Below are 57,671 nucleotides of genomic sequence, written 5' to 3' on the forward strand. Positions count from 1 at the left end.
GTTGCTCCAGATGTGGGGCATTATCCAGGCGATCACTCCCCCGAGGCCCTGGGCGGCGATGTACAACACCACGAACTCCCCCAGGCGCCAAGCGTAGGCGCGGCGGTCCCGCCGGATCAGGGCCCGGACCTGGGCGCGTGCGCTGCCGAAGCGCCATCGCGCGCCTGCCGGGGCGACGCGGGCACTGACCTCCGGCGCGAGCACCACGGCCGCGACGACCAGGCCGAGCAGGGCGGCGACGCTGATCGCCATGGTCGCCTCCGAGCCGACACGGCTGCGGATCTGCGGCATCAACAGCAGAGCCAGGATCGGGAGGTTGACCACGAGGCTGGCCGCGTAGACGCGGCCCAGGACCCCAATCGGCGGTATCACGTCAAGGTGGCGGGTGTAAGCGGTGTCCATGCCATCGAGTCAAGCACACTATTTTACTTGAGTGAAGCACTTTTCTTCACTCAAGTAAAAGAGTGGCGTAGTCTCGTCCGTATGAACGCCGAGGAAGTGTCCCCGATGGACGGGGCTTCACTGGGGCATGAGCTGAGCCTGTGGGTGGTGCTCTTCCATGACGCCGTCGCCGCCCACCTGGGCGTCAACGCAACCGAGCACAAGGTTCTCGACCTCATCGGCCGCCATCCCGGCGTCAGCCCTACTCAACTCACCCAGGAGACGGGACTGAGCCATGCGGCCATCACGAAGATCACCAATCGCCTGGTTGAGCACGGCTTCGTCCGCAAGGAGCGCGACCCTTCTGACGGCAGGAAGTTCGCCCTCTTCGTGACCCCGGAGCATCGGCAGTCCATGACCGGCGTGATGGCACCGCTGATCGATGGCATGTCCCGCGTCGCCAGTGAGCTCACCGAGTCCGAACGCGAGACGGTCAGCCGATGGCTCATTGGAACCGTCACGGCCCTCCGCGAGGCCACGACAATGATCCGCTCCAACCACAGCAGCCCCGCTGTGCCCAGCCATCAGGACTTTCGCAACACGCCCTAGTCCAGCAGCTTTCGGACTGCGCTGCGGTCAGGAAACCTCCGGGCCACGGCAGGTGACCTGCCGCGCTGAGGAGTCCTCGGGCTCCCGGGCGGGAGGCTGCCGACGAGCCTGGAGGTGGGCCTATGAAGATCGACCTGAGCACGGCGCGGGAGACCGTCAAGAGACTGGCCGACGCGCTGGAAGAACTCGACGGCACGGCAGTGGACGAAGCGCCCACCCGCGCCGGACAGCGGCAGCGCACCGAGGTGAGCCGCACGTTGCAGTACCTGGCCCACCTCGGCGACAGGTCCTCCGTAGAGATCATGGATGCCTACTACGCCTTCAAGCGTCGGGACGAGTCGACGGGGGAGTGAGCACTCGGTGAACCACGAGACCGAGTCGCTGAACCACGAGACCGAGTCGCTGCTCCGCGACGTCACAGGACGGCTGGAGCGTGCCATCCACGCCCGTGAATGCCCGGCACTGGTCGCGCTGCAAGGCGACCGGACTCTCGTGCTCTCGGACTACGACTACCTGCGTGACGAGGCGACGGCCACCGCCTTCGAGAACCGGGCCGCCGAGCGGGCGCAAGAGATCCACACGATCCGCTTCGTCTTCGCCGTCCCCCAGGTCTGGCTCGTCAGCGCTGACACAGTGGAAGCCCGAGCCGTCTCCAACCTCCCCTTGCGTGAGGGTGAGCACGAAGTCATCGCCTGGACGAGCTTCGACGCGGGCGACGGCGTGGACTACGGCCCGGTCCCGTACGCACGCCGTCCGACTGGGGAGCCGGTCTTCGCGGACGCCGAGGTGTTCACCGTTCCGGTTCAGCCGTACGAAGAGGCCCCGGGGCGAACCCTGCTGCGCGCTCTGACGGTTCCGGCTGATCCCGATGCGTGATCCGTTTCGCCCTTACCTGTCACGGCGGGCAGGTTGCTTGGTCGTCGATCCGGATTCCGGTTGCGCTCCTCCATTTGTCCAAGAACCCAGTCGTGTTCGGCGGTATGCAGAAATAGAGGGTCGCACCGTTATAGTTATAACGGATGTAGACGCGATCGTCGTTACGCGTATTGCGAATGTAGTCCGAGCCCGAGCTGGCAGAACCGAGGTCCTGGAAGGACGAGGTGATGTCTTGATACCCGGCTACGGGTCTTGCGTTCTGCCAGTAGGTGATGTCGGGGTAGAGGTAGACGCGGGGATAGGCGCAGCCGTTGAAGGAATCGGCCGAGGCGCTGGGTGCTGTAGCCAGCGCGGTGGTGGTGCCCATGCCGAATCCGGCGGCGAGCTGGGCGTAGGTATGGCCGCATCGTAGATGAGCCAGGACGAGCAGTGCCTGCCGTCCGGCGGCCAGCTGGCGCCATCGTGTCCCTTGTGCAAGACGACGTGCGGTCAACTCACGGGCGGAGAAGCGCAGAGCCGAGGTGGACAGGTCGATCCCGGCTGGGTAGACAAGCATGCGGAAGCCTCCTGGCAGGACGGCTCGGACTCGACACGCACCGGTCTGACAGGAGCTTCTCCACGCCCGGACCCCGCGCTGCCCCCCAGCGGCCCTGCTCCGCACGCAGGTTGAGGAAACCTCAGTGGGTGTGGGTGTGAGGGAGCGTGCGGAAGAGTTCGGCGCCGACCACGAGCGCGGGACGGTGGTCGAAGCGACACCGATCCCCTTCGTGCCCGCGTCGTGCTCGGCTACCTGCGAGCCGGGCGCGAGCTGGATTCGGCCGGGCTCGCGGCTCAGGGCCGACTCGGACTCCCCTCCGGTGTGCTCAGCTGTGCTCAGCGAGGAGCAGTACCGCCCGGGGACTCTGCGCCCAGGAGCGTGAGCAGCCCGGGGAATCTCTTCTCGATGTCCGCGCGTCGTAGTCGGATGCCCTTGCGGTTGCCGTAGTCGATCTCGTCGATGAGGCCTGCCTCGCGCAGGACCCGGAAGTGGTGGGTCTGGGTCTGCTTCGAGATCGGAAGATCGAACGAGTTGCAGCCTCGCTCGCTGTCGCTGCGGTCGGCGGCCAACTCCATCATCACCGAACGACGGTGCTCGTCGGCGAGGGCGCGGAACACTGCACCCAGATCGAGCGCATCGGCCTCCGGGCCCACCAGGTTCTTCCCGGTCACGCGGCACCTCCTTCAGGTACGACTTGCATCGTACCTGAAGGGCGTGCTCCACTGAGGTACGAAATCGATCGTACCTTGGTCCGGTTGCACCGCCCCGTGCCGCCGCGCCCTCAGACCCGGCCCGGCACTCGCCGGGGACCTGGTCATCGACACTCCGAGAGGTCATCGTCATGAAGAAGCCCGAGGTGCTGATAGTCGGTGCCGGAATCGCAGGGCCCGCACTCGCCTACTGGCTCTCCCGGAACGGATACCGGCCGACGGTCGTCGAACATGCCCGGCAGCTGCGCTCCGGTGGTAGCGCGATCGTCGTGAAGGGGCCCGCGATCCCGGTCGCCGACCGCATGGGCATCCTCCCGCAGCTCCGGGGGCTCGCTACTCGCAATCGGTCGCTGACCCTGCTCGACCCCGGCGGCAGGCGAATCCTGCAACTCCCGCTCACCTCGGACAAGGCGCCGACGGTCGAGGTGACCCGAGCCGACCTGTCCGAGGTGCTCCACCGGTCGGCGCAGACCGAGGCCGAGTTCTTGTTCGACGACACGGTCACCGCTCTCGACCAGGACGAAGGCGGGGTCGACGTCACCTTCCGGCGGTCCGCGCCACGGCGCTTCGACTTGGTAGTCGGTGCCGACGGGATGCACTCCACCGTACGGCGCCTGGCATTCGGACCCGAGCGGCAGTTCGCGAGCGACCTGGGCCTGTACGGCGCGACCGTCCCGCTGGAACCTGACGCCATCGAGGACCCGACCGAGATGACGATGCTGACCGTGCCGAACCGGATGCTGGTCCTCCACCCCTCGCGGACCACTCCGCTCGCGATCTTCACCTTCCGGGCCGCACAGCTGGCGCCCCACGACCGCAAGAACATCGCCCTTCACAAGCAGACCGTGGCCGACGCCTACGCCGACGTGCGGTGGCGGGCACCGGAACTCGTGGCGGCGTTCCTCGACCACCCGGCTCCGTTCTTCGACCCCCTGACCACCGTCCGGGTGCCCTCGTGGTCCCGCGGACGGGTCGTACTGCTCGGGGACGCGGCGGCGGCGACAGCCCTGCTGGGCGACGGATCCAGCATGGCGATGGCGGGCGCGTACGCCCTCGCAGAAGAGCTCGCCGCCCATCCCGGTGATCACGCCCGCGCCTTCGCCGCCTACGAGTCGCGGCTCCGCCGTGAGGTAGGTCCGCGGCAGCGACGCGTCGGTCTGCTCTCCAGACTCATGGTGCCCCGCACCCGGCCGGGCCTCGCGGTGCGCAACGCCGTGGGCCGCACGGTCGGCCGCACGAACCGGATCGCCTCTCACGAAGCCGCGAACCGGTAGACCGGGCCCGCACCGACCGGCCACCGGTCGGTGCGCAGCTCCCCTGTAGCACCAACCGAGTCACCGCCATCGTGAAGACCAGCCCCGCCCTTCGCCACGCCTCAACCTGAGGTTGCAAAAAGCTCACTGCATGCGGAAACAGTTCGGGCCCCGGCGGTCAGCTCACGGATCCGGACTTGCAGCCTTCAAGGTCCCCGACAGCGTCCGGCTCTTACCTCTGGCCTGGTCTGGTCGCGCCGGCGTAGTCGTCGCCCTGGTATCGGTAGGGCTCGATCCTGACGGGTTTCCCCGGCCTGGGAGCGTCGATCATCTGGCCGTCGCCTACGTAGAGGCGTGGAAGGTGTCGAGGTGGGACAGGTCGTGTTCGGTGAGGCGTGGCTGGGTGTGCCGGGCCAGGTGGCGGGCGTCTTCGGGGGAGGAATTGAAGAAGATCTTGGTGCGTGCGTTGGTGCTGATGCCCTCCTCCAGGTTCTTGGGTAGCTGTCGGAGGTACTGGTGGGCGAGCGTCATCGAGAGCCGGTAGCTGCGGGCTTCGGCGAGCATGTCCTCCAGCGGGTAGGGGAGGGTGAGGAAGTTGTGCGCCTCATCCAGGTACAGGCCCGCGTCCCGGCGCCGGCTCTGGACGGTACTGGCGCGCCGGGTGGTCGCCTGCCAGGTGCGGGCGACGACGAGGGAGCCCATCAGCCGGGCGGTCTCGGTGCCCAGCGCGTCTTTGGCGATGCGCACCAGACAGATTCCGCCGTCCAGCACCCGGTCCATGTCGACGGTGGAGGCCCCGTCGGCCAGGGCCGCGCGCACGAAGGGGCGGAGCAGGAAGCCGCGGAGCTTGTTCATCAGTGGCGCTGTGACCTGGCTTCGAGCGGGTCCCGAGAGCTCGTCGTACCAGGACCAGAAGCCACGGAACACGTCGTCGTGGACCTGGTCCACCGCGCGTTGCCGGAACGCGGGGACGGACAAGAGCTTGGGCAGGTCGGTGAGGACGGGCGTGCCCGGCAGCGCGCGCAGGGTGAGCAGCCCGGCGCGCAGGATGTCGTCGGTGCGCGGCCTCCAGGAGGAGGCGTACACGCGTGAGAAGACCGACACCAGGTTGTCCACCGTGCGTGCGGCGTCAGCGCCTTCGAGGGGGTTGAGGATGGGCGGAGGGCTCTTGCTGTCGGCGTCGAAGAGCGCCACCTTCTCGCCGAGTTCTTCGGGGAGGCGCATGAGCACGTCGGTGACGAGGTCGCCTTTGGGGTCGACGACGACCAGGCCCCGCCCGGCCTCGGCGTCGGAGAGGATCATCCGGGCCATGACCCGAGCCGGTGGCGCCGCGCAGACCGACGGGGCGGGGCGCGCGGTCGTCCGGTGTCGCTGAGACCGACCGGCCGGACAGCCGGGCCCTTGGTGGCGATGCCAAGCGGAGGAGGCACGGCCCGTGCACCGGCACGCTGCACAGCGGGGACCGCTTCGTCCCACGACAGGCGCGCGAGCGCGGCCAGCTCCGGAACCGACAACAGGTCACCGGAATCGAGGCGGCGTTCGTCGACGTGGCCCACCTCCGCCCTCCACATCAGCCTGACCCCTCTGCCCGCCAGGCAGCGGCCCGAGCCCAGCACGGTGACCCGGCGGAAACCGTTTCCACCTCACCGGACCGGCCAGGGGTGAACGTCATCGTTCCCGCAGAGCCACCCGCACTGACCCCACGGGCGGCCGAGGCGTTGCTGCGCCTGCTGCGCACCGTCCATCGGCGGTGCACCGGCGAGGGGCATGCGACCGAGCCCACCACATTCGACCAGGACCGTCACCCAGGAGGCGAGGAGGAGAAAGGGAACGTGGCATGACGATGACCTTCGCCTTCGCGGGGCGCTGCTCGACGGAGGACCAGCAGGATCCCGAGGCTTCCCGCAACTGGCAGCTCGCCCGGGCGCAGGCGCTGGTAGCCCCGCACGGGACCGTCGTCGCGGAGTATTTCGATGTCGGCGAGTCCCGGTCGATCCCCTGGAAGCGGCGCCCGCGGGTCTCCGCCGAGTACCTGGAGGGTTTCGGGATCTACGCGATCGCACAGCGGCTGACCGACGACGGCATCCTGTGCCCGTCGGCCTACGACGCGCAGCGCAACCCGCACCGCGAGGGTCTCGCGTGGTCCAAGAGCGCGGTCCGGGCGATCCTGACCAACCCCCGCTACACCGGCCACCAGGTGTGGAACAGGCAGCGCAAGGAAGAATCGTTGATCGACGTCGAAGATGTCGCGCTCGGCCACCGGACACGGCAGAAGTGGAACGCGAAGGAGGAGTGGGTCTTCTCCGATGCGCGCTCTCATCCGGCGCTGGTCAGCGTGGCCGTCTTCGAGGAGGCACAGGCGCGGCTGCGTTCGCGCGGGCCCGCCTCCACGGGGCGGCAGGTGGTACGCACCCGGCACGGTTACGGATTCCGGGGGCTGCTCAGTCACCGGAGCTGTGGGCGGCGGATGCAGGGCAACTGGGCTCATGGCGAGGCGTACTACCGGTGCCGCTTTCCCCGTGAGTACGCGGTGGCCAACAAGGCGGACCATCCGCTGAACGTCTACCTGCGCGAGGAGGATCTCGTCGGTCCGGTGGACGCGTGGATCGCGCAGATCTACTCCCCCTCCCGCATCGAGCAGACCCTGACGACGCTGGAGCAGTCCCAGCCCTCCCTGGAGGTGAGGGTGGGGGCGGTGCGGCGTGAGCTGGCGGAGTGCGATCGCAAGCTCAGCCGGCACCGTGCCGCTCTGGAAGCGGGGGCCGACCCCCAGCTCGTGGCCACCTGGAGCCGTGAAGTCCAGGCGCAGCGGTATGCGGCCGAGCGGAAACTCGCCCGGACGGGCGGCGGGGGCCGGGAGGCTCCGGCGCGGAGGATGAGCCGGGAGGAGATCCGTGAGCTGATCGGTGCCCTGGGCGGGCTGCTGGCCGCGCTCCGTCAGGCGGAAGCGGGGGCCAAGGCCGAGGTCTACCGGCAATTCGGGCTGCGGCTGACCTACGACCATGAAACACAACAGGTGCTGGCCGAAACTCGGCCAGCACCTGTGGGTGTACTGATGGTGTCGGGAGGGGGACTTGAACCCCCACGCCCTGTAAAGGGCACTAGCACCTCAAGCTAGCGCGTCTGCCATTCCGCCACCCCGACAAGAGTGGAGCGCCCGGCCCGTGGCCGTGGCGACGGAGTCAACTTTAGCACTGGTTCAGGGGCGGTCGATCACACGCCTCCGGCGCTTGGGGAGCCGCACGGGAAGCGGGAGGATGGGGGCGACCGCGCGATACGAGGAGGCAGCGTGACTCAGTCGAGCCCGGCACCGGAACGTAGTGGTGTGAACGCCGAGAGTGAGGTCGTCGACATTTGCCGCGACCTGATCCGGATCGACACCAGCAATTACGGGGGCAACGAGGGGCCAGGGGAGCGGAAGGCCGCGGAGTACGTCGCGGAGAAGCTGGCCGAGGTCGGCCTGGACCCGCAGGTCATCGAGTCCCAGCCGGGCCGCGCCTCGACCGTGGCCCGCATCGAGGGGGAGGACAGCTCTCGCCCCGCGCTCCTGATCCACGGGCACACGGACGTCGTCCCGGCCAACGCCGACGACTGGACGCACCACCCCTTCTCGGGGGAGATCGCCGACGGCTGCGTCTGGGGCCGCGGCGCCGTCGACATGAAGGACATGGACGCGATGACCCTCGCGGTCGTACGCGAGCGGCTGCGCACGGGCCGCAAGCCCCCGCGCGATGTCGTACTCGCCTTCCTCGCGGACGAGGAGGCGGGCGGTGTCTACGGCGCGCGGCACCTGGTCGACAACCACCGGGACCTCTTCGACGGGGTGACGGAGGCGATCGGCGAGGTCGGCGGCTTCTCGTTCACGGTCAACGAGGACCTGCGGCTCTATCTGATCGAGACCGCCGAGAAGGGCATCCACTGGATGCGGCTCACCGTGGACGGCACCGCCGGGCACGGGTCGATGACGAACAACGACAACTCGATCACGGAGCTGTGCGAGGCCGTGGGACGGCTGGGACGGCACAAGTTCCCCGTCCGGGTGACCAAGACCGTGCGCTCCTTCCTGGACGAGCTGTCCGACGCGTTCGGGACCGAGCTGGACCCCGAGGACATGGAGGAGACCCTCGCCAAGCTCGGCGGCATCGCCAAGCTCATCGGGGCGACGCTCCAGAACACGGCCGCGCCGACCCAGCTCGGCGCCGGGTACAAGGTCAACGTCATCCCGGGCCAGGCCACGGCCCACGTCGACGGCCGTTACCTGCCCGGGTACGAGGAGGAGTTCCTCGCCGACCTGGACCGCGTCCTCGGGCCGCGCGTGCGCCGCGAGGATGTGCACGCGAACAAGGCGGTGGAGACGACCTTCGACGGCGCGCTGGTGGAGGCCATGCAGTCGTCGCTGAAGGCCGAGGACCCCATCGCCCGCGCCGTGCCGTACATGCTGTCGGGCGGCACGGACGCCAAGTCCTTCGACGACCTGGGCATCCGCTGCTTCGGTTTCGCGCCGCTCAAGCTGCCCCCGGAGCTGGACTTCGCGGGTATGTTCCACGGGGTGGACGAGCGCGTCCCGGTGGACGGACTCCAGTTCGGGGTGCGGGTCCTGGACCGCTTCCTCGACCAGTGCTGACGGCGCCCTCGGCGCTTCCCAGGGGCGGCTCGAAGCCGCTGAGCAGGCATGACGCGGCCGTATGGAGAATCCGTACGGCCGCGAACGGACATGGCCGTACCGCGAATTCGGTATTCGGTCTTTCGTGCCCGTTGACCGGGACGAGTGAATACGTCGGTCTGCTCGTAGCCTGATTCCCCCTTCCTCGTTACAGGTGATGCGGTCCGCGGCTGGGACCGCATTGCCAACTAGGAGGAATCATGATCAAGAAGGTTGTCGCCGCCGCGGCTGCCACCAGCGGTCTGCTGCTCGCGGGTGCGGGCATGGCCGTTGCCGACTCCGGTGCCCAGGGCGCCTCTGTCAACTCTCCCGGCGTGCTCTCGGGCAACACCGTCCAGGCCCCGATCCACGTTCCGGTGAACGTCTGCGGCAACACCATCAACGTGATCGGCCTGCTGAACCCCGCCTTCGGCAACACCTGCGTCAACGACTGACGTTGCGCCTCAGCTCATGAGGATGTGAAGCCCGGCGGGCCCCGGAGCGCGTAGCGCGCTCCGGGGTCGTCGGGCCTTTCGGGCGAGTGGGGCGTCCCCTCGGGGGCCGCCCCCTCGCGTTACGTAGGCAGAAGGCAAGGCAGGGGATCGAAGCATGCGACAGGTCACCAGAAAGGGCCTGATCACCGTAGCCGCGGCGGGCGGTGTGCTGGCGATGACGGGCAGCGCCGCGCTCGCGGACTCGGACGCCAAGGGCGGCGCCGAGAACTCGCCGGGCGTGCTCTCGGGCAACTCCGTCGAGGTTCCCGTGGACGCGCCCGTCAACGCGTGCGGCAACACCGTCTCCGTGGTCGGCGCGCTGAACCCGGCCACGGGCAACCGCTGCGCCGGTGACGGCGGCTCGCACGGCGGGGGCCACGGGTCCCAGGCGCGTGCCGAGGGCGGGACGGCGAACTCGCCGGGGGTCGGCTCGGGCAACAACGTGAAGGCCCCCGTCGACGTTCCCGTGGACCTCTGCGGGAACAGCGCGAACGTCGTCGGCGTGGGCAACCCCGCCATGGGCAACGGCTGCGGGGACGGGTCCTCGGGGTATCCCGCGACGTCGCAGCAGAGCGCGCCGGGCGGCCACGGTCAGCTCGCGCGGAGCGACCCGCGGTCGGGGCGGACGGGCACGGGCCCGCAGGACGGCAAGGGCGACCCCCGGTCGGGCGAGCACACGGGCGAACACGGCGGCGCCCCGGGCAGCACGCCGGAGACGGGGTCCTCGGCCAAGCAGGCCGACGTGCGTGCCGCGTCCTCCCCGGAAGGCGGCGGCTCGGGTGACGCCTCCGTCTTCGGCGCGGGCGGCGAGCTGGCCGAGAGCGGTGCCGGGCAGGGCCTGGCCCTCGCCGCGCCCCTCGGCGCGGGGTTCCTGGTCGGTGGCTATGTCCTCTTCCGGCGCGCTCGCGGCGGTCGTCGGACCGCCCGGCACTGAGCGCGCGGGGCCGTCGCGGCGAACCCGCTTCCGGATCCGGGTCCGGGTCCGGTCACGGCGCTGAGGTCACGGCCGCGGCCGGTGCTTGACGGCCCCGGCGCCTCAGCAGCACCCCTCGGCACACGTTCCAGGGCCTCGCCCGGCGGACGACGGAGCGGGCCCCGCATCAGCGGGGCCCGCTCCGTCGTGTCGCGGGGCCTTGCGGTCGCACACATGAGGGCCGCCCGGCGCCCTGGAGGCGCCCGGGGTCACCAGGTGGCCCGGAGCTGGCGGATGATGCGGCGGCGCAGCCGCACCCTCCGGCTTCCGTCGGGATAGAGCCGCATGCGGGCCAACTCCCAGTGCCCGTACTCGGCATGGTCGGTCAGCAGTTGGGTCGCGGCCTTGCGGGAGACCCCGCGAGGCACGTACACATCGCGAAATTCGTATTCCGGCATCTCATCTATTGTGCGGGCACGGGCCCTCTGCGGATAGCGTCTGCACTATGTCTGATGCTGCGCAGCCCACCGCTGCCGACGTACGCGCCGCCGCTGAGGCGGTCAAAGCCGCGCTGGACCGGCACCTCGACGCGGTCGAGCGACGGGCGGAGGGGACGGGAGAGGACGGCGAGGACCCCGCCGCACCCGACGCCGCCGTCTACGCCGCGTTCGACGAGCTGGCCGCGGCGGGTGAGGCGTACGACGAACTTCTCTACGAGGTCTACGACGAGGTCACCCCCTTCGAGATCCCCGGCGGCGACACCATGCCGCCCTACACGGGCCCGGAGGAGCCCAACGCCCTCACTGTGCTGATACGGCGGGACTACACCGTCGCCCATCCACAGCGGCTGCTCGCCCAGGCGCAGCGCGTCACCGACCTCGACCCCGACTCGGCCGACGACGACGGCATCGCCGGGTCCTCGGCGGGCAGCAGCGTGCACGCCGCGCTGGGGGTGCTCTTCGGGGAGTACGAGGCGGACGAGATCGCGACCCGGCACAAGGAGTTCGGCCTGGAGGAGGGCGACTCCACCCTGTGGGTGCAGGCCGCCGACGAGCCCGGCGAACCGGGGGAGTGGCTGTCCGTGCCCTTCGACCAGGCCGACCCCGAACGGGTGGTGTGCCGCTTCGACGTCAGCTCGGCCTTCGACGAGGAGGAGCTGGGGCTGGAACTGGACGACGAGGGGCTGGAGGGCGGCACGCCCGCGCGATAGCGGACCGGGGACGGGGAGCGGCCGTCGTCGCGCACCGTCCCGGGGAGGCCCGGCCCTGTGCGGGCCGGGCCTCCCGGGTTTCCCGGGCCGGGCTACTCCGGCGGCTCCGCCGGAGCCGTGGCGGCGCGCGCTGCCTGGACCAGCAGCGTACGCAGCCGGGTGGTGCGCTCAGGGGCCCGTACGGAGGAGACGGCGCGCGGCAGCGCGTCCTCGGCGCCGTGGACGACGGACAGATGCCGCGAGCCGCGGCCGAACGCGGTGTAGACCCACTCGCGGGTCAGGGCGCCCGTGGCATCGCCCGGCAGCACGACCACGGCGGCGGGCCAGCGGGTACCGGCCGCCTGGTGCGCCGTGACCGCCCAGCCGTGCCGAACCGACTCGGCGACCCGTTCGCGCGGGACGACCACGGGGAGCCCCGAGCAGTCGAGGTGGAGCCCGGCCTCGTCGGCGGTGACGACGGTGCCCACCGTCGTGCGCCCGGGCGCGGGGGAGTGGGCGACGCGGTCTCCGGGGTCGAAGCCGCCGAAGCGCCCCGGACCCGGGTTGAGCCGTTCCTTGAGCGCGGCGTTCAGCGCGCGGGTACCCGCCGCGCCGCCGTGGCCAGGGGCGACCACCTGGGTGTGCTCGGTGGGGACGCCGATGGCGCGCGGCACCGAATCGGCGACCAGCTGGACGGTGCGGTGCACGGCCTCGCCCGCGTCGCGCACGGGCACGATGACGACCTCCTTGCCGGGCGCCTCCACCTGGTTCAGCTCGCCGATGCCGATGCCCGAGACCAACTCGCCGACGGGGCCTGGGTCGGGCGTACGGGAAGCGATCTGCGGGCAGGTGCGCGAGGCCAGCACATCGGCGAAGACCCGGCCGGGTCCGGCGGAGCCCAGCACCATCGGGTCCCCGCTCAGGACAAGGCGCACGCCGTCCGGCAGCGACTCCGTGAGCATGGTGGCCGTCTCGGCGTCGAGCAGCGGAGCGTCGCACACCGCGAGGAGGTCCAGGGCCCACGCCCCGTCCTCGTCGCGCTCCGGGCCCTCACGGCCGCTGAGCAGCCCGGCGACGGTGACCGCGGCCGAACCGTCGGCCGGAGTGGCGTCGGCACCGTTCTCGTCGGCGGTCCCGGCGGTCCCGGCGCTCCCGGCGGCCCCGGTGAGGAAGCGGGCGGCGCGGAGCCGTCCGTCCTCCGTGTGCGTCGCCGCGTAGGCGCGCAGGCCCAGCGCCCTGGCCGCGGCCACCAGAGCGAGGGGTTCGGCGCGTGCGGCCTCGCCCCCGGTGTGGGCCACCAGGCCGTGTGCGGAGGCGGCGCGGATCAGCTCGGCGGCAGAGGGGGAGGGGGCGGCGGAGGCCGCGGCCTCCCAGGCCGCGCGGTCCACGACCGGGGCGGCCGGGGCACCCCCGTCCGCGTCCTCTCCCGGCGCGCCCTCGTCCTCCGCATCCTCCGCGTGCTCCGGGGGCGGGGTGAACGTGCTGGTGACGCGGGCCAGGCCGTCGGCAAGGGACTCCTCGGCCAGGGCATAACGGTCCAGGCCCATCAGCAGCCGTACCGGCCGCTCCTCCTCGCCCTCTGCGGGCTCCCCTTCCCCGGCGGGCGCCGCCTGGGAGGAGACCGGGGCGCCGGTACCGGCGCCGCCCAGCGCGTCCAGCGCGTCCTCGAAGACGAGCACCGCGCCCGCGTCCACGGCGGAGCGCACCGCCTCCTCGGCATCGGGGACGGAGTGCTGCGCGAGGCTCTTGGCGAGCGCGGCGGGCTCCAGCGCGGTGTGCCCCGCCAGCGCGGCGCGCTCCAGCAGCCAGCCGACCAGGGCCTGGGCGCGCCGCTCGTCATCGGGCCCGCAGTCATCGCCCAGCAGCGCACGGGCGAAGCCGTCCGCCTGCTCGGGGCGCACGCCAGGGACGGCGAGGAGCTGCCAGGGGTCGGTGCGCAGCAGTTCGTCCGCCTGTTCGCCGAGGGTCTCCACGACCCGTGCGGCCAGCTCCTCCGGCGCGCCGCCCTCGGCGAGCACGGCCCGCACGGCGTCGGGCACCGTACGGGGGCCCGGCGCGGCGCCTCCCGCGCCCGCGACGGGGCCGGGTCCGGACGCGGGCGCCGGACCGGCGGCCCTGGCCGGTGGGCGCGCGGCGCGGCGCGGCGCCTGCTCGGGCTCGGCGAAGAACGAAGCGGCGGAGCGCTCGCCGCTCTCCACCGCGCGTACGGCCGCGAGGAGTTCGGCTGCCTTGTCGGTCGTCACAGCTCGCTCCAGTCCTGGTCGGGATAGCGGTGCACCGGGGCCGACACATCGTCGAGCGCCCGGCAGATCTCGTCAGGAAGACTAAGCCCCTCCACTGACAAAGCCGCCGTGAGCTGCTGCGACGTGCGTGCTCCTATGATCGGCGCGGCGACTCCGGGCCGGTCGCGCACCCACGCCAGGGCCACGTGGAGCGGGCTGACGGCCAGTCCGTCGGCGGCCGTCGTCACCGCGTCCACGATCCGCGCCGCCTCCTCGTCCAGGTACGGGGCGACGAAGGCGGCCATCAGGTCGGAGGCGCCCCGCGAGTCGGGCGGCGTGGCGTGGCGGTACTTGCCCGTCAGCACGCCGCGCCCCAGGGGTGAGGAGGGCAGCAGTCCGACGCCGAGGTCCAGCGCGGCGGGCAGCACCTCGCGCTCGACGCCGCGCTGGAGCAGCGAGTACTCCATCTGCGTGCTCGCCAGCCGCGTGCGCGTCCCGGGCGCGGCGAGCTGCCAGGTGGCGGCCTTGGCGAGCTGCCAGCCGGAGAAGTTGGAGATCCCCGCGTAGCGGGCCCGGCCCGAGCTGACGGCCATGTCCAGGGCGCCGAGGGTCTCGTCGAGCGGCGTCATGGGGTCAAAGGCGTGCACCTGCCACAGGTCGACGTAGTCGGTGCCCAGGCGCTCCAGGGAGGCGTCCAGCGCGTCGAGGAGGTGGCCACGGGAGCCGTCGAAGCGGCGCTCGGGGTCGGGCACGCTGCCCGCCTTCGTGGCGATCACCAGATCGCGTCGGGGCACCAGCCCCTCCAGCAGCTTGCCGAGGAGATATTCGGCACCTCCGTCCGCGTAGACGTCGGCGGTGTCCACGAGGGTGCCGCCCGCCTCCCAGAAAACCTTCAGCAGGTCGGCGGCCTCGCGCTCGCCGGTGTTCCTGGCCCAGGTGAGCGTGCCGAGCCCGATCCGGGATACGCGCAGGCCCGTGCGGCCCAGGTGCCTTTGCTCCATGGCCGTTGAGGTTACTTGCGGCCCCGCGTTACAGTCCGGGGGACAGGGACGTTACTGATCAGTAAGGGGGCCGTGATGCGGCTCGGTATCAACCTCGGTTACTGGGGCGCCGGCATGGACGCGGACAACCTCGCCGTCGCCCAGGAGGCCGACCGCCTCGGCTACTCCGTCTGCTGGGCCGCCGAAGCCTACGGCTCGGACGGGCCCACCGTGCTCTCCTGGGTCGCGGCTCAGACGGAGAGCATCGACGTCGGCTCGGCGATCTTCCAGATCCCGGCCCGTACGCCCGCGATGACCGCGATGACGGCGGCCACCCTCGACTCGCTCTCCGGCGGGCGCTTCCGGCTCGGGCTCGGCGTCTCCGGGCCGCAGGTGTCCGAGGGCTGGTACGGCGTGAAGTTCGACAAGCCGCTGGCCCGCACCCGCGAGTACGTCGAGATCGTCCGCAAGGCCATGTCCCGCGAGCGCCTGACCCACGAGGGCGAGCACTGGACGCTGCCGCTGCCCGACGGGCCCGGCAAGCCGATCAAGCTCACCGTGCACCCGGTGCGCGAGGAGATCCCGCTCTACATCGCCGCGATCGGCCCCAAGAACCTGGAGCAGACGGGCGAGATCGCCGACGGCGCCCTGCTGATCTTCTTCTCGCCCGAGCACGCGGAGGAGACCACGCTCCAGCACCTGCGCGCCGGGCGTGAGAAGGCGGGCAAGGACTTCGCGGGCTTCGACGTGTGCCCGACCGTGCCGATGGCCGTGGGCGACGACGTGGACGGACTCGCGGACCTCTTCCGCCCCTACACCGCGCTCTACGTAGGCGGCATGGGCAGCCGCAAGCAGAACTTCTACAACAAGCTCGCGCAGCGCATGGGCTACGAGAAGGAGGCCGCCGAGATCCAGGACAAGTACCTGGCGGGCGACAAGGAGGGCGCCGCGGCTGCCGTGCCCCGCGAGCTGATCGACTCCACCACCCTGCTCGGCCCCGTCGACCGCATCGCGGACCGCATGCGCGCCTACGCCGAGGCCGGGGTGACCACGCTCTCGCTGGCCCCCGCGGGCTTCACTCGCGAGGAGCGCATCGCGTCCGTGCGGGCCGGTGTGGAGGCCCTGGAGCGGGCCGGGGTGGCTTCCTGAACCGAGCCCGGAACCGAGCCCGGAGACGGGCCCGGAGGGCGAGGGGAAGCGTCGGAGGTATCGCGGCCGTGGTGGGGGCTCGGGGGTCTTCCCCGCCACGGCCGTCACGGGGCACAACGCGTGGGGTCCTGGCGGGGTTACGGGCCCGCGGGCCCGCCCGTGGGTACGGATCGGCCCCGGATACGCGCCCGGAGGCACCAGCGGGCTCCTTCGTTCGGCGCAGCTCCGGCGTGGAGGTGTTGCCTGTCCGGGTATGCCGCATTTGACTCGTCCTCCGGGTTACCTGCACGGAGGTGGGTTCGATGCTCTCGGCCAGAAGTCTTTTCCAGGAGATCCTCGGCGACGACGAGTCGTTCCGGCTCTTCTGCTCCATCGCCGCGAGCGGTGAGGCGCAGGGCGGCTGGGAGAACGGGCGCATCGCCGCGCTCCTCCCCGAGAGCCAGCGCGCGCTGGCCCCGAAGGTGGCGCGGCACGGCGCCGACGAGGACAAGCACGGGCGCCTGTTCCACGCCCTGCTGCGCAAGCGCGGGCTCGAACCCGTCGAGGTGCCCGAGGACACCGACTACACCATGCTCCTGGAGGGCCTGGGCGTCGGCCTGGCGCACGAGAAGCTGCGCCGCGACGAACGGCTGACCGAGCACGACGTCCTGGCCTACCTCGCCCACAGCCGGATCACGGAGGAGCGGGCCGCGAGCCAGATGGCGCTGCTCACGAGGCACTTCGGGGACGACCCCGACATCGGCAGGGCCGTCAAGATGATCTCCGCTGACGAGGACAATCACCTCGCCTACTGCCACGAGGAACTGCTGCGGCTGGCCCGCGCCGGACACGCGCGCACCATCCACCGGCTGCTGCGGGAGAGCGTCCGCGTCGAGATGCGCGCCTACCGCGACGTGAGCCTCGCCGTGATGGCCAGGATGGGGCGCATCCTGGGCTGGCCGAAGGCGAAGTACGGGGCGCTGGCGCTGGGCATCCACGCGGTGTACGTGTACGAGCGGCTGCTCGGCTGGCGGCGCCTGGTCGCGCTGACGATGCCCGAGCGGCGCGACGCGATGGGCGGCGGCCCGGCCGCCCCCTCTGCGCCCGAGTTCGCCTGAAACCTCCGTACGGCCCCGTATCCGTCCCGCGCCGCGCGGGATCAGAGCCAGCCGCGGTGCTTGAAGACCCGGTAGAGCGCGAAACAGGCCGCGGCCATCACCGCGATCACCGCCGGATAGCCCCACACCCAGTGCAGCTCCGGCATGTGGTCGAAGTTCATGCCGTAGACCCCGGCGATGGCCGTCGGAATCGCGAACATCGCGGCCCAGGCGGAGATCTTGCGCATGTCGTCGTTCTGGCGCACCCCCATCTGCGCCAGATGCGCCGAGAGGATGTCGGACAGCAGCCGGTCGAGGCCGTCGACCTGCTCGTTCACGCGGGTGAGGTGGTCGCTGACGTCACGGAAGAAGGGCCGGGAGCCGCCGTGCACGAAGGGCACCCCGGCGCCCGCGAGCCGCTCCATGGGCTCGGACAGCGGTGTGGTGGAGCGGCGGAACTCCAGGACCTGGCGCTTGAAGTCGTAGATCCGGCTCGCCGTGCTCCGCCGCACCTGGCCCTCCGGTGCGAAGACGACCTCCTCCAGGTCGTCCAGGTCCACATGCAGATCGACGCCGATCTCCAGATAGCGGTCCACCACGGCGTCGCTCACCGCGTACATCACCGCCGTGGGGCCCTGTCTGAGCAGCTCCGGGTCCTCTTCCAGCCGCTCCCGCACGGTGCCGAGCGGGTTGGCCGAACCGTGGCGCACGGTGACCACGAACGAGTCGCCCACGAAGATCATCAGCTCTCCCGTGCTCACCGTGCCCGAGGCGTCGTCGTACGACATGGGCTTCAGCACCAGGAAGAGCGAGTCGGAGTAGACCTCCAGCTTCGGCCGCTGGTGCGCGGACAGCGCGTCCTCGACGGCCAGGGGGTGGAGCGCGAAATCGCTGGTCACCCTCGAGAACTCGGCCTCGGTCGGCTCGTGCAGCCCGATCCACAGGAACGCGTCCCCCGCCCCGCGTGCCTTGGACAGTGCTTCGGAGAAGTCCGACGGGCCCTCCGTGCGGCGCCCGTCCTGGTAGATGGCGCAGTCCACGATCACGTGGGAATTCTCCCCCGTCACGCCCGTCGCACAACCGGACGACCGCCCATTCGGCGGCTCGCTTAGGGTGGCGGACATGCCCACGTTGATCCTCGTCCGGCACGGCCGGTCCACCGCCAACACCGCAGGACTGCTCGCGGGCTGGACCCCGGGCGTCGCCCTGGACGAGCACGGCCGTACGCAGGCCGCCGCGCTGCCAGGACGGCTCGAAGGGCTGCCGCTGGCGGCCGTCGTCACCAGCCCGCTCCAGCGCTGCCAGGAGACCATGGCCCCGCTGACGCAGGCCCGTCCGGAGCTGCCGCTGCACACCGACGAGCGCGTCGGGGAGTGCGACTACGGAGACTGGAGCGGGCGCAAGCTCAGCGAGCTGTCCGAGGAGCCGCTGATGAACGTCGTCCAGCAGCACCCCTCGGCCGCCGCCTTCCCCGGGGGCGAGTCGATGCGCGGGATGCAGGCCCGCGCGGTCGAGGCCGTACGGGACTGGAACGCGCGGATCGCCGCCGAGCACGGCGAGGGTGCCACGTACGCGATGTGCTCGCACGGCGACATCATCAAATCGATCGTCGCCGACGCGCTGGGCATGCACCTGGACCTCTTCCAGCGGATCTCCGTCGGCCCCTGCTCGGTGACCGCCATCCGCTACACGCCGCTGCGCCCCTTCCTGCTCAGGCTCGGCGAGACCGGCGAGCTGGGCTCCCTCGCGCCCCCCGAGGCTCCGCCGGAGGAGGACGGCGAGGAGGCCGGGACCGGGGCCGGAACGGAAGCGGGGAAGGCGGCGGGGGACGGCGCGCGGGACGCGCGAGAGGCCAACGCCACTGTGGGGGGCGGCGCGTAGGCGCGATGATCGGCGCGCGCAGTAGGGTGCCATTGACCGAGTAGTCGTCAACTTCAACGGAGCAGGACGTGTCCCGTCAGGTGTTCCTTTACGACCCGCCGGACCGATTCATCGCCGGTACGGTCGGGCTCCCAGGGCGGCGCACCTTTTACCTTCAGGCGTCGGCCTCGGGTCGTACCACCAGTGTCGCTCTGGAAAAGGCGCAGGTCGAAGCGCTCGCAGAGCGGATCGACGAGCTGCTTGACGAGGTCGTGCGGCGCTCGGGCGGCAACGCGCCCGTGCCCGCCGTGGCTCCGCCCGAGATCGATGACACCGATCCGCTCCAGTCTCCCGTCGAGGAGGAGTTCCGCGTCGGCACCATGGCGCTGGCCTGGGACGGCGAGGGTGAGCGGATGGTCGTCGAGGCGCAGGCCGTCGTCGAGCTGGAGGCCGACTCCGACGAGGACCTCGCCGAAGCCGAGGAGCGGCTGCTCCAGGACGACGAGAACGGCCCGCCGATGCTGCGGGTCCGCCTCAGCGGCACCCAGGCGCGCGCGTTCGCCAAGCGCGCGCTGGAGGTCGTGAACGCCGGGCGCCCGCCGTGCCCCCTGTGCAGCCTGCCGCTCGACCCGGAGGGACACGTATGTCCGCGCCAGAACGGATACCGGCGCGGCGAATGAGGCCCGACACCACCCCTCCCGAACCCTCCGACGTTCCTGACGCCCCCGACGCCACTGACGCTTCCGATGCCCCCGGTTCCGGTGCGGGTGCCCACGGTGACGCGGGTGCCGGTTCCGGTGCCGGGCGCGTAGCCGTCGCCCGTACGGAGGCCGATGCCGGTACCGGTACCGAGGTGCTGGCCGTGCTGGCGCACGGCGAGCTGACCGTACGGGGACGTATCCCCGGTGCCTCGAACGCGGTCCTCTTCTGCGGCGTCGAGCACGGGGGCCGCCTGCTCGACTGCGTCTACAAGCCCGTCGCGGGGGAGCGCCCCCTGTGGGACTTCCCGGACGGGAACCTCGCGCGGCGCGAGGTCGCCGCGTACGAGGTCTCGCGGGCCACCGGCTGGGACCTGGTGCCTCCGACGGTGCTGCGGGACGGTCCTTACGGCGAGGGCATGTGCCAGTTGTGGATCGAGGCGGCGGAAGCAGAAGGAGAGGCCGGAGAGGCCGGAGAGGCCGCCGGAGAGGGCTCTGAGGGGCCCTCGGGAGCCGAGGGGCACGACGAGTCGGCCGGGGACTCTGAGGGCCCTGGGGAGGGCGTGACGCCCCTGCTGGCCCTCGTGGACGGCGACGAACCGGGCGAGGGCTGGAAGGCCATCGGCTTCGTGGACGTCGGCGAGGACCGCACCGCGCTGCTCGTGCACGCGGACGACCCCCGGCTGCGCCGCCTGGCCGTGCTCGACGCGGTCATCAACAACGGCGACCGCAAGGGCGGCCATCTGCTGACCGACGCCATGGGCGGGCTCCACGCCATCGACCACGGCGTCACCTTCAACGCCGACGACAAGCTGCGCACGCTGCTGTGGGGCTGGGCGGGCGAGGAGCTGACCGCGGAGGCGGTGGCGGTGCTGCGCGGCCTCGCCGCGTCCCTGGCCGACGGTGCCCCGCTGGCCGTCCGGCTGGCGGAGCTGATCACGGAGACCGAGCTGGACGCCCTGCGCAAGCGGACCGAGGCGCTGCTCAGCTCGGGGCGCCACCCGCTGCCCAGCGGGGACTGGCCCGCCATTCCCTGGCCGCCCGTCTGACGGACGCGGGCCGGCGGACGCGGGTCGGCGGGTGCGGGTGCGGGCCGGCGGGTGCGGCAGGGGGCCGTGACGCGGGAGTGGCGTGCCTTGGCAAGAGCGCCTATCCGGCCATTTCCGTCGGGCACGAACGGACCTGTCGACTCCCGTCCGAATACGGAACAGCAGTCCGGGTTAGGCTCGATGCATGCATGCCTGGCCCGCTTCCGAGGTCCCCGCCCTGCCTGGTCAGGGTCGCGACCTGAGGATTCACGACACCTCGACCGACGGACGGGTCACCCTCGTCCCCGGTTCCGTCGCGCGTATCTACGTCTGCGGCATCACGCCGTACGACGCGACCCATCTGGGTCACGCGGCGACCTACAACGCGTTCGACCTCGTTCAGCGCGTATGGCTCGACACCAAGCGGCAGGTTCACTACATACAGAACGTCACCGATATCGACGATCCGCTGCTGGAGCGGGCCGTCGCCACCGGTGACGACTGGGAGTCCCTGGCGGAGCGCGAGACCGCGCTGTTCCGTGAGGACATGACCGCGCTGCGGATGCTGCCGCCGAAGCACTACATCGGCGCGGTCGAGTCCATTCCGCGCATCGTCCCGATGGTGGAGCGGCTGCGTGACCTGGGCGCCGCCTACGAGCTGGACGGCGACACGTACTTCTCCGTGGACGCCGACCCCCACTTCGGCGAGGTCTCCCGGCTGGACGCCGAGACCATGCGGCTGCTGTCCGCCGAGCGGGGAGGGGACCCGGAACGCCCTGGCAAGAAGAACCCCCTGGACCCCCTGCTGTGGCAGGCGGCCCGCGACGGGGAGCCGAGCTGGGACGGCGCCTCCCTGGGCACCGGGCGGCCCGGCTGGCACATCGAGTGCGTGGCCATCGCGCTGGAGCACCTCGGCATGGGCTTCGACGTGCAGGGCGGCGGCTCGGACCTCGCCTTCCCGCACCACGAGATGGGCGCCTCGCACGCCCAGGCGCTGACGTCCGAGCACCCCTTCGCGAAGACCTACGTCCACGCGGGGATGGTGGCGCTGGACGGCGAGAAGATGTCGAAGTCCAAGGGCAACCTGGTCTTCGTCTCGCAGCTCCGCAAGGACGGCGTCGATCCGGCGGCCATCAGACTCACGCTCCTGGCGAACCACTACCGCTCGGACTGGGAGTACACGGACGAGGTGCTGGACGAGGCCCAGGCGCGGCTCGCACGCTGGCGCGCGGCGGTCTCCCGTCCCGACGGGCCGTCGGCCGAGGCACTGGTCGAGGAGATCCGCGAGGCCCTCGCCGACGACCTGGACGCGCCTCGCGCCCTGGCCGCCGTAGACCGCTGGGCCCGGACCCAGGAGACGGACGGCGGCTCGGACGAGGGCGCTCCGGGGCTGGTCTCCCGCGCGGTGGACGCGCTGCTGGGCGTCGCGCTTTAGGCAGTGGCCTTGGTGTGGGTCGGGCTGGTGTGGGTCGGGCTGGTTCCGGCCCGCCCGGCCTGGCCCGGCCCGCCCGGCCTGGCCCGGCCCGCCCGGCCTGGCCCGGACCCGCCTGGCCCCGCCCGGCCTTGTACGGGGTGCGCCGTGCGCCTTGACGTGTGTTGCGGGGTGCTGCGGGTGCGTTCGGGTTGAGCGCGCAGTTCCCCGCGCTCCTGGGTGGGTGCCCCTGGTCGTGCTTCTCTGGGTGCGGGTGCGTCAAGGCCGGGCGCCCGCGGACGGACGACGGGCCGCGCCCCTGACGGGTGCGGCCCGTTCGTCGCGTGCGGGCGCCCGCGCCTTCCGTGACGGGGGCGCCGCTCAGCGCGGAGCGTCAGTCGTCGTCCGAGTCGTCGGATGACTCCCGCTTTGGGTCCTGTTCCGGCTGTTCCTGTTGTTCCTTCTGTTCCGCGTCCTCGTCCTTCGCCGAGGGCTTCGGAGCGCGGTTGCGGCCCGTGCTCGTGTCCCGCAGATACGTTCCGGGAGCGGATTCCGCTGCGCTGCCCGTGGCGGTTCCGCTCGTCGGGCCGTCGTCGCGGCGGCGCAGATAGCGTTCGAACTCCTTGGCGATGGCCTCGCCCGACGCCTCCGGCAGTTCCGCCGTGTCCCTGGCCTCTTCCAACGACTGCACGTACTCGGCGACTTCGCTGTCCTCGGCAGCCAGCTGGTCCACGCCCAACTGCCACGCGCGCGCGTCCTCGGGCAGCTCGCCCATGGGGATGTTGATGCCGATGAGGTCCTCGAGGCGGTTGAGGAGGGCGAGGGTCGCCTTCGGGTTGGGCGGCTGCGAGACGTAGTGCGGGACGGCGGCCCACAGGCTGACCGCGGGGACGCCCGCGTGGGTGCACGCCTCCTGGAGGATGCCGACGATGCCCGTCGGGCCCTCGTAGCGCGACTCCTCCAGGTTCATCGTGCGCGCCAGGTCCGGGTCCGAGGTCACGCCGGTCACCGGGACGGGCCGGGTGTGCGGGGTGTCGCCGAGCAGCGAGCCCATCACCACGACCATCTCCACGCCCAGTTCGTGCGCGAAGCCCAGGATCTCGTTGCAGAACGACCGCCAGCGCATGCTCGGCTCGATGCCGCGCACCAGGACCAGATCGCGCTGCTTGCCCTTGCCGCCCGCGTCGTCGACGCGGACCACGGCGAGCCTGGTCGTCGGCCAGGTGATCTTCCGGTCCCCGCCGTCCAGCCACACCTGGGGCCTGTTGACCTGGAAGTCGTAGTAGTCCTCGGCGTCCAGGGCCGCGAACACCTCGCCCTTCCACTCCCGCTCCAGATGTCCGACCGCCGTGGAGGCTGCGTCGCCGGCGTCGTTCCAGCCTTCGAACGCGGCCACCATGACCGGGTCGACCAGCTCGGGAACTCCCTCGAGCTCGATCACCCAGCGCCTCCTTCCGGCCGGAGCGGAGCGCCTCGCTCCGTACCGGCTGCCGTTCCTCTTACGTGTTATGTGCGGCCCCCAGCCTACGGCGTGACGGTGCCCGTGCCGCAGTCCTCGCACGCCTTCAGATCCTCGGTGCACACCTCTGGACTCCGTGGAGACGACACCGCTATACATCGGATGTATGAGCAGAGGTCCGATGTATCGCGTCACCGAGGCCGAGATCCACGACGTCCGCTTCCCGACCTCGGAGCAGCTCGACGGCTCGGACGCCATGAACCCCGACCCCGACTACTCCGCCGCCTATCTGATCCTGCGCACCGACGCCCCGGACGGCGAGGAGGGGCACGGCTTCTGCTTCACCATCGGCCGCGGCAACGACGTGGTCGTCGCCGCGCTCGAAGCGCTGCGCCCCTACGTCGTCGGCCGCCCGCTGGCCGAGGTCACCGGCGACCTCGGCGGGTTCCACAGGGAGCTGACGCACGACTCGCAGTTGCGCTGGCTCGGCCCCGAGAAGGGCGTGATGCACATGGCGGCGGGCGCCGTCGTCAACGCGGCGTGGGACCTGGCCGCCAAGCGCGCCGGACTGCCGCTGTGGGAGTACCTCGCCTCGTTCAGCCCCGAGGAACTCGTCGCGCTCGTCGACTTCCGCCACCTCACCGACGCGCTGACCCCCGAGGACGCGCTCGGCCTGCTGCGCGCCGCCGAGCCGGGCCGCGCCGAGCGGACGGCGCGGCTGCGCGCGCAGGGGTATCCCGCCTACACCACCTCGCCCGGCTGGCTCGGCTACGCCGACGACAAGCTGGTGCGGCTCGCCAAGGAGGCCGTCGCCGACGGCTTCACACAGATCAAGCTGAAGGTCGGCGGGGACCTGGCGGACGACGTGCGCCGGATGCGGCTGGCCCGCGAGGCGGTCGGCCCCGGGGTGCGCATCGCCGTGGACGCGAACCAGCGCTGGGACGTGGCGGAGGCCGTGCGCTGGATGGCGGAGCTGGCGCCCTTCGAGCCGCACTGGATCGAGGAGCCGACCAGCCCCGACGACGTCCTGGGCCACGCCGCCATCCGCGCGGGCCAGCCGGTGAAGGTCGCCACGGGCGAGCACACGGCCAACCGTGTCGTCTTCAAACAGCTCCTCCAGGCCGAGGCCGTGGACTTCGTCCAGATCGACGCGGCACGTGTCGCCGGGGTCAACGAGAACCTGGCCGTCCTGCTGCTCGCCGCCAAGTACGGGGTGCCCGTGTGCCCGCACGCGGGGGGCGTCGGACTGTGCGAACTGGTCCAGCACCTGGCGATGTTCGACTACGTCGCCGTCTCCGGCAGCAGGCGCGACCGCGTCATCGAGTACGTCGACCATCTGCACGAGCACTTCACCGACCCCGCCGTCGTCGAGAACGGGCGCTACCTGGCCCCCGAGGCGCCGGGGTTCTCCGCGCGGATGCGGCCCGAGTCCATCGCGGCGCACCGCTACCCGGACGGGCCGGTGTGGCGGGAGAGGGCAGGTCCGGGGGGCCCAGGGGGTCCGGGCGGCCCGGGACGGCACGAGTACGACGGGTCCGGCGAAGGGGAGACAGGACGATGACCACCACTCCGTCAGCACCGGGCGGGCCCGGCGCCTCCGGCGGCGACTTCGCGGGCATGGCCGCGCTCGTGACCGGCGGCGCCTCGGGCATCGGCGCGGCCGTCGCCGCACTGCTGCGCGACAGGGGCGCACGGGTCGCCGTGCTGGACCTCGACCCGTCCGGGGCGCCCGAGGGGACGCTCGCGCTGAAGGCCGACGTGACCGACGACGCGGCCGTACGGGCCGCCGTCGACCGTGCGGCGGTCGAACTCGGCGGGCTGCACACGGTCGTCGGGAACGCGGGCGTCGGAGCCATCGGCACGGTGGAGGACAACGACGACGCCGAGTGGCGGCGGCTGCTGGACATCAACGTGCTCGGCCTGGTGCGTACGGACCGCGCCGCGCTGCCCCATCTGCGGCGCGCCGCGGCCGAGCGGCCAGGCCATGTCTCCGTCACGCACACCTGCTCCATCGCGGCGACGGCGGGACTGCCGCAGCGTGCCGCGTACAGCGCCAGCAAGGGCGCCGTGCTCTCGCTGACCCTGGCGATGGCCGCCGACCATGTGCGCGAGGGCATCCGCGTCAACTGCGTCAACCCCGGCACCGTGGACACGCCGTGGGTCGGCCGGCTGCTGGACCAGGCGGACGATCCGGCCGCTGAACGGGCCGCGCTGGAGGCGCGGCAGCCGGCGGGGCGGCTGGTCGCGGCCGAGGAGGTCGCCGAGGCCGTCGCGCATCTGGCGAGCCCGCGCTCGGCGGCCGTCACCGGCACGGCGTTCGCCGTGGACGGCGGCATGCAGGGCCTGCGGCTGCGGCCCACCCGTACGTAACGGCCCCGGTCCACCGGACCCGCGACCGAGCGACCGACCGAGCAACCGAGCAACCGAGCCAGGCACCGACCGACCGAGCGCACGACCCAGGCACCGACCGAGGGAACGGGACGACCCCATGCGACTGCGCACGCGTACTCTCCGCACCACAGGCGCCACCGCCTGCGCCGTGCTCCTCGCGGGCACCGCGCTCGCGGGCTGCAACCGAGGCAGCGAGGGCGGCGCCGCCGCGAGCGGCAAGGTCGGCATCGACATGCCGCGCACCGACACCGACTTCTGGACCTCCTACCAGAGTTACGTGAAGAAGGGCGTCGCGGACGGGGTGGTGGACGCGCTGCCCCTCGCCAACTCCCAGAACGACGTCGCCAAGCTCGTCGCGAATGTGCAGACCTTCACCGACCAGCAGGCCAAGGCGATCGTCATGGCGCCCCAGGACACCGGGGCCATCTCCTCGACGCTGGAGAGCCTGGAAGAGCAGAAGATCCCCGTCATCAGCGTCGACACCCGCCCCGACGAGGGCAAGGTCTACATGGTGGTGCGCGCCGACAACCGTGCCTACGGGCGCAAGTCCTGCGAGTACCTGGGCGAGAAACTGGGCGGCAAGGGGCGCGTCGCCGAGCTGCAAGGGGACCTCAGCTCCATCAACGGGCGCGACCGCTCCCAGGCGTTCGCCTCCTGCATGAAGGAGAAGTACCCGGACATCAAGGTCCACGAGCTGCCCACCAACTGGGACGGCAAGGAGGCGTCGGCCAAGCTCCAGAGCCTGCTCGCGCAGCACCGCGACCTGGACGGCATCTACATGCAGGCGGGCGGCGCCTTCCTCCAGCCCACCTTGGCGCTGCTGGAGCAGAAGAACCTGCTCAAGAAGGCGGGCAGCGAGGGCCACATCCGGATCATCTCCAACGACGGCATCCCGGAGGAGCTGAAGGCGATCCGCGAGGGCAAGATCGACGCCACGCTCTCGCAGCCCGCCGACCTCTACGCCAAGTACGCGCTGCACTACGCCAGGGCGGCGCTCCAGGGCAAGGAGTTCAAGCCGGGCCCGACGGACCACGGCTCCGAGATCATCAAGATCCCGGGCGGCCTGGAGGACCAGCTTCCCGCGCCGCTGGTCACCAAGGAGAACGTCGACGACAAGGAGCTGTGGGCCAACCAGTTGGAGAAGGCGAAGTGAGCGGCCCCGCCGACGGGGAGGGGCCCGCTCCTGGCGCGTCCACGTCCGCGCCCGCCGCCGTGCACGCGGAGGGCATCGTCAAGCGCTACGGGGCCACGCTCGCCCTCGACGGCGTCGGCCTCACCGTCCGTCCGGCCGAGGCGCACGCGCTGGTGGGCCGCAACGGCGCGGGCAAGTCCACCCTCGTCTCCGTGCTCACCGGGATGGTCAGGCAGGACGCGGGCTCGGTCACCTTCGGGGGCGAGGCGGCGCCGCGCTACGGGGACACGGAGGCGTGGCGCTCGCGTGTCGCCTGCGTCTACCAGCGGTCCATGGTGGTGCCCGAGCTGACCGTCGCCGAGAACCTGTTCCTCAACCGCTTCCCCGCCGGGCGCGCCATCCGCTGGCGCGCGCTGCGCGAGCGGGCGCGCGCGGTGCTCGCCGAGTACGGGGTGGACGTGGACCCCGCCGCGCGCACGCGGGACCTGACCGTCGAGCAGCGGCAGTTCGTCGAGATCGCGCGGGCCCTGTCCTTCGGCGCCCGCACCGTCGTCCTCGACGAGCCGACGGCGCAGCTCGACGCGGCCGGTATCGACCGGCTCTTCGCGAAGCTGCGCGAACTGCGGGCCCAGGGCGTCGCGTTCCTCTTCATCTCGCACCATCTCCAGGAGGTGTACGAGCTGTGCGACACGGTGACCGTCTACCGCGACGCGCGGCACGTGCTGACGGCGCCCGTCGCCGGGCTGCCCAGGCGGGAGCTGGTCGCGGCCATGACCGGGGACGACGCGTCGCGCGGCGACAGCGCGGCGGCCCGCGCCCGCGAGCGCGCGCCCTCGGGAGCCGCCGCGCTCTCCGGCGGAGTGACCGTGGGCGAGCCGGTGCTGCGCGCCGAGGGGCTCGCGCTGGAGGGCGAGTTCGCGCCGCTCGACCTGTCCGTGCGCGCGGGCGAGGTGCTCGGCCTCGCGGGCGCCACGGCCAGCGGCAACACGGCCGTCGGCGAGACGCTGGTGGGGCTGCGCAAGCAGAGCGCGGGGACGGTTTCCGTGCGCGGCGAGACCGTGCGCCCCGGCAGCGTGCCGCACGCGCTGGACGCCGGGATCGGCTACGTGCCAGAGGACCGGCACCGGCAGGGCCTGGTCCCCGGGCGCAGCGTCGCGGAGAACGCCACGCTCACCGTCGCCGACCAGCTCGGCCCGTGGGGGAGCGTGCTGCCGTCCCGTACGCGGGAGTTCGCGCGCCGCATGATCGGCTCCCTCGACATCAAGACCTCGGGCCCTGACCAGCCCGTCTCCGGGCTCTCCGGAGGCAACCAGCAGAAGGTCGTCATCGCGCGGGCGCTGGCGCGCGAGCCCGGCGTCCTGGTCGCGATCCGGCCGACGGCGGGGGTGGACGTGAAGTCCAAGGACGCGCTGCTCGGCGTCGTACGGGACGTCGCCGACGCGGGCAGCGCCGCCGTGCTCGTCTCGGACGAGCTGGACGACCTGCGCGTCTGCGACCGGGTGCTCGCCCTGTTCCACGGGCGCGTGGTCGCGGAGTACGGGACGCGGTGGGGGGACCAGGAACTGGTCGCCGCGATGGAGGGGATGAGCGGGGCAGGGGCGGAAGGGGAGCAGGGGGCAGAGGGGGCGCGTCCGGAGGGGGAGCAGGGGGCGGGCGACCGGTCCGGTGACCCCGGCCGTCCCGGTGACCCCGGCAGCCCCGGCCGTACGGAGGGCGCCGACGCGCAGGAGGGGAACGCATCATGACCGAGACCACCCGGGCCGCCCGGTCGTCGGCCCGCGAAGTGGCGGACGGCAACGGGACGCCGCCACGAAGCCCCGCCGGTCAGGCCCGGCCCGTGCTCGCCCTCGCCAGATGGCGCGACCTCTCCCTCGTTCCGGTCATCCTCGTCCTCGGCCTGATCGGCTTCATCGTCTCGCCCGCGTTCCTGACGGCCGACAACCTCGTCGGCGTCGTCCAGCAGTCGACGGAACTGGGCCTGCTGGTGCTCGGGCTGGCCCTCGTCCTCATCTGCGGCCGGATGGACCTGTCCCTGGAGTCGACGCTCGGCGTCGCGCCCGTCATCGGGCTGTGGCTGGTGCTGCCGCCCGAGGGCGCGCGGTTCAACGGGCTCGGGCTGCTGCCGCTGTGGACGGCCATCCCGCTGTGCCTGGCCGTCGGCGCGCTGATCGGGACGGTCAACGGCTTCCTGATGCTCAAGCTGCGCGTCAACGGCTTCATCGCCACCCTCGGCATGCTCACCATGCTGCGCGGGCTGCACATCGGCGTCGCCGAGGGCCAGTCGATCGTGAACGTGCCCGACTCCTTCCGCTACCTCGGCAAGGCCGACTGGCTCGGCCTCCCGGCCGCCGTCTGGCTGTGCCTGGCGCTGTACGCGGTCACCGGCGCCGTCCTCGCGTACATGCGGCACGGGCGCGCGCTCTACGCGATCGGCGGCAACGCGGAAGCGGCGCGCGCCGCGGGCATCAGGACGGACCGCATCACCTGGATCGTCCTCGCCTTCGCGGGCACCCTCGCCGCCTTCGCGGGCATCCTCTACACGGGGCACTACGGCTCCGTCTCGGCCAGCCAGGGCGACGGCTGGATCTTCCAGGTCTTCGCCGCCGCCGTCATCGGCGGCATCGGGCTGCGCGGCGGGCGCGGCACCGTCTTCGGCGCGCTGACGGGCGTGCTGACGCTCCAGCTCGTCGTCAACGTCATGACGCTGGGCGGGGTGCCGCCGCTGTGGAACCAGTTCCTCAACGGCACGATCATCATCGTCGCGCTGATCATCTCCCGCTTCGCCAGCGGCGAGCGCCAGGAGTGAGGGCCAGGAGTGAGGGCCAGGAGTGAGGGCCGCGTGAAGGAGGGCATGCGATGCCGGTGACGGGAACGGGCGGCGCAACCGGAGGCGGGGGCGCGTACACGCTCGGGCTGGGCTGCGCCCAGCTCGGCAACCTCCACGCGCCCATGAGCGAGGAGACCGCGCACGCCATCGTGCACACCGCGCTGGAACTGGGCTGCCGCCACCTCGACACCGCGCCGCACTACGGCGTGGGCCTGTCCGAGGAACGCCTCGGGCGGGCGCTGGCAGGAGTCCCGCGCGACACGTACACCCTCTCCACCAAGGTCGGCCGCAGGCTCAGGCCCCTCGGGCCAGGCGAGCGCGTCGGGAGCGAAGAGAGCCAGGGCTTCGTGGACACCCCGCCGCGCGCCCGCGTCTGGGACTTCAGCCGCGACGGCGTCCACCGCACCCTGGAAGCCTCCCTGGAGCGCCTGGGCACCGACCACGTGGACACGGTGTACCTGCACGACGTCGAGAACCATCTGCGCGAGGTGTACGAGACCGGCTTCCCCGCGCTCGCCGAGCTGCGCGCGCAGGGTGTGGTGCGGCACATCGGCTTCGGCATGAACTACAGCGACGTGCTGGCGCGCCTGACGGCGGAGCTGGACGTGGACAGCGTGCTGTGCGCGGGCCGCTGGACGCTGCTGGACCGTACGGCCTTCGACGACCTGCTGCCGGTGTGCGCGCGGCGCGGCACCCGCGTGGTCGTCGGCGGGATCTACAACTCCGGGCTGCTCGCCGACCCGCGCCCCGGCGCACGCTACGACTACCGCCCCGCGCCCGACGCGCTCGTCCGGCGCGCCCAGCGGCTCCAGGAGGTGTGCGCGCGCCACGGCGTGCCGCTGCGCGCGGCGGCGCTGCGCTTCCCCTCCGGGCATCCGTCGGTCGCCTCGGCGGTCGTCGGCGCGTGCACGCCGGATGAGGTGCGGGACAACGTGCGGCTGTCCGCGTACGACATCCCCGGGGCGATGTGGCACGACCTCGTCGCCGAGGGGCTGCTCGACGCCGACCTGCCCCTGCCGACGGACACCACCCCCGGCCCGGACGGTGCGGACGGGAGGGGACCCGATGCGCGTTGACGCCCACCACCACCTGTGGGACCTCGGCCGCCGCGACCAGCCGTGGATGGACGGCCCGTGGGCCGACCCGATCCGGCGCACCTGGACGGAGGCCGATCTCGCCCCGCACCTGGACGCGCACGGCATCGACGCCACGGTCGTCGTCCAGGCGTGCTCGTCGGCCGCCGAGACCCGCGAACTGCTGGCGCTCAAGGAGCGCTCGGGCCGCGTCGCCGCCGTCGTCGGCTGGGCCGACCTCACCGCGCCCGGGGGCCCTGACCTCCCCGCCGGGCTGGCCGGGATACGCCACCAGGTGCAGGACGAGCCCGATCCCTCGTGGCTGTGCCGCGCCGACGTGCGTCGCGCGCTGGCCCGCGTCGCCGAGGCGGGGCTCGTCTACGAGCTATTGGTCACCCCGCGCGAACTGCCGGCGGCCGTGGCCACCGCGCGGGCCCTGCCCGAGCTGCGCCTCGTGCTCGACCACGCGGCGAAGCCGCCGATAGCGGCGGGGGAGTGGCAGCCGTGGGCACGGCTGACGGGGGAACTGGCCGCGCTGCCGAACGTCGGCTGCAAGCTGTCGGGGCTGGTGACCGAGGCCGACTGGCACGGCTGGACGCGGGACGAGGTGCTGCCCTGGGCCCGGCACGCGCTGGACGCCTTCGGGCCCGAGCGGGTCATGTTCGGCTCGGACTGGCCGGTGTGCGGACTGGCCGCTTCCTACGGCGAGGTCCACGCGCTCGCGGAGCACGCGACGTCCCATCTGTCGGCGGCCGAACGCGCTGCGGTCTTCGGCACCAACGCGGCCCGTACGTACGGGATCACGGCGTGACGGGCCGCGTGACGGGCTGACCGCCCCTGCCCGCCCTGCCCGCAGCGCCCGTTTTCCGGAGCCCCCGCCTCCCCGCAACCTTGTCCCGTGACGGCGCGTCCTCTCGTCACGACAGCCCCGTACGCCCCGCGTCCCGGCCCACCCCCACCCCTGCCCACCCCTGCCCCGCCCTGCCCTGCCCTGCCCTGCCCGAGAGGAACCCGTGAGCACGTCCCACACCCCGTCCCGCACCCGCGCAGCCGCCGGCTGGTGGCGGGAGTCCGTCGTCTACCAGGTCTACGTGCCCAGCTTCAGCGACTCCGACGGCGACGGGATCGGCGATCTGCGCGGGATCGCCGCCCGCCTCGACCACCTCGCCGGGCTCGGCGTGGACGCGCTGTGGCTGACCCCGTTCTACCCCTCGCCCTGGGCCGACGGCGGCTACGACGTCGCCGACCACCGCGACGTCGATCCGCGCCACGGCACCCTCGACGACTTCCGCCACCTCCTGGCGAGGGCACACGCGCTCGGCCTCAAGGTCATCGTCGACATCGTGCCCAACCACTGCTCGGACCAGCACCCCTGGTTCAGGGAGGCGCTGGCGTCGGCGCCGGGTTCCGCCGCGCGCGAGCGCTTCGTCTTCCGCGACGGCAAGGGGCCCGACGGGAGCGAGCCGCCCGCCGACTGGCGGTCCAAGTTCGGCGGCGGCGCGTGGACCCGCGTGCCCGACGGACAGTGGTACATGCACATCTTCGCGAAGGAGCAGCCCGACCTGAACTGGGAGAATCCGGAGGTCGCCGCCGACTTCGAGCGGACCCTGCGGTTCTGGCTGGACCTGGGCGTCGACGGGTTCCGGGTGGACGTCGCACACGGCCTGCGCAAGGACCTCGCGCCGCCGCTGCGCGACACCCGCGGCAGCGACAGTGCCCCGCTCAACGCCCCGCCCGAGGGCGACGACCACCCCTTCTGGGACCGCGACGAGGTGCACGAGATCCACCGCTCCTGGCGCAAGATCATCGACGAGTACACGCCCACCCGCGTCGCCGTGGCCGAGGCGGGCGTCAGCGCCTCCCGGCTGCCGCTCTACACCAGGCCCGACGAGCTGCACCAGGCGTTCAACTTCTTCCACCTGCGCTGCCCCTGGGACGCGGACTCCTTCCGTCGCGTCATCGACACCTCGCTGGAGGGCGCGCGCTCGGTCGGCTCCCTGCCGACCTGGGTGCTCTCCAACCACGACGTGGTCCGCCACGTCTCCCGCTACGCGCTGCCCGCGGGCACCGACCTGACGGCCTGGCTCGCCACGGACGGCACGACGCCCGCGCCTGACGAGGAGCGGGGCCGCCGCCGCGCCCGCGCCGGTGCGCTGCTGACGCTGGCACTGCCCGGCACCTCCTACCTCTACCAGGGCGAGGAACTGGGCCTGCCCGAGGTCGCCGACCTTGCGCCCGAGGCGCTGCGCGACCCGATGTGGGAGCGCACGGGGCACGCGCAGAAGGGGCGCGACGGCTGCCGGGTGCCGCTGCCGTGGGCGCGTACGGGGCCCTCGTACGGCTTCGGGCCCGATGGCAGCTGGCTGCCGCAGCCCGAAGGGTGGGGCGAGCGCTCGGCCGAGGCCCAGAACGGTGTGAAGGGCTCCTTCCTGGAGCTGTACCGCGCCGCGATCGCCCTGCGCCGCGCTTTCCGGGGCGACGAGGGCTTCACCTGGCTGCCCTCGGCCGACGGCGAACTCGCCTTCCGCAAGGGTGCCGATCACCCGGCCAGGGGCCTCGAATGCCGGGTCAACCTCGCGGGCGTGCCGGTTCCGCTGCCCGGGGAAGTGGAGGTGCTGCTGGCCAGCGAGGCGCTGCCCGACGACGGCCTGCTGCCGCCGGACACGGCGGTGTGGCTGCGACGGCGCTCCGGCGACGACCCCGGTCCGGGAGCCCTGGCGTAGGACACCCGCGCCGCGCCGCGCGCGTACGCCCGCGCCGCGCGCTCACAACGTCGAGCGCAGCCACTGCTCCACGCTCGCGACGTGCACCGTCGACCAGGAGCGGGCCGCCTCCGCGTCGCGCGCTCGCAGCGCGGCGAGGATCTGGCGGTGTTCGTGCAGGGTGCGGGGGACGGCGTTCTCCTGGGTCAGGCCGCGCCACACCCGGGCCCGTGTCGTGGGGCCCGAGAGGCCGTCCAGCAGGGAGCACAGCACGGAGTTGCCGGAGGCGGCGACGATACGGCGGTGGAACTCCAGATCGGCCGCGACCAGGTCTTCCACCGAGGGGTCGGGGCCCAGCGCGTCGAGCTGGGCCTCCAGCGCGTCGAGTTCCGCCTCGGAGATGCGGTCGCCCGCCATGGCCGTGGCTGCCGGTTCCAGGATGCGGCGTACGGCGAGGAACTCCAGGACCGTGTCGTCGCGGTGGAAGTCCACCACGAAGCTCATCGCCTCCAGCAGGAGCTGGGGGTCCAGGCTCGTGACGTATGTGCCGTCGCCCTGCCGTACGTCCAGGATGCGGATCAGGGACAGGGCGCGCACCGCCTCGCGCAGGGAGTTGCGGGACAGGCCCAGCTCGGTGGCCAGCTCGCTCTCCTTGGGCAGCCGGTCGCCGGGGCGCAGCGCGCCCGCGACGATCATTCCCTTGATCTTCTCGATCGCCTCGTCGGTAACCGCCACCGCTGCCTCCCCGTGCCCCTTCTCCGGAACCGGCCCCCTGCCCAGGACCCGCAGACCTCCGATGTCTGCCCGGTCATTATGGCCCTCGCCATGGCCCGGAGCGCCCGGCCGGGGAAAACCCCGAGGGGGAGCGGGCATGGTGCCCGCTCCCCCTCGGGAGGCGGGTACGCGCTCGGCGTACCCCTCAGACCTCTGAGACCTCTCGGGCCGCTCAGGCGTCGCGCTCGGCGAGCAGCTTCTCCACCCGCTCGCGGACGTCGTCCGTGTCCAGCCCGCGCACCGTCAGCGTGGTGCGGCGGCGCAGCACGTCGTCGGCGGTCTGCGCCCACTCGTGGTCGCGCGCGTAGACGACCTGGGCCCAGATCTCAGGGCCGTCCGGGTGGATGCGCTCGCCCAGCGACGGGTCCTCGTTGACCAGCCGCGCGATGTCGAAGGACAGCGAGCCGTAGTGCGTAGCGAGCTGACGCGCCGTCAGCGGGTCCATCCGCACGCCGGGCTCGCGGTCGACCAGCAGCCGGTGCGCGACCGCGTTCGGGTTGGCGATGCCGGGCAGCGGGGTGCGCCGCACCAGGTCCTTCACTGGCTCCATGTCCTCGGCGAGGGCACCGCCGGGCAGCTTCGCGAGCTTGTTCATGACGGTGCGCCCGATGTGCCGGTACGTCGTCCACTTGCCGCCCGCGACCGACAGCATGCCGCCCCGGCCCTCGCTGACGACGGTCTCGCGCTTGGCGGACTCCACGCCGCCGGGGCCGCCGGGCAGCACCCGCAGACCGGCGAACGCGTAGCTCATCAGGTCCCGGCTCAGGTGCTCGTCGCGCACAGAGAAGGCCGCCTCGTCCAGGATCTGCTGGATGTCGGCCTCGGTCGCGCGCACGTCGGCCGGGTCGCCCTCGTACGCCTCGTCGGTGGTGCCCAGCAGGAGCTGGTCCTCCCACGGCAGCGCGAAGGTGATGCGGTACTTGTCGATCGGCGTGGCCATCGCCGCGCGCCACGGCGCCTTGCGCTTGAGCACCAGGTGGGCGCCCTTGGACAGCCGGATGCTGGGCGAGGAGCCCTTGTCCTCCAGCTTGCGCAGGTGGTCGACCCAGGGGCCCGTCGCGTTGAGGACCAGCCGCGCGTCGATGCCGAACTCGCTGCCGTCCGTACGGTCGCGCAGCTCGGCGCCCGTGACGCGCCCGCGCGTGAAGCGCAGCCCGGTGACCTCGGCGTGGTTGAGCACGACGGCGCCCGACTCGACGGCCGCGCGCACGGTCATGACGGCCATGCGCGAGTCGTTCATCTGGTGGTCGCCGTAGACCGCGACGGCCTTCAGGTTCTCGGTGCGCAGACCGGGGTTGTCTGCGGCGGCCTTCGCGGGGGAGATGACCTTGCCGACGCCGTCACCGAAGGCGGACAGCGCGGAGTACGCGAAGACGCCCGCGCCGAGCTTGGCCGCGCCGTGCGGGCCGCCCTTGTAGACGGGCAGGTAGAAGGTCAGCGGGTTCACCAGATGCGGGGCCACGTCCTTGGCCAGCACCCGCCGCTCGTGGTGGTTCTCCGCCACCAGCTTGACCGCACCGGTCTGGAGGTAACGCAGACCGCCGTGCACCAGCTTGGAGGAGGCGGAGGAGGTGGCGCCGGCGAAGTCGCCGGCGTCCACCATCGCCACCCGCAGACCCGACTGCGCCGCATGCCAGGCGACCGAGGTGCCCAGGATGCCGCCGCCGATCACCAGCAGGTCGTACGTCGCGTTCGCGAGCAGCTCTCTGGTCTCGGCACGGCTCGGGTTGGTGCCGGCAGCCGGGTGCGTCCCGAGGGTGGGGACGCTCTGCGCGGTGTTCATGTCGATCAGTTCTCCTCTTCGATCCAGCCCATGGTCCGCTCCACGGCCTTGAGCCAGCTCTTGTACTCGCGGTCTCGTACGGCCGCGTCCATACGGGGGGTCCATTCGGCGGCGCGCTTCCAGTTGGCGCGCAGCTCGTCGGTGTCCGACCAGAAGCCGACGGCGAGCCCGGCGGCGTAGGCGGCGCCGAGGCAGGTGGTCTCGGCGACCATGGGGCGCACGACGGGCGCGTCCATGAAGTCCGAGATGGTCTGCATCAGCAGGTTGTTGGAGGTCATGCCGCCGTCGACCTTCAGCGCGGTCAGCTCGACGCCGGAGTCCTTCTGCATCGCGTCGACGATCTCGCGGGTCTGCCAGGCCGTGGCCTCCAGCACCGCGCGCGCGAGGTGCGCCTTGGTGACGTAGCGCGTCAGGCCGGCGATGACGCCGCGCGCGTCGGAGCGCCAGTACGGCGCGAACAGGCCGGAGAAGGCCGGGACGAAGTAGGCGCCGCCGTTGTCCTCGACGGAACTGGCGAGGGTCTCGATCTCGGCGGCCGAGTTGATCAGGCCCATCTGGTCGCGCATCCACTGCACCAGCGACCCCGTGACCGCGATGGAGCCCTCCAGCGCGTAGACGGGCTTCTGCTCGCCGATGCGGTAGCCGACGGTGGTCAGCAGGCCGTTGTAGGAGTTGACGGCCTCGTGCCCGGTGTTCAGCAGCAGGAAGGTGCCGGTGCCGTACGTCGACTTGGCCTCGCCCTTGTCGAAACACGTCTGGCCGAACAGGGCCGCCTGCTGGTCGCCCAGGGCCGAGGCGACGGGCACGCCCGCGAGCGCTCCGGTGGCCTCGCCGTAGACCTCGGCGGAGGAGCGGATCTCGGGCAGCACGGCCGTCGGCACGCCCATGGACTGGCAGATCGACTCGTCCCACTCCATGGAGTGGAGGTTCATCAGCATGGTGCGCGAGGCGTTGGTGACGTCGGTGACGTGCCGTCCGCCGTTGACGCCGCCGGTGAGGTTCCAGATCACCCAGGAGTCCATGGTCCCGAAGAGGATCTCGCCGTTCTCGGCGCGCTCCCGCAGGCCCTCGACGTTGTCGAGCAGCCAGCGGATCTTCGGGCCCGCGAAGTAGGAGGCCAGGGGCAGCCCGGTCTGCCGGCGGAAGCGGTCCTGGCCGACGTTGCGGCCCAGCTCGTGGCAGAGCGCGTCGGTGCGGGTGTCCTGCCAGACGATGGCGTTGTGCACCGGCTGGCCTGTGTTCTTGTCCCACAGGAGCGTGGTCTCGCGCTGGTTGGTGATGCCCAGCGCCTTCACGTCGTCCTTGCTGATCCCGGCCTGCGCCAGGGCTCCGGCGACCACCCGCTGGACATTGGTCCAGATCTCCGCGGCGTCGTGCTCGACCCAGCCCGGCTTCGGGAAGATCTGCTCGTGCTCCTTCTGGTCGACCGAGACGATGCGGCCGTCCTTGTCGAAGACGATGCAGCGGCTGGAGGTCGTGCCTTGGTCGATGGCCGCGATGAAGGGCCCGGTGTGGGTGTCGCTCATGTCGTGCTCCAAGAAGTTCGGTAGGTGTGCGGGCTCGGGCTCGGGCTCGGGCTGCGGTGCCGCGGGCGGCACCGGGGCCGGTCGCGGGGGCGGCTCAGGCGAAGGCGACCTGGTAGACGCCGCCCGCGATGGCTCCGCCGAGGAGCGGGCCCACGACCGGGATCCACGCGTAGGTCCAGTCCGAGCCGCCCTTGTTCGGCAGCGGCAGCAGCGCGTGCACGATGCGCGGGCCGAGGTCGCGGACCGGGTTGATCGCGTACCCCGTGGGGCCGCCCAGCGAGAGGCCGATGCCCACGACCACGAGGGCCGTCAGCAGCGCGCCGATCCCGGAGACGCCCACACCCTTGGTGAGGCCCTGGGTGAGGATCGCGATCACCAGTACGAAGGTGGCGATGACCTCGGTGGCCAGGTTCTGCGCGGCGTTGCGGATCTCGGGGGAGGTGAAGAAGACGCCGTGCACAGGGCCCGGGTTCGCGTCCTTCAGCGGCTCGACCTCCGGATCGGTGAGGTGGGCCTGGAAGTGTCCGTAGTACGCGATCCAGACGAGCACGGCACCGATCATCGCGCCGAGCAGCTGGCAGGCGAAGTAGAGCGGAACATCCGCCCACTTCGTGGTCCCCTCGATGGCGAGGCCGACGGTGACCGCCGGATTGAGGTGCGCGCCGGAGACCTGAGCGACATAGGCGCCGGTCAGCACGGCGAAGCCCCAGCCGAAGGCGATGGCGACCCAGCCCGCCCCGAACGCCTTGGAACGCTTGAGGCTCACCGCGGCGCAGACGCCGCCACCCAGCAGAATGAGGACGGCGGTCCCTATGGTCTCGCCGAAGAAGATGTCGGAGCTGGACACCCGTGACTCCTTTGTCCTTGTCCAGATGTAGGGCGGACCGGGTCCCGTCCGGTGTTCGACAATGTCGACCGCCGAACGGCAGTTTTCTCTTCAGTGAAGAGATCGTCAAGGGGTTGTGACTCAGGACTCCCATGTCCACCCTGCTGCTTCAGCCGTGCTTACGCCTGCTGGGCTGCTCCCCGTGAGGAGCGGCGCCCTGCGGCGACACCGCACCCGGCCGCGCCCCGCCCAGCGGCGGCGCCCCTAGGGGGTGTCTTCAGCGTCCCGTCTGGGCGGCCTGGCGGCCGGACGACGCTACTTTGAAGACACCCCCTAAAAACGCCGCGCCCCCAGGTCCCGCGAGACGGCGCGCGCGCAGTCCCGTACCGCCGCGACCAGCCTCGGCCGCAGCTCCCCGTCCTCGCACACCCGCTCCACGGCCCCTGTCACCCCGACCGCGCCCACCGGCATCCTGCGCCGGTCGTGGATCGGCGCCGCGACCGAGGCCAGCCCCTCCCAGGTCTCCTCGACGTCCCCGGCCCAGCCCCGCGCCCGCGTCATGTCCAGGACGCTCTCGAAGCCCTCCAGGTCCGTGACGGTGTGCTCCGTGAAGCCCTGGCGCTCGCCGTCGGCCGCCTCGCTGTGCGCGACGGGGTCGTGCGCGGCGATGACCTTGCCGAGCGCGGTGCTGTGCAGCGGCTGCATCGCGCCGACCTCCAGCACCTGACGGCTGTCGTCGGGCCGGAAGACGTGGTGCACGATCAGCACACCCTGCTGGTGGAGCACGCCCAGATAGACGCTCTCGCCGCTGGAGCGCGCCAGGTCGTCGGCCCAGACGAGGGCGCGCGCCCGCAGCTCGTGCACGTCGAGATAGCTGGTCCCCAGGCGCAGCAGCTCAGCGCCGAGCTGGTACTTGCCCGTCGTCGGCTCCTGCTCGACGAAGCCCTCCTGCTGGAGGGTGCGGATGAGGCCGTGCGCCGTGCCCTTGGGCAGCTCCAGGGAGGAGGCGATGTCGGAGAGGCCGAGCCGCCGCTCGCCGCCCGCCAGCAGGCGCAGCACCGCCGCGGCGCGCTCCAGCGACTGGATGGTCCGGGCCATCAGGCACCTCCCTGACCTGCTCTTCGTGATCGGATTCGACAATGCCGAACGGTATCGCGTCATGTCGACACGACGGAACCCGGGGGCGCGGCCCGGGCCGGACAGCGTCGGTTTTCGGCCGGGGAACGACGCTTCCCGGGCCGACGGCGGGGCAGGGGTCCCGGCGCGGTTCCTTCCGGGGTCCTCCGCGGCGTCCGCGCCGGGGGGCCACGGGTGTCCGCTTGGCGGAACGTCCCCCTGGGGTCTTGTGCTCGACCGATACCCTGATCTGGTGCGCCGTTCCGCAGGGGCCGCGCATAGCCGACAGCCGTCGCACCCATAGGGAGCACCTTCATGGCCTCGCCGAGCACCACGTCCTCCGCCGCATACCCCCGGGCTGACGCCCTCCGCCAGGCACTGGCGGAGCGAGTGGTCGTCGCCGACGGGGCGATGGGCACCATGATCCAGGCGCAGGACCCCAGCCTCGACGACTTTCAGCAGCTCGAAGGCTGCAACGAGATCCTCAACGTCACCCGCCCTGACATCATCCGCGCCGTCCACGAGGAGTATTTCGCCGCGGGCGTCGACTGCGTGGAGACCAACACCTTCGGCGCCAACCACGCGGCGCTGGGCGAGTACGACATCACGGACCGGGTCTACGAGCTGTCGGAGAAGGGCGTGCGGATCGCCCGCGACGTCGCCGACGAGTTCCAGGCCAAGGACGGCCGCGACCGCTGGGTACTGGGCTCCATGGGCCCCGGCACCAAGCTGCCCACGCTCGGACACGCCCCGTACACCGTGCTGCGCGACGCCTATCAGAGCAACGCCGAGGGCATGATCGCGGGCGGCGCCGACGCGCTGCTCGTGGAGACCACGCAGGACCTCCTCCAGACGAAGGCGTCCATCATCGGCGCCCGCCGCGCCATGGACGCGCTCGGCGCGAACCTCCCGCTCATCTGCTCGGTGACGGTCGAGACCACCGGCACCATGCTCCTCGGCTCCGAGATCGGCGCCGCGCTCACCGCGCTGGAGCCGCTGGGCATCGACATGATCGGGCTGAACTGCGCCACGGGCCCCGCCGAGATGAGCGAGCACCTGCGCTACCTCGCGCAGCACTCCCGGGTGCCGATCTCCTGCATGCCCAACGCGGGCCTGCCCGTCCTGGGCAAGGACGGCGCCTACTATCCGCTCACCCCGGGCGAGCTGGCCGACGCGCACGAGACCTTCGTCCGCGACTACGGCCTCTCCCTCGTCGGCGGCTGCTGCGGCACCACGCCCGAGCACCTGCGCCAACTGGTGGAGCGGGTGCGCGGCACCGAGCCGACCCCGCGCGACCCGCGGCCCGAGCCCGGCGCCGCCTCGCTCTACCAGACGATCCCGTTCCGCCAGGACACCTCGTATCTGGCCATCGGCGAGCGGACGAACGCGAACGGCTCCAAGAAGTTCCGCGAGGCCATGCTCGAAGGCCGCTGGGACGACTGCGTCGAGATGGCCCGCGACCAGATCCGCGAGGGCGCCCACATGCTCGACCTGTGCGTCGACTACGTGGGCCGCGACGGCGTCGAGGACATGAACGAGCTGGCCGGACGCTTCGCCACCGCCTCCACGCTCCCCATCGTGCTGGACTCCACCGAGGTTCCCGTCATCCAGGCGGGCCTGGAGAAGCTCGGCGGGCGCGCGGTCATCAACTCCGTCAACTACGAGGACGGCGACGGCCCCGAGTCCCGCTTCGCGAAGGTCACCGCGCTGGCCGCCGAGCACGGCGCCGCGCTCATCGCGCTGACGATCGACGAGGAGGGCCAGGCACGCACCGCCGAGCACAAGGTCGCCATCGCCGAACGCATCATCGACGACCTCACGGGCAACTACGGGATCCGTGAGTGCGACATCCTCATCGACTGCCTCACCTTCACCATCTGCACCGGTCAGGAGGAGTCGCGGGGCGACGGCGTCGCCACCATCGAGGCGATCCGGGAGCTGAAGCGCCGCCGCCCGGACGTCCAGACCACCCTCGGTCTGTCCAACATCTCCTTCGGCCTCAACCCTGCGGCCCGCATCGTCCTGAATTCCGTCTTCCTCGACGAGTGCGTCAAGGCAGGGCTCGACTCGGCCATCGTCCACGCCTCCAAGATCTTCCCGATCGCGCGTCTTGAGGAGGAGCAGGTCAAGACGGCGCTCGACCTCATCTACGACCGGCGCTCCGAGGGCTACGACCCGCTCCAGAAGCTCATGGAGCTGTTCGAGGGCGCCACCGCCAAGTCCATGAAGGCGGGCAAGGCCGAGGAACTGGCGGCCCTGCCGCTGGACGAGCGGCTCCAGCGCCGCATCATCGACGGCGAGCGCAACGGCCTGGAGGCCGACCTCGACGCCGCGCTGGAGGAGCGCCCCGCACTGGAGATCGTCAACGACACCCTGCTCGCGGGCATGAAGGTCGTCGGCGAGCTGTTCGGCTCCGGACAGATGCAGCTTCCCTTCGTGCTCCAGTCCGCCGAGGTCATGAAGACCGCGGTGGCCTACCTGGAGCCGCACATGGAGAAGACCGACGACGACGGCAAGGGCACGATCGTGCTGGCCACCGTCCGCGGCGACGTGCACGACATCGGCAAGAACCTCGTCGACATCATCCTGTCCAACAACGGCTACAACGTCGTCAACCTCGGCATCAAGCAGCCGGTCTCCGCGATCCTGGACGCCGCCGAGGAGAACAAGGCCGACGTCATCGGCATGTCGGGCCTGCTGGTCAAGTCCACGGTGATCATGAAGGAGAACCTGGAGGAGCTGAACCAGCGCAAGATGGCCGCAGACTTCCCCGTCATCCTCGGCGGCGCCGCGCTCACCCGCGCCTACGTGGAGCAGGATCTGCACGAGGTCTACGAGGGCGAGGTCCGCTACGCCCGCGACGCCTTCGAGGGCCTGCGCCTCATGGACGCGCTGATGGGCATCAAGCGCGGCGTGCCCGGCGCCGAGCTGCCCCCGCTCAAGCAGCGCCGGGTGCCCAAGCGTGACGTCCAGGTCGCCGAGCCGGAGGTCAACGACGGCTCCGTGCGCTCCGACGTCGCCACCGACAACCCCGTACCCGAGCCGCCCTTCTGGGGCAGCCGCGTCATCAAGGGCATCGGGCTCAAGGAGTACGCCTCCTGGATCGACGAGGGCGCGCTGTTCAAGGGCCAGTGGGGCCTCAAGGAGTCGCGGACGGGGGAGGGCCCCTCGTACGAGGAACTGGTGGAGACCGAGGGACGGCCCAGGCTGCGCGGCTGGCTGGACGAGCTCCAGTCCAAGAACCTCCTGGAAGCGGCCGTCATCTACGGCTACTACCCCTGCGTCTCCAAGGGCGACGACCTGATCCTGCTGAACGAGGACGGCAGCGAGCGCACCCGCTTCACGTTCCCGCGCCAGCGGCGCGGACGGCGCCTGTGCATGGCCGACTTCTTCCGGCCCGAGGACTCCGGCGAGAAGGACGTGGTCGGGCTCCAGGTCGTCACCATCGGCTCGAAGGTGGACACGGCGGCGGCCGAGCTGTTCGCCAACAACAACTACCGCGACTACATGGAGCTGCACGGCGTCTCCGTGCAGCTCGCCGAGGCGCTGGCCGAGTACTGGCACGCGCGGGTCCGCTCCGAGCTGGGCTTCGCCGGGGAGGACCCGGACGAGATGAGCGGCATGTTCGACCTGAAGTACCGGGGCGCGCGCTTCTCCCTCGGCTACGGCGCCTGCCCGAACCTGGAGGACCGGGCGAAGATCGCCGACCTCCTCCAGCCGGAGCGGATCGGCGTCGAGCTGTCCGAGGAGTTCCAGCTCCACCCCGAGCAGTCCACGGACGCGATCGTGATCCACCACCCGGAGGCGAAGTACTTCAACGCACGGTGACCAGCGCTCGCACGGTGACCTGCGCTCGTACGGCGACGGCGCACGCACCGTGATCACCACTCGCACGGTGTTCAACCTGCCGTGACCGAGGTCGCCCGCCACGCGCGGGCCCGCCGACGTACACTGCTTGGTCCGGTACAGGCCGGTCACCCGGTTCCTTGGGAAGCGGGTGACCGGCCTTCTCGTCCCTTGAGGAGGCGTAGCGGATGACCAGCTCCATCCCCGCAGTCGGCACCCTGACGGCCGAAGGCGCTTCGCTGGAGGCCGTGCTGCTCGACATGGACGGCACTCTCGTCGACACCGAGGGCTTCTGGTGGGACTCCGAGGCCGCGGTCTTCGAGCGGCTGGGCCACAGGCTGCGCGACGAGTGGCGGCACGTGGTGGTCGGCGGGCCCATGACCCGCAGCGCGGGCTTCCTCATCGACGCCACCGGCGCCGACATCACCGTCGAGGAGGTCAGCGCGCTGCTCAACGCGGAGTTCGTCGCCCGGCTGGAGCGGGGCGTGCCCCTGATGCCGGGCGCCCGCAGGCTGCTCACCGAGCTGGCGGCGCACAGGGTGCCCGCCGCGCTGGTCTCCGCCTCCCACCGCACCGTCGTGGACCGGATGCTGGAGTCGCTGGGCCAGGAGCACTTCGCCCTCACCCTCGCGGGGGACGAGCTGGCGCGCACGAAGCCGCACCCCGACCCGTATCTGACGGCCGCGGCCCGCCTGGGCGCGGACCCGGCGCGCTGCGCCGTGGTCGAGGACACCGTGACGGGGGTGACGTCGGCGGAGGCGGCGGGCTGCCAGGTGGTGGCCGTACCGTCCGTCGCGCCCATCGAGCCGGTCGCGGGGCGCACGGTCGTGGAATCCCTCGAAGAAGTGGATCTGCCCTTTCTGCGCTCTCTGATCATGGTCGCGCACTGAGCGTGCGCAAAGCCGTGCCGCGCGTGGACAAAAAAGGCCGCTGAGTCTTCTCGCGCGGCCTTCGGTGCGGAATCCCGAACGGCCGCGGGAATAGCGCCGGAAACTGTCAGCACCGGTTCGCTTATTCTCCGTGACCCACCGAATGGCCGAATTCGCACGCCGGACGGTCGGCGGACATCCGTCGCGGGAAAGTGATGTTTGTCACGCGTTCGCGTGTCGACAGGAATGCACTTCCGTGGTGGAACGCCGCTTCGTCTCGCGATCCCCGCACCCTTGTGTCCCTATTGGTTCTGCGAAGCGCCATACGTTCCGGTGTCCGTATAGCGGATGGCCGACGCTCGATATCGGTTCCGGATAGCGGTTGCGCGGCGCCCTGTTCAGGATTGTCACCGCAGAGGTACTAACGTCTGCTTCCCGGCCTTTCCACCATGCAACAACCCCCGGCCGGACGAGGGAGACCGTCGACCATGAACCGCAAGATACTCGTGCTGCCCGCGCTGGCCGGGCTGCTCGTTCCCGTACTCGCCGGATGCGGCGGCGGAGCAGACGGGGACGACGGCGACGGCAAGCCCATCGTCGTGGGCACGACGGACAGCTTCGCGGTCAGCAAGGACACTCCAGCGCCCTTCGACCCGGCGGCGTCCTACGACGTCAGCGCCTGGAACGTCATGCGCAACACCTTCCAGACGCTGCTGCGGCTGCCCCGCTCGGGCACCGAGCCGGTGACGGACGCGGCCGAGCGCTGCGGATTCACCGACCAGCGCAACGAGCAGTACCGCTGCACCCTGCGCGACGGACTCACCTTCTCCAACGGCAACGAGCTGGACGCGAAGGACGTCGAGTTCTCCGTCAAGCGCCTGCTGCACATCGACTTCGCCAACGGGCCCGCCTCCCTCCTCAGCAATGTGGACAAGGCGGAGGCGACCAACAACAGGGAAATCGTCTTCCACCTCAAGAAGCCGGACGCGACCTTCCCGTACAAGCTCGCGACCCCCGCCGCCTCCATCGTGGACAGCGAGACCTATCCCGCGAACGGTTTCGTCAAGGGCTTCGACGTGACCGGCTCGGGCCCCTATGTGCTGGACGACTTCGACGCCAAGAAGAACAAGGCCGTCTTCACCAGGAACCCGGACTACAAGGGCACCCTGAATGTCAAGAACAGCCGCGTCGAGATGCGCTTCTTCAAGCGCTCTGCCGACATGGAGAAGGCACTCTCGGCGGGTGACATCGACCTGATGAACCGCACCATCTCGCCCGAACAGGTCGAGAAGCTGGAGACGCCCAAGGACGACGGCATCGAACTCGTCGAGCAGCCGGGCCAGGAAATCCGCTATCTCGTCTTCAACACCGACGACCGCACAGCGGGCCGTACCGCGGTGCGCAAGGCCATGGCCCAGGTCGTCGACCGCCAGCAGCTCGTACGCGATGTCTACGCGCGCACATCGGAGCCGCTGTACTCGATCGTCCCCGGCGGCCTCCCGGGCCACACCAACTCCTTCTTCAACGAGTACGGCGAGCCCGACACCTCCGCTGCGCGCGACACGCTGCGCGAGGCGGGCATCGACACCCCGGTGAAGATCACCCTCGCGTACACCACGGACCACTACGGCGACGTCACGGCCAAGGAGTTCAAGACCCTCAAGGAGCAGCTCAACGCCACCGGGCTCTTCCGCGCCGAGACCAAGGGCGTGCCCTGGGACAGCTACCGCCAGGCGGCGACCGAGGGGAAGTACCAGGTCTACGGCTACGGCTGGTTCCCTGACTTCCCGGACGCGGACAACTTCATCGCGCCCTTCTTCGAGAAGAACAACTTCCTCGACTCGCCGTACGACAACCACGAGATCAGGAACAAGCTGATCCCGCAGACCCGGCGCGAGGCCGACCGGGCCGGTACGACCTCGGACTTCAAGCGCGCCCAGGACATCGTCGCCGACGAGGTCCCGCTGCTGCCGCTGTGGCAGGGCAAGCAGTACATCGCCGCGCGCGACGACATCACCGGGGTCGAGTGGGCGCTCAACTCCGCCTCCGTGCTCCAGCTCTGGGAGCTGGGCCGGGGCGTGGGCAACTGAACCGCCCGAGCTGGGCCGAGGGGGCCGTGCGTTCCGTGAGCACATGTTCCGTGAGTACACGGGCCGTGAGCACACGGGACGCACAGAAGACGTGCATCACGCGGCAACGGCGCCCCGGGATGCCACGGACAACCGCAAAGAGACGAGAGAGACGGTAGGACGGACATGCGCGTGAGAAACCGTCAGGCCCGGTGGTCGGCCCGGGGGCAGGCCCGGTGGGCGGCTGCGCCCCTCACCGTCGCCGTGGCCGCCACGCTGCTCGCGGGGTGCGGCAGCGACGACGGCGAGGCCGCGGGCAAGGGGGAGCCCATCGTCATGGGGATGAGCGACGACGTCATCTCCACCGACCCGGCCTCCGGCTACGACCCCGCCTCCTGGCTGGTCTTCAACAACGTGTTCCAGTCCCTCCTGAGCTTCCCCAAGGGCTCCACCACGCCGCAGCCCGAGGCGGCCAGCCAGTGCGGCTTCACCGACAGCCGCACCCGCGTCTACTCCTGCACCCTGCGCGACGGGCTCCGCTTCAGCAACGGCAACGAGCTGACCTCCGAGGACGTCAAGTTCTCCTTCGACCGCACCCTGCGCATCGACGACGAGGCCGGCCCCGCCGTGATGCTGGACTCCATCGACGAGGTGACCACGACGGACAAGAAGACCGTCGTCTTCCGTCTCAAGTACCCGGACGCCACCTTCCCGCAGAAGATCGCCTCCGGCGCCGGGTCCATCGTCGACCACCGCTCGTACCCGAAGAACAGCCTCCGCAAGGACCAGAAGGCCGTCGGCTCCGGCGTCTACACCCTGGAGAGCTTCGACAAGAAGCAGGCCCGCTTCTCCGTCAACCCCCACTACCGCGGCCCCGCCGAGGCCCAGAACAGCGGCATGACGCTGAAGCTCTTCCACGGAGACCAGGACAGGCTGAAGAAGGCCGTCCAGAAGGGTGACGTCGACCTCGCCTACCGCGGCCTGTCCACCGCCGCGCTCGCCGGCCTGGAGGCGTCCTCGGGCACGGCGGGCAGCAACCGCCACATCCAGGTCGTCGAGGGCACCAGCGCCGAGGTCCAGCACGTCGTCTTCAACCTCAAGGACCCCGTCACGGGGAAGCTCGGCGTCCGCCAGGCCATCGCGTACCTCCTCGACCGGACCACCCTCATCCGCGACGTCTACAAGCGCACGGCCGAACCGCTCTACTCCGTCGTCCCCGCCGGGATCACCGGCCACAACACCGCCTTCTTCGACCGCTACGGCGAGCGCCCCCAGCGCGACAAGGCGGAGGCCGCGCTCAGGAGCGAGGGCATCCAGGGCAAGGTCGAGCTGACGCTGTGGGCCACACCCGTGCGCTACGGCCCCGACACGGTCAAGGAGTTCGAGGAGATAGCCGACCAGCTCAACGCCAGCGGCCTCTTCGACGCCAAGGTCAAGACCAGGGACATCGAGCAGTACGACAAGGACATCGCGGCCGGGAAGTACGGCGTCTACGTGAAGGGCTGGGTCCCCGACTACCCGGACGCCGACAACTTCACCGCCCCCTTCTTCGGCGAGGGCAACGTCCTGAGCAACGGCTACGACCCCGGACGCATCACCGGGCAGCTCCTGCCGCGCACCGCGAAGAAGAGCAACAGGGCCGACACCGTCCAGGACTTCGAGGCCGTCCAGGACCAGGTCGCCGAGGAGGTGCCGGTGCTGCCGGTGTGGCAGGGCAAGCAGTACGCCGTGGCCCGCGAGAACATCGCGGGTCTCGAGTGGACGCTGGACGCCTCGACGGTCTTCCGCTTCTGGGAGATCAGCAAGGGCGCCGACGGCTGACCGGAGACCCGGCGGGGACGGGGCCGGGGTCGTGACGGGGGCGCGCCGTGTCGGGCGCGCCCCCGGTCGCCTGTGCGGCTTACGGGCTTACGGGCCTACGGGGTGCCGGGGCGGACGAGCCCGCTCTCGTAGGCGTAGACCGCCGCCTGGACCCGGTCCCGCAGCCCCAGCTTCGTCAGCACATGGCCGACGTGCGTCTTGACCGTCGTCTCGCTGACGAACAGATCGGCGGCGATCTCCGCGTTCGACAGGCCGCGTGCCACCAGCTTCAGCACCTCGACCTCACGCTCCGTGAGCTGGTGCAGGGTGTCAGGGACGGGCTCGTCGCCCGAGGGCAGCTTGCCCGCGTACTTGTCGAGCAGGCGGCGGGTGATGCTCGGCGCGAGCATCGCCTCACCGGCCGCCACCACGCGGATCGCCTGCACCAGCTCGCCCGCGGGCGCGTCCTTGAGCAGGAAGCCGCTGGCACCGGCGCGCAGTGCCTCCACGACGTACTCGTCGAGATCGAAGGTCGTCAGCACCAGCACCTTGGCCGGGCCGTCCTTCGCGGGCCCCGTGATCCTGCGGGTGGCCTCGACACCGTCCATCCGGGGCATGCGGATGTCCATCAGGACCACGTCCGGCTGGAGCGCCCGCACCTGATCGAGGGCCTGGAGCCCGTCACCGGCCTCTCCGACCACGGCGATGTCCTGCTCCGCCTCCAGAATCATCCGGAATCCGGTGCGCAGCAGCGGCTGGTCATCGACCAGCAGGACGCGGATAGCCACGGAATCTCCTCCAGCGGACGTCAGGCGGCATGTGGGCCCATTCTTGCCTAAGCCCCCGGCAGGGGGTCCGCTGGGCCTTCCGCACGCGCTACGGGCGCCTGCGCCCCCGCTCGGGGCTCGGGCTCGGTGCGGGGCTCGGGGAGCCGGGGCTGGATGGTGAGGGGATACGGCGGGGGAGTGCCGCCGAACTCGGGACAGTGCGCCTGGTGGTCGCACCAGCCGCAGAGCTTGCTGCGCTTCGGACGCCAGTCACCGCTCTCCGTCGCGCGCGTGATCGCGTCCCACAGCGCCAGCAGCTTCCGCTCGACGCCGCGCAGGTCCTCCTCGTCCGGGTCGTACGTCAGGACGTCACCCTCGCCGCCCAGGAAGACCAGCTGGAGCCTGCGCGGGATCACCCCGCGCAGGCGCCAGAGCACCAGCGCGTAGAACTTCATCTGGAAGAGGGGCCCGTCCGTGTACTCGGGGCGGGGAGCCTTGCCCGTCTTGTAGTCCACGACGCGGACCTCGCCCGTCGGCGCGACATCGACGCGGTCGATGATCCCGCGCAGCCGGAGCCCCGACTCCAGCTTCGCCTCGACGAACAGCTCGCGCTCGGCGGGCTCCAGCCGGGTGGGGTCCTCCAGGGTGAACCAGCGCTCGACCAGCTCCTCGGCCTCCGCGAGCCACTGGGCCAGCCGCTTCCCTGCCGCATCCCCGGCACCGTCCGTCTCCTCGGCGCCCTCCGCGCCGTCCGCGCCCTCCGCCGTCTCCGTGTCCTCCGCGAAGAGCTGGGCCAGCTCCGGACGCTTCGCGAGCAGCCGCTCCCACTCGCGCACGACCAGGGAACGCGCGCGGGGAGCGCTGCGCTGCGCCGCGGGAGCGTCGAAGAGCCGCTCCAGCACCGCGTGGACGACGGTGCCGCGCGTGGCGGCGGGGGAAGGTTTCTCGGGCAATTTGTCGATCACCCGGAAGCGGTAGAGCAGCGGACACTGCATGAAGTCACTGGCCCGCGACGGCGACAGCGAGTTCGGAGGCGATGCGGCGCTGGTTCTCATGGGGGAAGACCCTACGGCCCATCACTGACAACGGGCGCATACCATCGACGGCACAGGTCCTCGCACTGCATGATCATGGGAATCGCGCAGGGCGGTGTGCGGGGGCAGCGGCAGAGGGGAACCCGTGGCGGACACGGACAACGGCGGCAAGCCGCGCACCAGCGGCCCCGGCAGCACGAGTGACGAGGGCGACGGCCGCGACCGCGCCCCCGGCGGGCCGGACGTCTCCGAGGCTCCGGCGCGCACCGGAACCGGCGGGCCGGACGGCTCCGCTGAGGCGCCGCGCGTCGCGGTACGGGCCGAGGCCCCCGAGGACGCGCCCGCGCGCGTGCCCGCCGACGGCCCTGAAGCGGAACCCGAACCGGACCACGCGCCCTCCCACGAGACACCCCGGGAGGCACCCTCCGAGGACCGGCCGACGTCCCAGGAACGGCCCGCCCCGGACCCGGAGGAGACGGCCCCCGAGCCCTTCGCGGCCCGCGAGGAGAAACCCGCGCCCGCCGACCCGGGCGGGCGGGGCCTCTCGAAGCAGACTTCCGAAAAGGCGCGGACCCCCGATAAGCAGGAGAAGGGCGAGCGTTCCCGTACGGGCGGCGGCATCCTCATGGGCCGCCCCTTCGGCGTGCCCGTCTACGTCGCACCGAGCTGGTTCCTCGTCGCCGCGCTCATCACCTGGGTGTTCGGCGGCCAGCTCGACCGCGTACTGCCCCACCTCGGCGCCCTGCGCTACCTCATCGCGCTCTTCTTCGCCGTGGCCTTCTACGCCTCCGTCCTGGTGCACGAGCTGGCCCACACCGTCGCCGCGCTGCGCTTCAAGCTGCCGGTGCGCCGCATCCAGCTCCAGTTCTTCGGGGGCGTCTCGGAGATCGAGAAGGAGTCCGAGACGCCGGGCCGCGAGTTCGTCCTCGCCTTCGTGGGACCGCTGCTCTCGCTCGTCCTCGCGGGAGTCTTCTACGTCGGCATGAAGGTCGTCGAGCCCGGCACCGTGCCCGGGGTGCTGCTCGCCGGGCTCATGGTCTCCAACCTCATCGTCGCGGCCTTCAACCTCCTCCCGGGGCTTCCCCTGGACGGCGGCCGGATGCTGCGTGCCCTGGTCTGGAAGCTCAGCGGCAGGGCCATGACAGGCACCGTCTTCGCCGCCTGGACGGGCCGCGCCCTGGCCATCGCCGTGCTGATCGGGCTGCCCCTGGCCACCCACGCGGGCGGCTTCACCGAGGACGGGCTGAGCGGGGTCGACTCCCTCACGGACGCGCTGCTCGCCGCCATCCTCGCCGCGATCATCTGGACCGGCGCCGGCAACAGCCTCCGCATGGCCAGGCTGCGCGAACACCTCCCCGAGCTGCGCGCCCGCGCGCTCACCCGCCGCGCCGTCCCCGTACACGCAGACACCCCACTCTCCGAGGCCCTGCGCCGCGCCAACGAGGCGGGCGCACGCGCGCTCGTCGTCGTGGACGGCAGGGGCGGCCCCATCTCGCTGGTGCGCGAGGCGGCGATCGTCGGGGTGCCCGAGCACCGTCGTCCCTGGGTCGCCGTCTCCACGCTCGCGCAGGACCTCAAGGAGGGCATGCGGGTCCGCGCCGAGCTGGCGGGCGAGGAACTGCTCGACCACCTGCGTGCCACCCCGGCCACGGAGTACCTGGTGGTCGAGGACACCGGCGAGATCTACGGCGTGCTGTCCACCGGGGACGTCGAGAAGGCGTTCGTCGCGGCCATGGCCAAGCCCTCCGCGTAGCCGGCCTCCGGAAACCCGTTAGTCTGTCCGTATGTCCGAACCGACCGGTGCCGCCCGCCGTCGCGGGCCCTTCAAGGTCGGGGACCAGGTCCAGCTCACCGACCCCAAGGGACGCCACTACACGATCACCCTCGAAGAGGGGAAGAGCTTCCACACCCACAAGGGAGCTTTCCCCCACGACGAGCTGATCGGCGCTCCCGAGGGCAGTGTCGTCCGTACCACGGGAAACGTCGCCTACCTGGCGCTGCGCCCCCTGCTCCCCGACTATGTCCTGTCCATGCCCCGCGGAGCCGCGGTGGTCTACCCCAAGGACGCGGGGCAGGTGCTGGCGATGGCCGACATCTTCCCCGGCGCGCGCGTCGTGGAGGCAGGTGTCGGTTCCGGTTCGCTCAGCACCTTCCTGCTGCGCGCCATCGGCGACCAGGGCATGCTGCACTCCTACGAGCGCCGAGCCGACTTCGCGGAGATCGCCCAGCAGAACGTGGAGCGCTATTTCGGCGAGCCCCACCCCGCCTGGACGCTCACCGTGGGCGATCTCCAGGACAACCTGTCCGACACCGAGGTCGACCGCGTCATCCTCGACATGCTGGCCCCCTGGGAGTGCCTGGACGCCGTCTCCAAGGCGCTGGTGCCCGGCGGCATCGTGTGCTGCTACGTCGCCACCACGACGCAGATGGCCCGCGTCGTCGAGTCCATCCGCGAGCACGGCACCTTCAACGAGCCGCAGGCGTGGGAGACCATGGTCCGCAACTGGCACGTCGAGGGCCTCGCCGTGCGCCCCGACCACCGCATGATCGGGCACACCGGCTTCCTGCTGACAGCGCGCCGCCTCGCCGACGGGGTGGAGCCCCCGCTGCGCCGCCGCCGTCCCGCCAAGGGCGCGTACGGGGAGGACTACACGGGCCCTGGCAGCCAGTCGGGCGCCAAGAGCTGACACCCCCGGCCGGGCTCCGGCCGGGGCCCGCTCCGCCGCCCCTCCGGGGCGGTCAGCGGCGCTCTCCGGGCCCGGAGGGAAGCCGTTCAACTCGACTCAGCCGCCGCCGAGTTCCGCACCAGCGGAGCCCGGCGGCGGTTTCTTTACGCGGACTTGGTCCGGCTCGGCGGACCCGGTTGTTCCGGCCCTGTGTGACGTATGGCACGATGCGGAGCACTCCCCCTCACCACACTTTCCACTGGAGTCATCCAGCGTGACGGAACTGCCGCACACCCGTACCCGCACGGTGCACTGGATCGCCACGGCCGCCGCTCTCGCCGCAGTCGTCGGGGTCTCGGCCATGGTCCAGCCTCCCGACGCCACGGCGGGCCCCGCGGCCTCCGGCCCGTCCGCCGCCACGGCGCGGGGCGGCACGGCGGCGGCGCCCGCGCCCGACCCCGGCAAGGCGCGGTTCCCCGTGGACTGCGGCGCGGGGACGGGGGCCAAGGTGGACGTGGTGGACCAGGGTTCGGCGGACTTCGACGGGGACGGCCAGCGCGAGACGGTCGCCGTCGTGCGCTGCGAGTCGGGCACGGGCACACCGCCCAGCGGCGTCTTCGTGCTGGCCCCGGCGAAGGAGCCGGGGGAGCGCCCGCAGGTCGTGGCGACCCTCGTGCGGACCGAGGAGAAGATGAACGTCACGGACTTCACCGTCCGCGGAGGCACCGTCTCCGCCACGCTCCTCGGCTACTCCTCGGCCGACGTGCCGCGCTGCTGCCCCGACCGGCAGCGCAAGGTGAAATGGGAGTGGAAGGCAGGGAAGTTCGTCCTCGTCCCGGCCCCGGTCGCGGGGAGCGCCGGTGTCTGACCGCTCTCCGGATCCCCGGGCATCAGCGCCGGGTGCGACCGCCATGACCGGTGTGACCGGGCCGTGCTTCGGGCGCGCACCGTTGCGCTCCGTGTGCTTCGGTCACTCCGCGTCGGGACCGTAGACCTCGACCCTGTCTGAAATGCGTCGTACATGGATGCAGTCGCCCGGACACTCCTTGGCCGAGTCCACGACGTCCGTGAGGAGCGGCAGCGGGACAGGAGTGGTCGCGCCCTCGGTCTGGAGCAGCTCGTCGTCCCCGCTCTTCACATAGGCCAGGCCGTCGATGTCCAGCTCGAAGACCTCGGGGGCGTACTGCGCGCAGATACCGTCCCCGGTGCACAGGTCCTGGTCGATCCAGACCTCCAGAGCTTCGTTCCCGGTGCTCATCTTGCTGCCTGCCGTTCCTGCGGTCGTGACGAAATAGTGCTACCCCTGACGGGTGTTGACCGTGTCGAGGTTACAGCCGGTCGCTTTCCGATGTTGATGGGTGGGTATTCCCCAGGCGTGAGGGAGTGCGCAAGGGTGAAGATCAGACACACCCCTACCGTCTTTGTGATCTAGGGGTTTCAACCTGCACCGGCCCAGGTAGGGTCTGGAAGCGTCCAGCTCCCCTTGGAGGAGGTGAGGACCGTGGCAGCCCACGACGACGACACTAACCGCGGCATCCGGCCCGGTCGGGGTTCCGACGACCCGTCCGGCCAGGTCGCCTATCTTGAGCAGGAAATCGCCGTCCTGCGCCGCAAGCTCGCCGACTCTCCGCGGCATACTCGGATTCTCGAGGAGCGGATCGTCGAGCTTCAGACCAACCTGGCCGGCGTGTCCGCGCAGAACGAGCGGCTCTCCAACACGCTCCGTGAGGCACGCGACCAGATCGTGGCCCTCAAGGAGGAGGTCGACCGGCTGGCGCAGCCGCCGGCGGGCTTCGGAGCGTTCTTGCAGGCCAATGAGGACGGCACGGCCGACATCTTCACCGGTGGCCGCAAGCTCCGGGTGAACGTCAGCCCCAGCGTGGACCTCGAAGAGCTACGGCGTGGCCAGGAGGTCATGCTCAACGAGGCGCTCAATGTGGTCGAGGCCATGGAGTTCGAGCGCGCGGGAGACATCGTCACCCTCAAGGAAGTGCTTGAGGACGGCGAGCGTGCCCTGGTGGTCGGGCACACCGACGAGGAGCGTGTGGTGCGGCTCGCCGAGCCGCTGCTGAACGCCACGCTCCGGGCCGGCGACGCCCTGCTGCTGGAATCGCGCTCCGGGTACGTCTACGAGGTCGTGCCCAAGAGCGAGGTCGAGGAGCTTGTCCTCGAAGAGGTCCCGGACATCGACTACAACAAGATCGGTGGCCTCCGCGGACAGATCGAGATGATCCGCGACGCGGTGGAGCTCCCGTATCTGTACCCGGACCTCTTCAAGGAGCACGAACTCCGTCCGCCCAAGGGCGTGCTGCTGTACGGCCCGCCCGGCTGCGGCAAGACCCTGATCGCGAAGGCGGTCGCCAACTCGCTGGCCAAGAAGGTCGCCGAGGTGACGGGCAAGCCCCAGGGGAAGAGCTACTTCCTCAACATCAAGGGCCCCGAGCTGCTCAACAAGTACGTCGGCGAGACGGAGCGGCACATCCGGCTGGTCTTCCAGCGCGCGCGGGAGAAGGCGAGCGAGGGCACACCCGTCATCGTCTTCTTCGACGAGATGGACTCCCTGTTCCGCACCCGTGGATCCGGTGTCAGCTCGGACGTGGAGAACACCATCGTCCCGCAGCTCCTCTCCGAGATCGACGGTGTGGAGGGCCTGGAGAACGTCATCGTCATCGGCGCCTCCAACCGTGAGGACATGATCGACCCGGCGATCCTCCGCCCGGGACGGCTCGACGTGAAGATCAAGATCGAGCGCCCGGACGCCGAGGCGGCCAAGGACATCTTCTCGAAGTACCTCACGAAGAACCTGCCGCTGCACGCGGACGACGTCGCTGAGCACGGCGGGAACGTCGCCGCCGCTGTCGACGCGATGATCCAGTCCGTCGTGGAGCAGATGTACGCGGAATCCGAGGAGAACCGCTTCCTGGAGGTCACCTACGCCAACGGTGACAAGGAAGTCCTGTACTTCAAGGACTTCAACTCCGGCGCCATGATCGAGAACATCGTGGGCCGGGCCAAGAAGATGGCGATCAAGGCGTTCCTCGACCAGAACCAGAAGGGCCTGCGCGTCGCCCACCTGCTCGCCGCCTGCGTGGACGAGTTCAAGGAGAACGAGGACCTTCCCAACACCACCAACCCCGACGACTGGGCCCGTATCTCCGGCAAGAAGGGCGAGCGGATCGTCTACATCCGCACCCTCGTCACCGGAAAGCAGGGCGCGGACACGGGCCGCTCCATCGACACGGTGGCCAACACCGGTCAGTACCTGTAGAGAAGACACCGTCCGGCTGCGGGTGCCCAGCACGGGCACTCGCAGCCGGATTGTTTCCAGCAGTCCTGAGGAAGTCCGCTAGGTGATCTCCCCACTTCAGCCCACGCGTTCTAGGCTCTTCCCTACCGCCGCCTCGCGCAGTGCGGAAGAGGGGATCGCACACGGGCCGGATGCGCAGCGGGACTTGAGTGGTGGCCCGATGGCGGGCCGCCGCCGGGCAAGGAGGGCCGCATGACCGTACGGCGAGTAATGGGTATCGAGACCGAGTACGGAATCTCCGTGCCCGGTCACCCCAACGCCAATGCCATGCTCACCTCGTCCCAGGTCGTCAATGCCTACGCGGCGGCGATGCACCGGGCGCGCCGCGCCCGCTGGGACTTCGAGGAGGAGAACCCGCTGCGGGACGCCCGCGGCTTCGACCTGGCGCGTGAGGCAGCCGACGCCAGCCAGCTCACGGACGAGGACATCGGCCTCGCCAATGTGATCCTCACCAACGGCGCACGGCTCTACGTGGACCACGCACACCCCGAGTACAGCTCCCCCGAGGTCACCAACCCCTGGGACGCGGTGCTGTGGGACAAGGCGGGCGAGCGCATCATGGCCGAGGCCGCGGTGCGGGCCGCCGAGGTGCCGGGCACCCAGCCCATCCACCTTTACAAGAACAACACCGACAACAAGGGCGCCTCCTACGGGACGCACGAGAACTACCTGATGAAGCGGGAGACCCCCTTCTCCGACATCGTGCGCCACCTGACGCCGTTCTTCGTCTCCCGGCAGGTCGTGTGCGGCGCCGGGCGCGTGGGCCTGGGCCAGGACGGCAGCGAACACGGCTTCCAGCTCAGCCAGCGTGCCGACTATTTCGAGGTCGAGGTCGGCCTGGAGACCACGCTGAAGCGGCCCATCATCAACACCCGCGACGAGCCGCACGCGGACGCGGAGAAGTACCGCAGGCTGCACGTGATCATCGGGGACGCCAACCTCTCCGAGGTCTCCACGTACCTCAAACTGGGCACCACATCGCTGGTCCTCTCCATGATCGAGGACGGGTTCATCGCCGTCGACCTCGCCGTCGACCAGCCCGTCAGGACCCTCCACCAGGTCTCCCACGACCCCACGCTCGGCAGGCTGATCACGCTGCGCAGCGGGCGCACGCTCACCGGCGTGCAGCTCCAGATGGAGTACTGCGAGCTGGCCCGCAAGTACGTGGAGGAGCGCTGGGGCGCGGACGTGGACGATCAGACCAAGGACGTCCTCACCCGATGGGAGGACGTGCTGAACCGACTGGAACACGATCCGATGAGCCTCAGCGGGGAGCTGGACTGGGTCGCCAAGCGGGAGCTGATGGAGGGCTACCGCCGCCGTGACCAGGTCGAATGGGATGCCCCCCGGCTCCACCTCGTCGATCTCCAGTACGCGGACGTACGCCCCGACAAGGGCCTCTACAACCGTCTCGCGGCCCGCGGCAAGATGCAGCGCCTGCTGGACGAGCAGGACGTCGAGCGGGCCGCGTCCAAGCCGCCGGAGGACACCCGCGCCTACTTCCGCGGACGCTGCCTGGAGCAGTACGCGGACGACGTGGCCGCCGCCTCCTGGGACTCGGTCATCTTCGACCTGCCGGGCCGTGACTCCCTGCAACGGGTCCCCACCCTGGAGCCGCTGCGCGGCACCCGCAACCACGTCAAGGAACTCCTGGACCGTTGCCGCACGGCTGAGG

At 71.2% G+C, this 57,671-nt stretch carries 46 protein-coding genes, 1 tRNA gene and 3 pseudogenes (2 of these 50 only partly in view); 32 read left to right on the forward strand and 18 right to left on the reverse strand.

Features of this window, described 5'->3' with window-relative positions:
* Positions 1-402: the 5' portion of a hypothetical protein gene (locus tag ACWGJ2_RS07050; protein ID WP_453344957.1), read on the reverse strand. Its footprint begins 159 nt before the window's first position; 402 of the gene's 561 nt are visible here — the first part of the coding sequence; it begins with the start codon at positions 400-402; its stop codon lies off the left edge, out of view.
* Between the two features lie 81 nt (positions 403-483).
* On the opposite strand from ACWGJ2_RS07050, the gene ACWGJ2_RS07055 reads away from it, so the two are divergent.
* The 3 genes from ACWGJ2_RS07055 to ACWGJ2_RS07065 all read left to right on the forward strand — a co-directional run bounded on the left by ACWGJ2_RS07055 (position 484) and on the right by ACWGJ2_RS07065 (position 1,866).
* Entirely contained in the window at positions 484-990 is a 507-nt protein-coding gene (locus ACWGJ2_RS07055; protein WP_453344958.1) for a MarR family winged helix-turn-helix transcriptional regulator, read from the forward strand.
* A 122-nt stretch (positions 991-1,112) separates the two neighbouring features.
* Positions 1,113-1,343 (forward strand): hypothetical protein, encoded by a 231-nt coding sequence (locus tag ACWGJ2_RS07060; RefSeq protein ID WP_453344959.1) that lies wholly within the window; start codon positions 1,113-1,115, stop codon positions 1,341-1,343.
* 7 nt (positions 1,344-1,350) lie between these two features.
* The gene (locus tag ACWGJ2_RS07065; protein WP_453344960.1) at positions 1,351-1,866 is read left to right on the forward strand and encodes a hypothetical protein; all 516 of its coding nucleotides are present in this window, start codon (positions 1,351-1,353) and stop codon (positions 1,864-1,866) included.
* A 349-nt stretch (positions 1,867-2,215) separates the two neighbouring features.
* Here the strand turns inward: ACWGJ2_RS07065 and ACWGJ2_RS07070 are convergent.
* A pseudogene (locus ACWGJ2_RS07070) lies at positions 2,216-2,422 on the reverse strand (transposase family protein); the annotation flags it as partial.
* A gap of 317 nt (positions 2,423-2,739) precedes the next feature.
* On the reverse strand, positions 2,740-3,075 hold the full coding sequence (locus ACWGJ2_RS07075) for an ArsR/SmtB family transcription factor (protein WP_453344961.1): 336 nt from the start codon (positions 3,073-3,075) through the stop codon (positions 2,740-2,742).
* A 170-nt stretch (positions 3,076-3,245) separates the two neighbouring features.
* Between ACWGJ2_RS07075 and ACWGJ2_RS07080 the strand changes: the two genes are divergently transcribed.
* Entirely contained in the window at positions 3,246-4,388 is a 1,143-nt protein-coding gene (locus ACWGJ2_RS07080) for an FAD-dependent monooxygenase (RefSeq protein WP_453344962.1), read from the forward strand.
* A 321-nt stretch (positions 4,389-4,709) separates the two neighbouring features.
* Here ACWGJ2_RS07080 and ACWGJ2_RS07085 read toward each other — a convergent pair whose 3' ends face one another.
* The gene (locus ACWGJ2_RS07085; RefSeq protein WP_453344963.1) at positions 4,710-5,678 is read right to left on the reverse strand and encodes a type IV secretory system conjugative DNA transfer family protein; all 969 of its coding nucleotides are present in this window, start codon (positions 5,676-5,678) and stop codon (positions 4,710-4,712) included.
* Positions 5,679-6,210: 532 nt separating this feature from the next.
* On the opposite strand from ACWGJ2_RS07085, the pseudogene ACWGJ2_RS07090 reads away from it, so the two are divergent.
* Positions 6,211-6,732: pseudogene (locus ACWGJ2_RS07090) on the forward strand (recombinase family protein); the annotation flags it as partial.
* A gap of 691 nt (positions 6,733-7,423) precedes the next feature.
* On the opposite strand, the gene ACWGJ2_RS07095 reads toward ACWGJ2_RS07090, so the two are convergent.
* A tRNA-Leu gene (locus ACWGJ2_RS07095) sits at positions 7,424-7,511 on the reverse strand.
* Between the two features lie 145 nt (positions 7,512-7,656).
* Here ACWGJ2_RS07095 and ACWGJ2_RS07100 point away from each other — a divergent pair.
* The 3 genes from ACWGJ2_RS07100 (at position 7,657) to ACWGJ2_RS07110 (ending at position 10,437) form a co-directional block, all read left to right on the forward strand.
* Positions 7,657-8,991, forward strand: a complete 1,335-nt coding sequence (locus tag ACWGJ2_RS07100; protein ID WP_453344964.1) for a M20/M25/M40 family metallo-hydrolase — start codon at positions 7,657-7,659, stop codon at positions 8,989-8,991.
* A gap of 239 nt (positions 8,992-9,230) precedes the next feature.
* Positions 9,231-9,464, forward strand: a complete 234-nt coding sequence (chpH, locus tag ACWGJ2_RS07105) for a chaplin ChpH (RefSeq protein WP_453344965.1) — start codon at positions 9,231-9,233, stop codon at positions 9,462-9,464.
* 154 nt (positions 9,465-9,618) lie between these two features.
* Positions 9,619-10,437 (forward strand): chaplin, encoded by an 819-nt coding sequence (locus tag ACWGJ2_RS07110; RefSeq protein WP_453344966.1) that lies wholly within the window; start codon positions 9,619-9,621, stop codon positions 10,435-10,437.
* A 248-nt stretch (positions 10,438-10,685) separates the two neighbouring features.
* Here the strand turns inward: ACWGJ2_RS07110 and ACWGJ2_RS07115 are convergent, their stop codons facing one another.
* On the reverse strand, positions 10,686-10,874 hold the full coding sequence (locus ACWGJ2_RS07115) for a DUF5703 family protein (RefSeq protein ID WP_055498790.1): 189 nt from the start codon (positions 10,872-10,874) through the stop codon (positions 10,686-10,688).
* 47 nt (positions 10,875-10,921) lie between these two features.
* Here ACWGJ2_RS07115 and ACWGJ2_RS07120 point away from each other — a divergent pair, with 47 nt between their 5' ends.
* Entirely contained in the window at positions 10,922-11,626 is a 705-nt protein-coding gene (locus ACWGJ2_RS07120; protein WP_453344967.1) for a hypothetical protein, read from the forward strand.
* A gap of 92 nt (positions 11,627-11,718) precedes the next feature.
* Here ACWGJ2_RS07120 and ACWGJ2_RS07125 read toward each other — a convergent pair.
* Positions 11,719-13,890: pseudogene (locus tag ACWGJ2_RS07125) on the reverse strand (helix-hairpin-helix domain-containing protein); the annotation flags it as partial.
* Positions 13,845-14,828 carry an aldo/keto reductase gene (locus ACWGJ2_RS07130; RefSeq protein WP_453344968.1) on the reverse strand — a complete coding sequence of 328 codons (984 nt, stop codon included), beginning with the start codon at positions 14,826-14,828 and terminating at the stop codon, positions 13,845-13,847. The pseudogene ACWGJ2_RS07125 and the gene ACWGJ2_RS07130, both read right to left, overlap by 46 nt.
* Before the next feature lie 75 nt (positions 14,829-14,903).
* Between ACWGJ2_RS07130 and ACWGJ2_RS07135 the strand changes: the two genes are divergently transcribed.
* Together ACWGJ2_RS07135 and ACWGJ2_RS07140 are read left to right on the forward strand one after the other, a co-directional pair.
* Entirely contained in the window at positions 14,904-15,956 is a 1,053-nt protein-coding gene (locus ACWGJ2_RS07135; RefSeq protein WP_453344969.1) for an LLM class F420-dependent oxidoreductase, read from the forward strand.
* A 302-nt stretch (positions 15,957-16,258) separates the two neighbouring features.
* Positions 16,259-17,053 carry a ferritin-like domain-containing protein gene (locus tag ACWGJ2_RS07140; protein WP_453344970.1) on the forward strand — a complete coding sequence of 265 codons (795 nt, stop codon included), beginning with the start codon at positions 16,259-16,261 and terminating at the stop codon, positions 17,051-17,053.
* A 41-nt stretch (positions 17,054-17,094) separates the two neighbouring features.
* Here the strand turns inward: ACWGJ2_RS07140 and corA are convergent, their stop codons facing one another.
* Entirely contained in the window at positions 17,095-18,078 is a 984-nt protein-coding gene (gene corA, locus ACWGJ2_RS07145; RefSeq protein WP_453344971.1) for a magnesium/cobalt transporter CorA, read from the reverse strand.
* 76 nt (positions 18,079-18,154) lie between these two features.
* Here corA and ACWGJ2_RS07150 point away from each other — a divergent pair, with 76 nt between their 5' ends.
* The 4 genes from ACWGJ2_RS07150 to mshC all read left to right on the forward strand — a co-directional run bounded on the left by ACWGJ2_RS07150 (position 18,155) and on the right by mshC (position 22,053).
* The gene (locus ACWGJ2_RS07150; RefSeq protein WP_453344972.1) at positions 18,155-18,913 is read left to right on the forward strand and encodes a histidine phosphatase family protein; all 759 of its coding nucleotides are present in this window, start codon (positions 18,155-18,157) and stop codon (positions 18,911-18,913) included.
* 68 nt (positions 18,914-18,981) lie between these two features.
* Complete coding sequence (locus ACWGJ2_RS07155) at positions 18,982-19,572, forward strand: DUF3090 domain-containing protein (RefSeq protein WP_453344973.1); 591 nt, start codon at positions 18,982-18,984, stop codon at positions 19,570-19,572.
* Positions 19,569-20,639, forward strand: coding sequence for an SCO1664 family protein (locus ACWGJ2_RS07160; protein WP_453344974.1), 1,071 nt, complete (start codon positions 19,569-19,571; stop codon positions 20,637-20,639). Before ACWGJ2_RS07155 ends, ACWGJ2_RS07160 begins: the two co-directional genes overlap by 4 nt.
* Before the next feature lie 184 nt (positions 20,640-20,823).
* Positions 20,824-22,053 carry a cysteine--1-D-myo-inosityl 2-amino-2-deoxy-alpha-D-glucopyranoside ligase gene (mshC, locus tag ACWGJ2_RS07165; protein WP_453344975.1) on the forward strand — a complete coding sequence of 410 codons (1,230 nt, stop codon included), beginning with the start codon at positions 20,824-20,826 and terminating at the stop codon, positions 22,051-22,053.
* Between the two features lie 370 nt (positions 22,054-22,423).
* Here the strand turns inward: mshC and ACWGJ2_RS07170 are convergent, their stop codons facing one another.
* Complete coding sequence (locus tag ACWGJ2_RS07170) at positions 22,424-23,470, reverse strand: PAC2 family protein (protein ID WP_453344976.1); 1,047 nt, start codon at positions 23,468-23,470, stop codon at positions 22,424-22,426.
* A gap of 184 nt (positions 23,471-23,654) precedes the next feature.
* Between ACWGJ2_RS07170 and ACWGJ2_RS07175 the strand changes: the two genes are divergently transcribed.
* From ACWGJ2_RS07175 to ACWGJ2_RS07210, 8 genes are all read left to right on the forward strand, one after another.
* Positions 23,655-25,049: an L-fuconate dehydratase gene (locus tag ACWGJ2_RS07175; RefSeq protein ID WP_453344977.1), complete on the forward strand. Its 1,395-nt coding sequence runs from the start codon at positions 23,655-23,657 to the stop codon at positions 25,047-25,049.
* The gene (locus ACWGJ2_RS07180; RefSeq protein ID WP_453344978.1) at positions 25,046-25,858 is read left to right on the forward strand and encodes an SDR family NAD(P)-dependent oxidoreductase; all 813 of its coding nucleotides are present in this window, start codon (positions 25,046-25,048) and stop codon (positions 25,856-25,858) included. The genes ACWGJ2_RS07175 and ACWGJ2_RS07180 overlap by 4 nt, the downstream gene beginning before the upstream one ends.
* Before the next feature lie 118 nt (positions 25,859-25,976).
* The gene (locus ACWGJ2_RS07185) at positions 25,977-27,032 is read left to right on the forward strand and encodes a sugar ABC transporter substrate-binding protein (RefSeq protein WP_453344979.1); all 1,056 of its coding nucleotides are present in this window, start codon (positions 25,977-25,979) and stop codon (positions 27,030-27,032) included.
* A complete protein-coding gene (locus ACWGJ2_RS07190) occupies positions 27,029-28,756 on the forward strand; it encodes an ATP-binding cassette domain-containing protein (protein ID WP_453344980.1) in 1,728 nt (575 codons plus the stop codon). The genes ACWGJ2_RS07185 and ACWGJ2_RS07190 overlap by 4 nt, the downstream gene beginning before the upstream one ends.
* The gene (locus ACWGJ2_RS07195) at positions 28,753-29,817 is read left to right on the forward strand and encodes an ABC transporter permease (protein WP_453344981.1); all 1,065 of its coding nucleotides are present in this window, start codon (positions 28,753-28,755) and stop codon (positions 29,815-29,817) included. The genes ACWGJ2_RS07190 and ACWGJ2_RS07195 overlap by 4 nt, the downstream gene beginning before the upstream one ends.
* Positions 29,818-29,867: 50 nt before the next feature.
* Entirely contained in the window at positions 29,868-30,914 is a 1,047-nt protein-coding gene (locus ACWGJ2_RS07200) for an aldo/keto reductase (RefSeq protein ID WP_453344982.1), read from the forward strand.
* Positions 30,904-31,722, forward strand: coding sequence for an amidohydrolase family protein (locus tag ACWGJ2_RS07205; protein WP_453344983.1), 819 nt, complete (start codon positions 30,904-30,906; stop codon positions 31,720-31,722). The genes ACWGJ2_RS07200 and ACWGJ2_RS07205 overlap by 11 nt, the downstream gene beginning before the upstream one ends.
* 202 nt (positions 31,723-31,924) lie before the next feature.
* The gene (locus ACWGJ2_RS07210) at positions 31,925-33,634 is read left to right on the forward strand and encodes a glycoside hydrolase family 13 protein (protein WP_453344984.1); all 1,710 of its coding nucleotides are present in this window, start codon (positions 31,925-31,927) and stop codon (positions 33,632-33,634) included.
* A gap of 42 nt (positions 33,635-33,676) precedes the next feature.
* On the opposite strand, the gene ACWGJ2_RS07215 is transcribed toward ACWGJ2_RS07210, so the two are convergent.
* The 5 genes from ACWGJ2_RS07215 to ACWGJ2_RS07235 all read right to left on the reverse strand — a co-directional run bounded on the left by ACWGJ2_RS07215 (position 33,677) and on the right by ACWGJ2_RS07235 (position 39,620).
* Entirely contained in the window at positions 33,677-34,348 is a 672-nt protein-coding gene (locus ACWGJ2_RS07215; RefSeq protein WP_453344985.1) for a FadR/GntR family transcriptional regulator, read from the reverse strand.
* A 211-nt stretch (positions 34,349-34,559) separates the two neighbouring features.
* Positions 34,560-36,170, reverse strand: coding sequence for an FAD-dependent oxidoreductase (locus ACWGJ2_RS07220; protein WP_453344986.1), 1,611 nt, complete (start codon positions 36,168-36,170; stop codon positions 34,560-34,562).
* Positions 36,171-36,175: 5 nt separating this feature from the next.
* Positions 36,176-37,696 carry a glycerol kinase GlpK gene (glpK, locus tag ACWGJ2_RS07225; protein WP_453344987.1) on the reverse strand — a complete coding sequence of 507 codons (1,521 nt, stop codon included), beginning with the start codon at positions 37,694-37,696 and terminating at the stop codon, positions 36,176-36,178.
* A gap of 94 nt (positions 37,697-37,790) precedes the next feature.
* Complete coding sequence (locus ACWGJ2_RS07230) at positions 37,791-38,543, reverse strand: MIP/aquaporin family protein (RefSeq protein ID WP_453344988.1); 753 nt, start codon at positions 38,541-38,543, stop codon at positions 37,791-37,793.
* Between the two features lie 312 nt (positions 38,544-38,855).
* On the reverse strand, positions 38,856-39,620 hold the full coding sequence (locus tag ACWGJ2_RS07235) for an IclR family transcriptional regulator (RefSeq protein WP_453344989.1): 765 nt from the start codon (positions 39,618-39,620) through the stop codon (positions 38,856-38,858).
* A 333-nt stretch (positions 39,621-39,953) separates the two neighbouring features.
* On the opposite strand from ACWGJ2_RS07235, the gene metH reads away from it, so the two are divergent.
* The 4 genes from metH (at position 39,954) to ACWGJ2_RS07255 (ending at position 48,243) form a co-directional block, all read left to right on the forward strand.
* Positions 39,954-43,466, forward strand: a complete 3,513-nt coding sequence (gene metH / locus ACWGJ2_RS07240) for a methionine synthase (RefSeq protein ID WP_453344990.1) — start codon at positions 39,954-39,956, stop codon at positions 43,464-43,466.
* 206 nt (positions 43,467-43,672) lie between these two features.
* Positions 43,673-44,374 (forward strand): HAD family hydrolase, encoded by a 702-nt coding sequence (locus ACWGJ2_RS07245; protein WP_453344991.1) that lies wholly within the window; start codon positions 43,673-43,675, stop codon positions 44,372-44,374.
* Positions 44,375-44,841: 467 nt separating this feature from the next.
* Complete coding sequence (locus tag ACWGJ2_RS07250) at positions 44,842-46,443, forward strand: ABC transporter substrate-binding protein (RefSeq protein WP_453344992.1); 1,602 nt, start codon at positions 44,842-44,844, stop codon at positions 46,441-46,443.
* A 171-nt stretch (positions 46,444-46,614) separates the two neighbouring features.
* Complete coding sequence (locus tag ACWGJ2_RS07255; protein ID WP_453344993.1) at positions 46,615-48,243, forward strand: ABC transporter substrate-binding protein; 1,629 nt, start codon at positions 46,615-46,617, stop codon at positions 48,241-48,243.
* A 95-nt stretch (positions 48,244-48,338) separates the two neighbouring features.
* On the opposite strand, the gene ACWGJ2_RS07260 is transcribed toward ACWGJ2_RS07255, so the two are convergent.
* Together ACWGJ2_RS07260 and ACWGJ2_RS07265 are read right to left on the reverse strand one after the other, a co-directional pair.
* A complete protein-coding gene (locus ACWGJ2_RS07260; protein WP_453344994.1) occupies positions 48,339-49,010 on the reverse strand; it encodes a response regulator in 672 nt (223 codons plus the stop codon).
* Positions 49,011-49,057: 47 nt separating this feature from the next.
* Positions 49,058-50,044 carry a RecB family exonuclease gene (locus ACWGJ2_RS07265; RefSeq protein ID WP_453344995.1) on the reverse strand — a complete coding sequence of 329 codons (987 nt, stop codon included), beginning with the start codon at positions 50,042-50,044 and terminating at the stop codon, positions 49,058-49,060.
* Positions 50,045-50,168: 124 nt separating this feature from the next.
* Between ACWGJ2_RS07265 and ACWGJ2_RS07270 the strand changes: the two genes are divergently transcribed.
* The 3 genes from ACWGJ2_RS07270 to ACWGJ2_RS07280 all read left to right on the forward strand — a co-directional run bounded on the left by ACWGJ2_RS07270 (position 50,169) and on the right by ACWGJ2_RS07280 (position 53,557).
* The gene (locus ACWGJ2_RS07270; protein ID WP_453344996.1) at positions 50,169-51,776 is read left to right on the forward strand and encodes a site-2 protease family protein; all 1,608 of its coding nucleotides are present in this window, start codon (positions 50,169-50,171) and stop codon (positions 51,774-51,776) included.
* A 31-nt stretch (positions 51,777-51,807) separates the two neighbouring features.
* Positions 51,808-52,710 (forward strand): tRNA (adenine-N1)-methyltransferase, encoded by a 903-nt coding sequence (locus ACWGJ2_RS07275; RefSeq protein ID WP_453344997.1) that lies wholly within the window; start codon positions 51,808-51,810, stop codon positions 52,708-52,710.
* Between the two features lie 253 nt (positions 52,711-52,963).
* Positions 52,964-53,557 (forward strand): hypothetical protein, encoded by a 594-nt coding sequence (locus ACWGJ2_RS07280; protein WP_453344998.1) that lies wholly within the window; start codon positions 52,964-52,966, stop codon positions 53,555-53,557.
* A gap of 102 nt (positions 53,558-53,659) precedes the next feature.
* On the opposite strand, the gene ACWGJ2_RS07285 is transcribed toward ACWGJ2_RS07280, so the two are convergent.
* Entirely contained in the window at positions 53,660-53,947 is a 288-nt protein-coding gene (locus ACWGJ2_RS07285; protein WP_453344999.1) for a ferredoxin, read from the reverse strand.
* 243 nt (positions 53,948-54,190) lie between these two features.
* On the opposite strand from ACWGJ2_RS07285, the gene arc reads away from it, so the two are divergent.
* Both arc and dop read left to right on the forward strand, forming a co-directional pair.
* The gene (gene arc, locus ACWGJ2_RS07290) at positions 54,191-55,957 is read left to right on the forward strand and encodes a proteasome ATPase (protein WP_453345000.1); all 1,767 of its coding nucleotides are present in this window, start codon (positions 54,191-54,193) and stop codon (positions 55,955-55,957) included.
* A gap of 231 nt (positions 55,958-56,188) precedes the next feature.
* Positions 56,189-57,671, forward strand: partial view of a depupylase/deamidase Dop gene (gene dop, locus ACWGJ2_RS07295; RefSeq protein ID WP_453345001.1) — the 5' portion only. Its footprint extends 29 nt past the window's final position; the window shows 1,483 of its 1,512 coding nt (coding positions 1-1,483); it begins with the start codon at positions 56,189-56,191; the stop codon falls past the right edge of the window.

This window comes from Streptomyces sp. NPDC054796, assembly GCF_053611545.1.

Coding starts and splice junctions, on each gene's coding strand:
- ACWGJ2_RS07055 (WP_453344958.1), top strand. CDS start 484: ATGAACGCCGAGGAAGTGTCCCCGATGGACGGGGCTTCACTGGGGCAT.
- ACWGJ2_RS07060 (WP_453344959.1), top strand. CDS start 1,113: ATGAAGATCGACCTGAGCACGGCGCGGGAGACCGTCAAGAGACTGGCC.
- ACWGJ2_RS07080 (WP_453344962.1), top strand. CDS start 3,246: ATGAAGAAGCCCGAGGTGCTGATAGTCGGTGCCGGAATCGCAGGGCCC.
- ACWGJ2_RS07085 (WP_453344963.1), bottom strand. CDS start 5,678: ATGGCCCGGATGATCCTCTCCGACGCCGAGGCCGGGCGGGGCCTGGTC.
- chpH (WP_453344965.1), top strand. CDS start 9,231: ATGATCAAGAAGGTTGTCGCCGCCGCGGCTGCCACCAGCGGTCTGCTG.
- ACWGJ2_RS07110 (WP_453344966.1), top strand. CDS start 9,619: ATGCGACAGGTCACCAGAAAGGGCCTGATCACCGTAGCCGCGGCGGGC.
- ACWGJ2_RS07115 (WP_055498790.1), bottom strand. CDS start 10,874: ATGCCGGAATACGAATTTCGCGATGTGTACGTGCCTCGCGGGGTCTCC.
- ACWGJ2_RS07120 (WP_453344967.1), top strand. CDS start 10,922: ATGTCTGATGCTGCGCAGCCCACCGCTGCCGACGTACGCGCCGCCGCT.
- ACWGJ2_RS07130 (WP_453344968.1), bottom strand. CDS start 14,828: ATGGAGCAAAGGCACCTGGGCCGCACGGGCCTGCGCGTATCCCGGATC.
- ACWGJ2_RS07135 (WP_453344969.1), top strand. CDS start 14,904: ATGCGGCTCGGTATCAACCTCGGTTACTGGGGCGCCGGCATGGACGCG.
- ACWGJ2_RS07140 (WP_453344970.1), top strand. CDS start 16,259: ATGCTCTCGGCCAGAAGTCTTTTCCAGGAGATCCTCGGCGACGACGAG.
- ACWGJ2_RS07150 (WP_453344972.1), top strand. CDS start 18,155: ATGCCCACGTTGATCCTCGTCCGGCACGGCCGGTCCACCGCCAACACC.
- ACWGJ2_RS07160 (WP_453344974.1), top strand. CDS start 19,569: ATGAGGCCCGACACCACCCCTCCCGAACCCTCCGACGTTCCTGACGCC.
- mshC (WP_453344975.1), top strand. CDS start 20,824: ATGCATGCCTGGCCCGCTTCCGAGGTCCCCGCCCTGCCTGGTCAGGGT.
- ACWGJ2_RS07175 (WP_453344977.1), top strand. CDS start 23,655: ATGAGCAGAGGTCCGATGTATCGCGTCACCGAGGCCGAGATCCACGAC.
- ACWGJ2_RS07180 (WP_453344978.1), top strand. CDS start 25,046: ATGACCACCACTCCGTCAGCACCGGGCGGGCCCGGCGCCTCCGGCGGC.
- ACWGJ2_RS07185 (WP_453344979.1), top strand. CDS start 25,977: ATGCGACTGCGCACGCGTACTCTCCGCACCACAGGCGCCACCGCCTGC.
- ACWGJ2_RS07195 (WP_453344981.1), top strand. CDS start 28,753: ATGACCGAGACCACCCGGGCCGCCCGGTCGTCGGCCCGCGAAGTGGCG.
- ACWGJ2_RS07200 (WP_453344982.1), top strand. CDS start 29,868: ATGCCGGTGACGGGAACGGGCGGCGCAACCGGAGGCGGGGGCGCGTAC.
- ACWGJ2_RS07205 (WP_453344983.1), top strand. CDS start 30,904: ATGCGCGTTGACGCCCACCACCACCTGTGGGACCTCGGCCGCCGCGAC.
- ACWGJ2_RS07220 (WP_453344986.1), bottom strand. CDS start 36,170: ATGAACACCGCGCAGAGCGTCCCCACCCTCGGGACGCACCCGGCTGCC.
- glpK (WP_453344987.1), bottom strand. CDS start 37,696: ATGAGCGACACCCACACCGGGCCCTTCATCGCGGCCATCGACCAAGGC.
- ACWGJ2_RS07235 (WP_453344989.1), bottom strand. CDS start 39,620: ATGGCCCGGACCATCCAGTCGCTGGAGCGCGCCGCGGCGGTGCTGCGC.
- metH (WP_453344990.1), top strand. CDS start 39,954: ATGGCCTCGCCGAGCACCACGTCCTCCGCCGCATACCCCCGGGCTGAC.
- ACWGJ2_RS07245 (WP_453344991.1), top strand. CDS start 43,673: ATGACCAGCTCCATCCCCGCAGTCGGCACCCTGACGGCCGAAGGCGCT.
- ACWGJ2_RS07250 (WP_453344992.1), top strand. CDS start 44,842: ATGAACCGCAAGATACTCGTGCTGCCCGCGCTGGCCGGGCTGCTCGTT.
- ACWGJ2_RS07265 (WP_453344995.1), bottom strand. CDS start 50,044: ATGAGAACCAGCGCCGCATCGCCTCCGAACTCGCTGTCGCCGTCGCGG.
- ACWGJ2_RS07275 (WP_453344997.1), top strand. CDS start 51,808: ATGTCCGAACCGACCGGTGCCGCCCGCCGTCGCGGGCCCTTCAAGGTC.
- ACWGJ2_RS07285 (WP_453344999.1), bottom strand. CDS start 53,947: ATGAGCACCGGGAACGAAGCTCTGGAGGTCTGGATCGACCAGGACCTG.